Source organism: Nonomuraea sp. NPDC050227, from assembly GCF_044459705.1.
Taxonomy (GTDB): domain Bacteria; phylum Actinomycetota; class Actinomycetes; order Streptosporangiales; family Streptosporangiaceae; genus Nonomuraea.
In genome coordinates, this window is record NZ_JBITJF010000006.1 from 392878 (window position 1) to 449936 (window position 57059).

Below are 57059 nucleotides of genomic sequence, written 5' to 3' on the forward strand. Positions count from 1 at the left end.
TCGCGCAGCAGCTCCAGCCGCACGCGGGACGCGGCCGGCACCGGACGCCGGTCCGGCGGGCGGCGGTGGAAGGCCATGAAGACGACGGCGCCCGACAATGCGACGAGCGCGCCGGCCACGAGCGTCGACCGCCAGCCGAAGCTCGACGCCAGCGCGGGAAGCGCGAACGCGGCGAGGACGCCGCCGAGCGGAAGCCCCGCCTGACGGATGCCCATGGCCAAACCGCGCTTCGAAGCATCGAACCAGGACGCCACCGACTTACTGCCGCCCGGCTGAATGGCGCTGTACCCGGCGCCGACGACCAGCAGGACGACGAGCAAGGAGACGTACCCCGGAGCCGCGCTGCCGGCGGCCAGCGCGGCGGCGACCACGAGAGCGCCGATCCCGACGACCCAGCGTTCGTCGTGGCGGTCCAGCAGCCGTCCCGCCACGATCAGCCCGGCCAGCGGAAGCAGCTGAGCCGCCGACTGCAGCAGGCCCAGCTGGGTCGTGTTCAGCCTCAGGTCCCGTTGCAGGTGGACGCTCATCGCGCCGATGCCCTGCACGAAGAACGCGGCCGCGGCCTGCGTGAAGGTCGCGACCCCCAGAATGATCCAGCGGTATCGCGACGTCCTCACGGCTTCCAGCACAACAGCGGGTCGGGGTGGTCGGCGAAGCCGAGTCGCCGGTAGAGCGGTTCCGCCTCGCGGGAGGCGGTGAGATCGACCCGTACGGCGTCGCGGTCGCGGAACCAGTCGAGCAGACCGAGCATGATCGCCCGGCTGTGCCCACGCCGCCGGTACGACGGGTCGGTGACCATGCCGATGACGTGGCCGATCCTCCCGTTGCGGGAGTGGGGGCCGGGGAACCACTGTTCGATCGTGCCGATGCCGCAGGCGGCCAGGCCGGTGTCGCCGTCCACGACCAGGACCCGGCAGTCGGGTTCGGCCAGCTTCTGCCTGAGGACCCGGGCGAGCGCGTCGCGCCAGTCGTCATCGGCGTCCGCGGGGTGGAAGAAGTCGCCGCCGAGGTCGTCGAAGAGCAGCGCCCTCAGGCGGACGAGTTCCGGAACATCCTGCTCCGTTGCTGTTCGCGTCATGACGTACAGGCTGATGTAATGACCTTGTGCACCTCAACCCTTACGGCGCGGACGTGGTGAACTTCGCCGCGGAACTGGCGAACCGCCCACCGGCGAGCGCCGAGGAACTCGCCCACCGCTGCCGCACGGCCGGTTTGGTGCTGGAACGCCCGGTCGAACCGTCGGATCTCGACCAGACCCTCGCCGTCATCGCCGCCTGGACGAACGTCGTCGACGCCACGGGCGAGCGCGAGAAGGCCAAACTGGTCAACGAGATGCTGGCCCGGTCGGCCGCCTACCCCCGGCTGACCGACCACGCCCATGGCTGGCACCTGCACTATCGCGACGACCTGCAGCCGCTCGGCGCGGTGCTGTTCGCCCTCATCTCGGTCGGCACGGCGATGCACCTCGTCAGCCGGGGCATGGACCGGCTCGGGCGGTGTGCCGCCGCCGGTTGCGACACGATCTTCGCGGACACCTCACGCACGGCACGTCAGCGCTACTGCTCCCCCTCGTGCGCCAACAGAGACGCAGTACGCCGCCACCGCGCCCGTCACTCCACGCCTGCCGGCTGACTGCCCGGCAGGCGAGCGCAACCGCTGCTCCGGCGAGGGCCACCCGTCCACACGAGTGAGCCCCCACGACTGCCCCAGCCGGCTTGAGCCACTGGGGAGGCGGCGCCGAGCGCCCTCAGCCGCTCACCTCAACCGGCTGAACCTACACCGCCCCTGCTCACCGACCGGGATGCGGCGCAAGGCGGCCGAGTCGCGGGTCCTGGCGTTCGTTGCGAGGTCGTGGCGCGCTCAGCGCCCTGCTGGCGCAGGTCTTCGACCGCCACCCTGATGAGCCCCTCCTCTCGGCCGCCGACCTCCTGAACTCTGACGAACCCCAAAAAGTCAGTCACCTGACTAACTAGGGGGAGTCCGACCATGCTAGGTTCTCATTAGTCAGTCAGCCAACTAACTGTCGGAACGAGGTATTCATCGTGATCGTCATCACCGGAGCCACCGGAAATGTCGGCCGCACGCTGGTCCGCATCCTCGCGGAGCAGGGCCATGAGGTGACCGCCGTCTCCCGCCGCATCACCAAGGGCGACGTGCCGCCCGGCGTCCGCACGGTCGCCGCCGACCTCTCCCAGTCGTCCGCCGGCATGCCTTCCGCGGCGGATGCGGTCTTCCTCCTCGTCGGCGGGGACCTGATGATGGCCGACGACCCCGCTCGGGTCGTCGCCCAGTTCGCGGGCGCCGGAAAGATCGTCCTGCTCTCTTCCCAGGGAGTGGCCACCCGCCTGGACTCCTTGTCACACGGGCAGGCCTTCGCCGCCTTCGAACAGGTCGTCATGGAGTCCGGCACCGACTGGACCATCCTGCGCCCCGGCGGCTTCGCCTCCAACGCCTACGCCTGGGCCTCGTCCGTCAAGGCGAGCCGCACGATCGCCGCGCCCTTCGGCGAGGTCGGCCTGCCGGTCATCGACCCCGACGACATCGCCGCCGTGGCCGCCGCCGCCCTGACCCAGCCGGGCCACACGAAGGCGATCTACGAACTGACCGGCCCCACGCCAACCACCCCACGCCAGCGCGCGGCCGCCATCGGGGACGCCATCGGCGAGCCCGTCGCCTTCATCGACCAGACCCGGGAAGAGGCCCTCGCCCAGATGCTCACCTTCATGCCCGCCCCGGTGGCCGACACCACCCTCGACATTCTCGGCACCCCCACCCTGCGCGAGCAGACCGTCAGCCCGGATGTCCAGAAGATCCTCGGCCGCGCCCCCGCCACCTTCGCCGACTGGGCCAACCGCAACGCCGCAGCCTTCCGCTGACGGCATGAACCTGTGAGTTCCGAGGACACGGCTGTGGGCTTGCCGGCCGCATGCCGTGCGGAGCAGGAGGCATCGAGAAGATCGCTTCCCGAGAAGGCGGTGATCGTGCATCAGTACTTCTCTGCCGCTCCGAGAACTTCTTTCATGCCATGCCCCGAAGCCCCTCCAGATCACGCCGAAGACCCTTCTCACCTGCACCCTCCTGGCGGGGTGTGCACGAGTAGGGCCGGCCTGGGACGTGAGAGGGGTTGGCAAGATCGCTTCCCGCTCGGACTCGTGTCGGAGCAGGGCGGGTCCCCGAACTCTGGCGCGGGCAGGTGGCCAACCCTTCCCGCGGAAGAACCGGCGTTCCAGTTCTGGGGTCACAGGCTCACAGGTGCACGCCTATGTAGGCCATGTTGCTCATGGGCAGGCCTGTGCTTATCACCTGCTCGCGCAGCTCGCTGCTCATATGCGCATCTTCGAGCTGCTCAACCGCGACGAGGGCATAGGGCCATCTGGCCGATTCCAGCCACGTCTCGGATGATTCCCTACTCGATACGTGCCAGCCGCGCTGCTCCAGCCGATGCACGGCCTCGGTGACCACGTCCTCTTTCGCGTTTCCATCGAGGTGGATCACGAGTCCGTTCATCTCGACGTAGTTGTTCTCCCACTGGTGCCCCACAATGCTGTTTTCGCCGACGACCTGCCCGATGGCCCGTAACTCGGAAAGCGCGACCGGGTCAACGCGCGACACCTGGGGGGCCGAAGTAGAGGTGCAGCACGGCCCAGCCGAGGCCCATCACCACCAGCGCAGCGGCTAACGAGCCCACGAGCGGGACCAAGACGCTCTTCAGGCGATTTCGTCCGTACGACAACCTCACGCCCCCTGCACTTCCTCGACCAACCGATCACAGCCTGGACAGCTCACCGCCGTCCATCATGGCCTGGCGCTCCGTCCACGAAGGAGGCGGCACCAAAACCGAGAAGCCCTGTCGCACCCTGGCCATGCCGAGCCGCTGCGTGGACGTTCCGGACCCCCTCAAGAAGGCCGGCCTCAACCCCCAGGAATGGAGGCCCCGCGAGATGCGGCACAGCTCCACCCAATGCCCCTGGAAGGAGCAGAGGCGATGGACCGGATCTTCCCGGAATCACTATGATCACCAATCCGAACAAGAATACGAAGGATGTCGTATGTGGCCGTTCCGGAGAAAGAAGCAGGAGCAGATCGATCCGGAAGAGCGGTCACCGGAGCTCGGCGTCAAATACAAGGACCTGATGGTCATGCGTCAGCTCACCAAGGCAGGGGCTGATCTTGAGCAGCCTCGTCATGTGATCTTCCACCTGTACGCCCCGACCCTCGATGCCGCTCAGAGCATCGCCAAGGAGGCCAACGGCGCCGGCTTTGGTCTGCGCCCCGAGGTCGGGAAGCCTTCCCCGGAGTCTCCTGACAGCTGGCCGGTGACCTGCGAGGCAACCGCCGTGATCTCACCCGACTTCGTACGGGAGACAGGCAACCTGTTCGACGACCTGGCAGCTCGCCACCACGGCGAATACGACGGTTGGCAGGCCGCAGCCACCCCGTGAGGAATAGTCACTCAGCAACGCGAAAGGCCGCCTCCCACAACGGGGAAGCGGCCTTTGACCTGGGTGGAGATGAGGGGATTCGAACCCCTGACCCCTTCGATGCGAACGAAGTGCGCTACCGGACTGCGCTACATCCCCAAGGACTCGACCAGATTAGCAAACTCCCAAGGGTCCTCGCGCCATCCTCTCAGTCCCCCACCGCCCGTTTGGGCGGTTCGGCGTACTGGTCGAACAGGACGTCGGCGTGCAGCGCGGTCAGGTCGATCACCTCGGCCTCCACCTCGGCCGCCGCCCGGCGCCGCTCGCGGGCCCGTCGCAGCCGCTCAGAGCGCGCCTGGAGGGCCCGCTCGCGGCGTTCGCGATCCACCTGTACGGCGATCCGCAGAAAGGCCATGTACGACAGCATGACGACCACGGACGGAGCCACACCCCACCACGGGATCATCTCGACCCCGGCCGTGACCACCGAGGCGAGGACGAGCAGCGCGGTGAAGAACAACAACCTCCGGCGGCGCGCTACGATGATCGCCCTACGCCGAAACCGGAACTGCCGGACATCGACCTTCTCGACCTCCGGCGCGTCCTCGTCGCCGAGGGTGGCGTCGAGGTTGTCCAGGTCGGGCAGGGCGTGCTCGCCGGTGTAGTGCTCTTCGAGTTCGGCCAGCTCCTGGAGGTTCGTCTTGTCCCGGCGCAACCACATCGGGATCAGGACGCACAGCCACATCACCACAATGGCGACATAGAGGAAGGCGCTGCTCACGACCACCTCCGGGCAGCACGAAAGCGCGTCTGTGCTCGTCGCGCCTTCATTGTGCTCACGTCACGCACCGTAAGACCGTGTGTCACTGATTGACGAGCATTCGGTGCGGTGTGTCGCGAGATCGTCAAACCTCTTCGATCGGAGAACCGCCGTGAGCGGCCGCCTCACGGGCGCGCCGCCACTGTACGAGCAGGCCGCCGGGGACGTCCTCGACGGTCAGCGCGTAGCAGATGTGGTCGCGCCAGGCCCCGTCGATGTGGAGTTGGCGACGCCGAATGCCTTCTTCCCTGAACCCGAGCTTCTCCACCACCCTACGGCTGGCCTGGTTCTCAGGACGGATGTTCGCCTCTAGCCGATGCAATCCGGTGGTGAAAAAGCAATGATCGACGGCCAGGGCCAGGGCGGTGGGGATGATGGCCCGCCCGGCCAGCGCGCCGTCCACCCAGTAACCGACCTGGGCGGAACGGGCAGATCCCCACACGATGGCCCCCACGGTGAGCTGCCCGGCGAAGCGGCCGCCGTAGGTGACCACCCAGGGCAGCGCCAGCCCCTGCCTGGCCTCCCGGCGCAGGGTGCCGACCATGGAGACGTACGGGCCGAGCCCCGTCCTGAACAGCGGGGTCTCGGGGTTGCTCGGTTCCCAGGGACGCAGCCAGTCGGCGTTGCGCAACCTGGTCTCGCGCCAGACGCGTACGTCGCTCAGCCGCAGCGGCCGCAGGCCTACCGGGCCCTCGTTCAGAATCGCCGGCCAGCCACGAAGTCGATCCACGCCTCTCATCATCCCCCCATCGGGCTCGATGTCGCCACGGATCATCGATCGGCAGACCGAAACCTGGTCAGCGGGGGTGGTCGCCGCCCTTCATCTGCTCGACGGCGTGCCGCAGGACGGGCGCGAGCACCGCGACCCCATCCCGGACGCCCCCGGACGAGCCGGGCAGATTCACGATCAACGTGTCACCCGCCTGACCGGCCAGCCCCCGGGACAGGACCGACTTGGGCACCTTGTCGCGATTCGCCAGGCGAATGGCCTCCGCTATACCGGGAATTTCCCTGGTGATCACGCGGGCGGTCATCTCCGGCGTCAGGTCGAGGGGCGTGAGCCCGGTGCCGCCGGTGGTGACGATCACGTCGTAACCCTGCGCGACGCCGTCCCGCAGCGCCGCCTCGACCGCGTCGCCGTCGGGGACGACCACAGGCCCCGAGACCTCGCAGCCGGCGTCGGACGCCAGCAGCTCGGCCAGCAACGGCCCTGACTTGTCGGCATAAATCCCGGCGGACGCGCGGTTCGACACGGTCACCACGAGCGCCCTGATCACGTGGCTTCCCTGGTCCACAGACCGGTCTTGCCGCCCACCTTCTCCTCCACCCGGACATCGGTGATCACGGCGGCCGGATCGACCGCCTTGACCATGTCGATCAGCGCCAGCGCGGCCACGGTGACGGCGGTCAGCGCCTCCATCTCCACCCCGGTGCGGTCGGCCGTCCGCACCCGGGCGGTGATCGCCACGCCCCAGTCCTCGACGTCGAGCACGACCTTGACGCCGTGCAACGCGATCGGGTGGCAGAGCGGGACGAGGTCGGGCGTGCGTTTCGCCCCCATGATCCCGGCGATCCTGGCCACCCCCAGCGCGTCGCCCTTGGGCACCTCGCCCGACCGCAGCAGCGCCACCACCTCGGACGACAGCAGCACCCGCCCGGTCGCCGTCGCGCTACGGGCGGAGACGTCCTTGGCCGAGACGTCGACCATGCGCGCCGCACCCGTCTCGTCGAGGTGCGTGAACTCGCTCAAATCCGGATCACCTCCACCTCGGACCCGCCGGGCACCTCGGTCACGTCCTCCGGCACCACGATCAGCGCGTTCGCCGAGGCCAGGGCCGCGAGCTGGTGGGAGCCCTGCCCGTGGACCGGCGCGACCGTGCCGTCGGAGGACAGCACGCCGCGCAGGTACGAGCGCCGGCCCGACGGCGAGCGCAGCGCCGCGGTGACGTAGGCGGTCACCGGGGCCGTGTCGGTGGGCAGGCCGCGCATCTTGTCGAGCGCGGGGCGGACGAACAGCATGAACGACACGAAGGAGGACACCGGGTTGCCCGGCAGGGCGAAGATCGGCACCCGGTCGTCGCCCAGGACGCCGAAGCCCTGCGGCATGCCGGGCTGCATCGCGACCTTCTCGAACCGGACCGTGCCGAGCGGCGACAGCGCCTCCTTGACGGGCTCGTAGGCCCCCATGGAGACCCCGCCGCTGGTGATGATGGCGTCGGCGCGCACCAGATGGGTGTCGAGCTGGTCGAGCAGCACGGCGGGATCGTCGCCGACGGACCCCGCGCGGAACCCCTCGGCGCCCGCCTCGCGGACCGCGGCCGTCAGGGTGAAGCTGTTGGAGTCCCAGATCTGCCCGCGGTTCAGCGGCGCCCCCGGTTCGACCAGCTCGGCGCCGGTCGAGATGACGACGACGCGCGGCTGCGGACGCACCCACACGCGCCGCCGGCCCACACCGGCGATGATCCCGAGCTGGGCCGGCCCGATCACCGTGCCGGCCTTGAGCACCACCTCGCCCGCCTGGACGTCCTCGCCCGCCCGGCGAATCGCGTTACCGACCGGGACATCCCGATTGATCCGGACGGAGACCGTGCCGCCGTCCGTCCACTCCACCGGTACGACGGAGTCCGCCCCGGCCGGCATCGGCGCCCCGGTCATGATGCGGACGGCATGCCCGGGGCCCACCGCCCGCAACTCGTCGGAGCCGGCGGCGACGTCGTCGATCACCGGCAGCGTGCCGGGGACGTCCTCGGCCCTGACCGCGTAGCCGTCCATCGCGGAGTTGTCGAACGGCGGCAGCGGCACCGGCGAGGAGACGTCCTCGGCCAGCGTCGTGCCTAGCGCCCGCTCCAGCTCCAGCTCCAGAGGCGCCAGCGGACGCACAGTGGCCAGGATCTCGGCCAGATGCGCGTCAACCGATCTCATCGAGGAACTCCCGCAGCCACGGCACGAACTCCGGCGCCAGATCCTCGCGATCGGCGGCGAACTTCACCACCGTGCGCAGATAGTCGAGCTTGTCGCCGGTGTCGTACCGCCGCCCGCGGAACAGCACGCCGTGCACCGGCCCGCCCTGCTCGGAGCCGCGGCCGGCCAGCGTGCGCAGCGCGTCGGTGAGCTGGATCTCGTTGCCACGCCCCGGCGGGGTGTTCTCCAGGACCTCGAAAATGGCGGGATCGAGCACGTATCGCCCGATGACCGCCCATGTGGAGGGCGCCTCGTCCACCGGCGGCTTCTCCACCAGGTCGGTCACGCGCACGACGTCGTCCTCGACGGTGCCGGCGATGGTGGCCACGCCGTAGAGCGAGACCTGCTCCCTCGGCACCTCCATCAGCGCCACCACGCTGCCGCCGAACGTGTCACGCACCTCGATCATGCGCTTGAGCAGCTGGTCGCGGTAGTCGATCAGGTCGTCACCGAGCAGGCAGGCGAACGGGTGGTCGCCGACGTGCTGCTTGGCGCACAGCACCGCGTGCCCGAGCCCCTTCGGCTCGCCCTGCCGCACGTAGTGCAGCGTGGCGAGCGAGGCGGGCTCGCGGACCTGGGACAACCGTTGCTCGTCGCCCTTGGCCTCCAGGGCCTCTTCCAGCTCGAACGCGCGGTCGAAGTGGTCTTCGATGGACCGCTTGTTCTTGCCGGTGACCATGAGGACGTCGAGGAGCCCGGCGGAGGCCGCCTCCTCGACGACATACTGGATCGCGGGCTTGTCGACGATAGGCAACATCTCTTTGGGTGTCGCCTTGGTCGCCGGGAGGAACCGGGTGCCCAGACCCGCGGCGGGCACGACGGCTTTCGTCACAGGGTCGAAGTCAGCCATGAGTAGACCCTAGTGGAGGTACCTGTGGACAAGCTGAACCTGCGTCGCCGACTGCTCGCGGCGCGTACCGCTCTCCCCCCCGAACAACTGCGGGCAAACGCCACCAAGGTCCGCGAGACGCTGCTCGAACAGCCGTGGGTCCAGATGGCCGGTCTGGTGGCCTGCTACTGGTCGGCGGGGTCGGAGCCGGAGACGCACGGTCTCGTGTTCGCTCTGTGGAAACACGGCGCGACGGTGATCCTTCCGGTGCTGAAAGAGGACAATGACCTGGATTGGGCGGTCTACGACGGCCCGGACACGCTCGCCCCTGGCCGCTTCGGCATCATGGAACCGGTCGACACGCGCCGGGGCGTCGACGCCGTCCGCACGGCCGCGCTGGTGATCGTGCCCGCCCTCGCGGTCGACCGCCGCACGGGGGTGCGGCTCGGACGCGGCGGCGGTTCGTACGACCGCGCGCTGGCCAGGGTGGGGCCCAACGTCCCCACGGTGGCCCTGCTGCACGACGGCGAGCTGATCGACGACGTGCCCGCCGAGCCGCACGACCACCGGGTCCGTTTTGCGATGACGCCGCGCGGACTCACTAGGCTTATGTGACCGAAGGGACGAGAGGGGGCTGGATGACGCTTGATGTCTGGCTCCTGATCGGCGCCGGAATTGTCATCGCGGCCATCGCGTCCGTACGCATCACGCATCGCAGCGGTCTGCCCAGCCTTCTCCTCTTCCTGGCCCTCGGCCTGGTTCTGGGGGCTTCGGGGTTCGGCGCCAAGCTGGAGAGCCCGCAGACCGTCCAGCAGATCGGCCTGATCGCGCTGGCGGTGATCCTGGCCGAGGGCGGTCTGACCACGACCTGGTCGCACGTCCGCAAATCGGTGCCGCTCGCCCTGATCCTGGCCACCGTCGGCGTGACGGTGAGCATCGTGGTCGTGGCGCTGGCCGTCCAGGGGCTGCTCGGCATGGATCCGACCGCGGCGCTGGTCCTCGGCGCCGTGCTGGCCTCGACGGACGCGGCCGCCGTCTTCTCGGTGCTGCGCAGGTTGCCGCTCCCGACCCGGTTGGCGGGGGTTCTGGAGGCGGAGTCCGGATTCAACGACGCCCCCACGGTCATCGCCGTCGTGCTGCTCAGCGGGGCGTCCCGGCGGCCGGCGTCAGTGGGAACGTTCCTGCTGGAGACGGCCATCGAGCTGGTCATCGGCGCGGCCGTGGGCCTCGCGGTCGGACCGGCGGGCGCGTACGCGCTGCGCCGCGTCGCCCTCCCCGCCTCCGGCCTCTACCCGATCGCCGTGCTCGCCCTCACCTTCGTCTCCTACGGCGGCGCGGTGCTGCTGCACGGCTCCGGCTTCCTGGCCGTCTACCTCACGGCCCTCATCCTGGGCAATTCGCGCCTGCCCCACCGCGCCGCGACGAGAGGGTTCGCCGAGGGCGCGGCGTGGCTGGCGCAGATCGGGCTGTTCGTCATGCTCGGACTGCTGGCCACCCCCAAGGAGCTGCCGTCGGCCATCGTGCCGGGCGTGATCGCCGGGTCCGTGCTGGTGATGGTGGCCCGCCCGCTGTCGGTGCTGGTCAGCTCGACCGTGGCCCGGGTGTTGCGGCTGGATCGGGTGAGCTGGCGCGACCAGGCGTTCCTGTCGTGGGCGGGGCTGCGCGGCGCGATCCCCATCGTGCTGGCGACCATCCCGTGGGCGTCCGGCGTGCAGGGCTCGAAGGAGATCTTCAACTGGGTCTTCGTGATCGTGATCGTGTTCACGCTGCTGCAGGGGCCCACACTGCCGTACGCGGCCCGGCTGCTCGGGGTGAGCGCGCCGGGCGAGGCGCACGACCTGGAGGTGGAGTCCGCGCCGCTGGAGGAGCTCAAGGCGGACCTGCTCCAGGTCAAGGTGCCCGCCGGGTCGCGCCTGCACGGCGTGGAGGTCTTCGAGCTGCGCCTGCCCGCCGGAGCCGCCGTCACGCTCGTGGTCCGCGACGGCAAATCGTTCGTACCGGACAACAGCACCCGCGTCCGGGCCGACGACCAGCTCCTGGTGGTCACCACGGCCGCCTGCCGTGACCAGGTCGAACGCCGCCTGCGCGCGGTGAGCCGCAGCGGCAAGCTGGCCGGTTGGTACGGGGAGCGGGGGTTGGAATAGGTGTTTGGCCCAATCGGTTAGCATTAGCAGTCGCATCGCTCGAGTGCCAGAACGTATAAGGAGGAGCGCGTGCCGACCTACCAGTACGCCTGCAACGACTGCGGCGAGCAGCTCGAAGTCGTGCAGAAGTTCACCGACGATGCGCTGACGGTGTGCCCCAACTGTCAGGGCAACCTGCGGAAGGTGTTCTCCGCCGTCGGCATCGTGTTCAAGGGTTCGGGCTTCTACCGCACCGACAACCGCTCGTCCTCGACGTCCTCCGCCTCTTCGACCACCCCGTCGAAGCCGGCCGAGAGCAAGTCGAGCGAGTCGTCGTCCGCGTCGTCCTCGTCGTCGTCCACCCCGGCGCCGGCGCCCGCCGCGGCTTCCAACTAGGCGCGTCACCCCGCCCGCATGGGCGGGGGCCTCATCGAGGCCGGTCGGCGTACGCGCCGAGCAGTTCCGGCGCGATGCGATCGACGAGCCGCGTCAGCTGTGGATCGGGCCCCCAGTCGGCCACGAGCCTGCTCAGCCCCTCGCGTGAGCAGCGCACGAGCCCCAGGGCCGCCCGGTCCCCCTTCGGCGTGAGCCGCAGCCGCTCGCCGTCCTCAGAACGTTCCACCAGCCCCTCGTCCACCAGCCGGTCGACGTGGGGCCGTCCGTGCGCCCTGCTCACCTTGGCGCACTCGGCCAGTTCGCCCGCGCCGACCCAGCCCTTGCCGTTGAGCCTGGCGAGCACCCACACCCCGGGCGGCGCGAGGCCGCTCAGCCCGGCCAGCGCCCCGAGCCTTTCGTAGTAACCCCTGCGCAGGTCGGCGTCGGCGAGCCGCATGAGCCCCCGTTCGACCTCCTCCAGCGACGACCGCTCGGCCGACGTGGCGCCCAGCCCCTCGCCCAGGTCCGCCGCCTTGGTGGTCTCCCTGAGCCGCGTCTGCGGGATGAACCAGCTCAGCGCGAACGCGCCGAACATCACCGGCGCGGCCACCCGGAAGACGGTGGCGATGGCGTCGGCGTACACATGGAGGAACTGACCGGCCAGCGCGGGAGGCAGCCGCTGGATGACGGTCGGGTCGCGCTGGATCCTGGACGGGTCGAACCCCGCCGGCAACCGGGCCCTGGCCAGCACCTCCCGCAGGTCGCCGTTGAGCGCGCCGGTGAAGACCGCCCCCAGCGTGGCGACCCCGAAGGAGCCGCCGATCGACCGGAAGAACGTCGCCCCCGAGGTGGCCACGCCGAGGTCCTTGAAGTCGACGGCGTTCTGCACGACGATCACCAGCACCTGCATGGTCATCCCGAGCCCGACGCCGAGCACCAGCAGGTAGCCGCCCATCGTCAGCAGGCTGCTGCGCTCACTCAGCCCGGACAGCAGGAACAGCCCCGCCGTCGCCACGGCCGTGCCCGCGATGGGCAGGAAGCGGTATCTGCCGGTCTTCGAGATCACCAGCCCGCTGACGATCGACATCGTGAGCATCCCGGCCATCATCGGCAGCAGGTACACCCCGGACAAGGTGGGGCTCACCCCATGCGCGACCTGCAGGAACAGCGGCAGGAACGTGAGCGCCCCGAACATCGCGAACCCCACCACGAACCCCACCGCGGACGACATCGCGAACGCCCGCACCCGGAACAGCCCCAGCGGCAGCACCGGCTCGGCGGCCCGCCGCTCGACGGCCACCCACGCCGCGACCAGCGCCGCCGCCCCCAGCGCCAGGCCGGCGATGACCGGGCTCGCCCAGGGATAGGTCGTGCCGCCCCAGGTCGTGATGAGCACCAGGCACGAGGTCGCGCCGCCGAGCAGCATCACCCCGGCGTAGTCGATGCGATGGCTGGTGCGCGTGTCGTCGCCGGGCAGCGCCGCCGCGATCACGCCCAGGGCGATCGCGCCCAGGGGAAGGTTGACGTAGAACACCCAGTGCCAGGACAGATGGTCGACGAACAGCCCGCCGAGCAGCGGCCCCACGATGCTGCTGACGGCGAAGACGGCGCCGAAGAAGCCCTGGTAGCGCCCTCGTTCGCGGGCCGAGACCACGTCGCCCACGATCGCCTGCGCGAGCACCATGAGCCCGCCGCCGCCCAGCCCCTGGATCGAGCGGAACCCGATCAGCTCCCCCATGTTCCGGCTCAGCCCGCACAGGGCCGATCCGAGGAGGAAGATGATGATCGCGGCGATGAAGAGCTTTTTGCGGCCGTACTGGTCGCCCAGTTTGCCCCACAACGGCGTGGAGACGGTCGAGGCGAGCATGTAGCCCGTCACCACCCAGGAGAGCTGCTCCAGCCCGCCCAGGTCGCTCACGATCGTCGGCAGGGCCGTGGAGACTATGGTCTGGTCGAGGGAGGCCAGCAGCATGCCGAGCATCAGCGCGAGGATGATGAGGCCCAGCCCTTTTTGCCGCATGCGGCGATCCTACTCTTCGTACTGGTGTGCGTACGCTCCGCGTTCAGGGGGTGATCTCGCGCCTGCGCGGTTGTCCACAGAACGGCGTTCGGCGTTCTCGCCGCCCTCGGCCGTCCGGCTACTCTCGGCGCCATGGTCACTCGCGCAGACATCGGCGTCCTCGGCGGCTCGGGCTTCTACTCCCTGCTCGACGACGCGGAGGAGATCGAGCTCTCCACCCCCTACGGGCCGCCCAGCGACGTCGTCACCGTCGGCCGCATCGGCTCGCGCTCGGTCGCGTTCATCCCCCGGCACGGCCGGGACCACCGATTCCCTCCCCACCGCATCCCCTACCGCGCAAACCTGTGGGCGCTGCGCTCGCTCGGCGTGACGCAGGTGCTCGCCCCCAGCGCCGTCGGTTCACTCAGGGCCGAGTACGGCCCCGGCGCCATCGTCGTGCCCGACCAGATCGTCGACCGCACCTCGGGCCGGCCGCAGACGTACTACGACGTCTCGGGGGCCGTCCACGTGTCCTTCGCCGACCCCTACTGCCCGTCGGGCAGAGCCGCGGCCGTGGCCACGGCCCGCTCCACCGGCTGGGGCGACGTCGTCGACGGCGGCACGCTGGTGGTCATCGAGGGCCCTCGCTTCTCCAGCCGGGCCGAGTCCCAGTGGTTCGCCGCCAACGGGTGGTCGATCGTGGGCATGACCGGCTATCCCGAGTCGGTGCTGGCCCGCGAGCTGGCCCTGTGCTACACCTCGCTCTCCCTGGTGACCGACCACGACGCCGGGGTCGAGGCCGGTCAGGGCGTGACCCACGACGAGGTGCTGGAGTTCTTCGCCCGCAACGTCACCCGCATGCGCACGCTGATCGCCGAGACCGTCCAGGCCCTGCCCACCGACCGCACGTGTCCCTGCGGCTCGGCCCTCGACGGCATCAAGCTGCCCTTCGAGCTGCCGTGAGCAGGCAGCCGGCCTGGCTGCGGCCGTGGGCCCGGCGGCGTCGTCCGATCGCGGCGGTCCTGGCCGCGGTGGGCGTCCTGTCGGCCTATGTCGCTCTCCGTCCCGCTGCGGGCCCTGAGGTCCTCGTCGCCGCCCGCGACCTAACCCCTGGCCCGCTGCGTCCCGGTGACCTCCGTCCGGAGCCGCTCGCCCGTCCGCCCGACGGGGCCATCCGGTCGTACGCGGCGGGCCGCTACCTCGCCGGGCCCATGCGCCGGGGCGAGCCGCTGACCGACGCCCGCCTGCTCCATCCCGTGCCGCTGCCGCCGGGCACGGTGGCCGCCCCTGTCCGCATCGCCGACCCCGACGCCGTCGCCCTCATCCGCCCCGGCTCGACCGTCGGCGTCCTGGCCGCCGGGGAGGGCGGTCAGCCGGCCCAGCTCATCGCCGACGACGTCCGCGTGATCACCATCCCGCGTCCCGCCGACGACTCCCGTACCGGCGGTGCGCTGGTGGTGCTGGCGGCGACCCCGTACCAGGCGGCCCAGCTGGCGGGCGCCCAGACATCGGGCCGCCTCTCCATCACCTTCAAGAGTTAACTGAGAGTAATCGTTCGACTACGATTCTCGGCCATGAACGGATTCAAGAAGTTCCTCATGCAGGGCAACGTCCTCGACCTGGCGGTCGCGGTGGTCATCGGGGCGGCCTTCAACTCGATCGTGCAGTCGTTCGTCGCCGACCTGCTGACCCCACTCATCTCGGCCTTCGGCGGCCTGCCCGACTTCTCCTCGCTGAAGGTCACCGTCGGCGCGTCCCACTTCATGTACGGCAAGTTCGTCAACGCGGTGATCTCGTTCCTGATGATCGCGGCGGTGATCTACTTCCTGGTCGTCAAGCCGTACACGCATTTCAAGGAGCGCGCGGCGGCCCAGGTCGAGGCCAAGACCCGCGACTGCCCCGAATGCCTGTCGGAGATCCTGAAGGCCGCCTCCCGCTGCGCCTTCTGCAGCGCCGAGGTCGTGCCCGCCTAGAGCTGCGAGTCGATCTTCGGGTCGTACTCCCAGTGCCACGGCTCGAACGGGCTGCTGTAGGCCCAGGCGGGATGGAACCACCCGTACCTCTTGGAGTTCTTCTCCATCCACACGAACTCCGTGGACCGGAACCGCTCCACGCCACCGCACAGGTCCACAGCCAGCCCGAGACCGTGGTTGCTCCGCCCCGGCACGGCCGCGAACCCCGGCCGCCGGTAGTAGACGGACTGCTGCTCGGCCAGGCTCCGGTAGGCGTCCGTCACGCAGATCGCCTTGCCGAACCGCCTCCGGTAGGCCTCGTTCAGGCTGACGAAGGCGATGGTGGCGTCCGCCCGCAGACTGAAGCCCTTCTGCTGCAACGGACAGAGCATGCTCTTGGGGATGAGCCCGTTGGGGTAGTTGTTGGCCGTGGCGGCCTGAAGAGGGTTGCAGCCCAGCGCCGCCCGTCCGACCTTGTCGATCTTGATGCCCAGCTTCACCAGCGCCGCGGTGAGCGACTTGACGATCTTGTCCGAACGCTGCCTGAGCGTGTCGATCTCGGCCGCCATCTGAGCCTCGGCCAGCAGGTTGCCCGCCCTCAACTCCTGAGCCTCGGCGGCCAGCCGCTCGGCCTCCTTGTACAGGGTGCTGGTCTGCTCCACGGCCTGCTGCCGTACCCGGACCATCTCCGTCGAGTCCGAGAGCGCCCGCAGGGTGCCGACGCCGGCGTCCCCCGACAGGAACGGCACCACGCCGTCCGCCCCGACGGGCTGCTCATAGAGCAGCTCCGCGAGCTGCGAGACCGGCTGCCGGATCACCGCGAGCCTGCGCTCCAGATCCTGCAGCCCGTTCAGCTTGGTCTTGAGCTCCTTCTCGGACGCCGCGATCGTGGCACGCCGCTTCTCCAGCGCCTTGGTGGCGTCCTCAAGCTCCTTGGCCGACTTCTCGGCCTCCTTGCGCAGCTCCGCCAGATTGCTCGGATCCCGCCGCTCCACCTGGGTCCGCGCCTGCGCCTGAACCGCTGATGGCACGAAGAGAGAAGCCATCGCCATGACGACCGCGATCAGACCCGCTGATCGAGGGGATGGCACGTTCGACTCCTCCGTTTGCACACTCGTTACCCGGGTCAGGCACGCACGTTACTACAGCCCCCTGAGTGTCCGGACCGAACTCCGAAGAGCTGCTATGAGACAAAAAGCGCACTATGTACGGCTCCCCCTCCCCACCAGCGGCATCGCATCCCTACCTCCACCCTCGCCCCCGAACAGTGCGCCTTGACCTCTCTGTCGGTGTTCAGGCGGCCCGTGAGGCGCTGTCACTGCGCAACCCCGAAAGACGGCTGCGAGAGCGCGCACACTGGCCACCCGGACCAACCGCACCCCTGCCTGTCATGCACGGTTGCACCCCTCCTGCACCGCCGCACCGCACACACCCAGACCTCCGGGCGCCCTGGCATGACATGGCCCCCGCGACTCCACCTGGGCTCTCTTGCGGTGGTTCGTCTCCGCCGTCCGCTACGGCACCGGCACCCTTTCTCACCTCTCCGAGGCCTTTGGCGTCTCTTGTCACGAGGACCGCGACCCCTTACAAAGACCCGCGACGCCCCCCCTTTGCGGACTCTTCCACCCTCTGAGCTTCGGCGGCTCGTCCTCTTCCGGGAACGGTGCTCACCAGACCCTTGCGACCAGTCCCTTCTGAGATCACCGCCGACAGCGTGTCCAGACCTCCGAGTCTGTCGCGGTCTGTTGGGCACAACGGGAGGTCATCCCAAGAGCTGCGCCACTCGACCTACAGTCCTCCACGAGCTGCGCAACGTCGCCGAGCCATTCCTGACCTCACCTCAGCCCTTGGCTTCAGAACCTTCACTCCAGCCGCGCAGTCGCACGCATGCCCCCTACCAAGAGGGACCAGGCCATACGCAACGACCTCCAGCGTGCCCACCGAGCCGACGTACCCTGCCCCAGCAGCGCAGTGCCCCCTGATCGGGAAACCCCCACCGCAACCAACACCAACCCCCAAGCCACTCCCGCGCCTAACCGCCCCCGAGACACAGCAACACGGGGAGATAGTTCACTGGCCTAGCCGGCGGCCGGCGGCCTGGGGCGCCGGCGCACCCCGCGACCACACCCTCCTCAACCAACGCCCCTCGTCAACTTCACAAACCCGACAACCAGCCATAGCGGGCATTCTGTGCCGCCTCCTGCTCCCGCTCCCGGCACATGTCCCACAGCCAGGTGTCCTCCCACTCCCCCGCACACCCAGGCGAGGACCGCGAAGCCTCAGGCGCGTACGGCTCCTCCTCAACCACAGGATCCGGCTCCGGCGCAGGCGCGGGCACCGAGGACCGCACCTCCAACGCCTCAGACACCTCGGCGACCTTCCGCACAGGCGCCGGAATCACCCCTTCGTACCGCCGATCAGGATGAGCAGGCGCGGGCATCCACACGGGCTCGAACGCCAACCGCACCGCCCTCCGCTCCTCCATCCCCACCGGCGCACCAACTCCCTCGAACCCCCGCATCTCCCCCGCCAACAGTCCGCCGGCAAGAATCGCCGGCGCCAGCAACGCCCCGAACAACACAACGGGCCGCCTACGAGCTTGCGTGGATCGCCTCCTGGTCACAGGCAGAAGCTAGCCACGCACGAAGCACCGGAATCCGACCGCTTGCCATGCCTTTACCGCAGCTCAGAGCACCCATAACCAACCTCACCAAACTGACCCCGGCCCGGCGGCCCACGCACTGCCCAACTTTCGCTAGGCTTACGAGAGTCCGCCTCCGTAGCTCAGGGGATAGAGCACCGCTCTCCTAAAGCGGGTGCCGCAGGTTCGAATCCTGCCGGGGGCACCAGGTTCCACCAGCAGCAAAGCGCCCTTGACCAGTGAAAACAGCGGTCGAGGGCTGCTTCATGTGTCCGGCGGTGTCCGGCCGTCTCTGATCATCTCCGGCTGATCCTTCCCAATGTCTTCCCAACAACGCAGCGTGATTCTCGATGCGAGGCGCCTTGATGACGTGCGAGGCAGGGCTTGCCGCATGGCCGCGCCCCTCAGCAGGACCTACCAGCGACGCATGTCCCAGTCCGTCACGTCATCGGCAGCAGCGATTCGTTTGTCCACGTAACTGGCCGCCTGGTCCCACCAGCTGCTGTACGACACAGGGCCGAGCGCAAGACGCAGGACACCCTCAGGCGGGTCCTGCGGTATCCGCGGGAGTTCGATCACCTGGTAGGCAGCGACGCTGTTCGCGTTGAGTGACCTCAACCGGTGCAGCGCTTCCGCCAGCCACGGTTCAGGGTTTTCACCGGGAGGCTGAGGTGCCAGCAAATGCGGCTCGATGTGCGGACGCAGCACTTCATGCGCGATCGGCAACGCCGTCAGCGCGATGTTGTCGAGGTCCTTGCCCTGCTCCGGCGGAACAACCAGGAAGGTTATCTTCACGGGAACGGGAACCGAGAGGAAGCGGAACATCGGATATCGCGTCCTGAAACCCTCCATGCGCTCACGGAGAGCCAGCTTGAACGTTTCACCTTCGCGGCTGTTACGTGGCAGCCCTGGCAGCCTCAGCGTCAAGGGGTGCGCCAAGAGCTGTTGGCGGCTCATGGTGCGGCTATCGCGAAGAAGGTCACCGAATCGACTGCGATACGGCTCGGGACTATGCGGCGGCACCGACTGGGAGATGCCGTCGAAGTACATGCATAACCCGCTGAAAAAACCCGAATCGATCTGCGCGAGAACAGCCTCCTGAAACCGCATCAGCCAGTAGAACCGACCCGACTGTTCGATCTACTCCCATAACTCGGCGTCACTATCATGACGCCCGCGAACACCCCAGTCGTCGTCGAAGTCGTCAGGGAGGTCCGGCGCTTCAAACGGGCTGGACTCGTCATCCTCGTCATCGGTGAACCGGAGCCGGTTGGCCATCGTCAGGTCGGCGACGACGTCGCGGCCCGGCCGCGCGACAAGTCTCGTCCGCCCGGCGCGCCCACCACCGGTGTGTGAAGCGCCGCCGGCTGACCGCCTGGCTGGCACGGTCGTAGACATCAGCTCGCCTACCTCTCCGAGCCCGGGGGCGACAGCGGCCCACGGATCGGGAAGGTCTGACGGTGCCGTCAGCTCGGCCCACGACTCGTCACGGTTCCACGCCTGATCCAGATGCACGTACAGGTATTTGACCTGCCGGTCGTCCCGGTAGAGCACGCTACGTCGGCGGGGAAGGACGGGCGAGTTGGAACGGCCGAGAAGGTCAAGAACGTTCTTGGCGACACGGTGAATCGCGGGCGGATTCTTACGCGTGGTCTCGAAATACAGGTCTAGCGCGACCGGCCCCGTGAAGGGTCGCCGCCTGGCAGCGACCATGTGGTCAACAACCTGCTGCTGGAAGGCAACAGCTAAGCGGTGACCTCTGGCCCCTTTTTGCTCCGGCTCACCTTCGATCGTCATGTACAGAGTTCGAAGCAAGCGGATCTGTCGCTGGAGTAACCAGAAGTCGTCCGGCACCTTCCACGCTTCTTTCACATCCACCTCCCTGACTTGCCATAGGTATGGCGTGGCTATCGGGTCTTCGACGCCTTGGCAGCCCTTGTCGGCCAGGATCAGGACGCCGGCTCGCTCCAGCGCGCGGGGATGCCCCCGATGCGGGCGGCGGTCAGGCGTAGGTGCTGCCCGGCAAGGAGCCGGAGGTCCAAGATGATCGTGCCGTTTGGGGAGGCGGATGATTCCGGCCACATAGGTCAGCGTCGAGCGCGACAAGTTGGCGGCAGCACGATAGAAAAGCATCCGAGCCCTCGGTGGTGACGGTGTTGATTGTGTTGATCCACCTGCCTGCCAGAGGTTCTCTACATCTTCAGGCAAACGCCGGACTCGCGATCACGCTGTGGCTGTTGCCGAGGATAAACTACCCAGTCGTGATTCTTCGCCCGTCTTGGTGAACTCGTCGAATGCTGCGGTTCCTGAATAACCAATGAGGAATCCAATTAAAATTCCTCCCCAGAAATCTTCGACCGTAACGAATGTCTGCGCATCGGATTTTCGAGCTGAGAAAATTATGGCGGCGCCGCTGAGAATTAGCGAGAGTAGCAGGCTTCCGACGCTCGCCCCCAACTGGTTGCCGACAAGGAGATCCAGCGTTTTGCCGTTCTGCAGCGATCTGCCAATGCTGCCGATCGCGCCCCCTAGAACACCTCCCAGTATAATGCTCCACAATGCCGCTTTAACCGGCACAATCACTGTCGTCGTATTGGAGAATAGCGGAATAGAGGCAGGCTCCGCAGAGTTCGATTTTATGAGGGGATTCAAGGTATATATGACGGTCAACTGGAGTCGATATTGAGCTGGGATGAAGAAAGGGCTCCTGTTGCTGCCGAGCCTGATTGTCCACACGTCTGTGCATCCTGGCTCTAAAGCTGCACCCTCGGGCAGTGTGCCACGCAGCGGTACTCGCTCGACATCATCATAACCTACTGTTGCATTGCGAACGGTCACCACCGATCCGTCAGACATGTCGAGGTTCATATTTTTTGCCACAGACTCCTCCAAGAGAAGTTGGGCGTTACCCGAAATAGCTACAAAGATACCGCCACGCATGGCTTTGAGCGCATCCCTGTCTACCTGCTGCTGCATCTGAAGGTCGTGGACTTTCCTTTGCAGGGCACCTCTTTGGGTATCATCTTCCGGTAGACCTGAAATTTGGTTTTCCAGCTTTGAAATCGTCTCGGACCTGTAGCGCATTCGGTCCTCGATCTTGTCGATGGCAGGTGAGGAATGTTCGGGCCTTGCCTCGCGCGTCACCGGTCGCCACCTTAGCTGTGTCGGCAGGCTCAGCTCGACAGAGCGGATCCACAGCCGCTGCCCGAAGGGATTGTTAACGTGTAAATACAGGGTGAAGTCTGTGCCAGCGTAGACTTCTGGCACCGAAAGATCGACAGATAGGTCCAGGAGTCCCAGTTGCGATGAGTTGGCTTCGGAAGCGTTATCCATGCTCGGCATTTTATGGACGAGCATCCCGCAGTGAGGTCCTTTTGATGAGATGCGTCGCAGAGCCGGGGCCCCCGCACGGTTCCTTCAACCGGACCAGGCCGCTTCACATCGCCGTTCACCGACGGACGATGAAGAGGCTTCTGCACACTCGCGCTCTGATGCCTGCAAAGCGCCCGCAGGGATGGCGATGCAGCTTGTGATGCCTGCTCTTCGCCCTGGACCGAACATGTCCCTGGTGGCGTTTGCGGCCCTTACCAACCGTCGTATGCACCCTGCGTTCAGCCGACCGACGGGCGACCCGCTGGGACGTAGCTTCCGTTCGCAGGACAGAGGGAGTAGGGCTAACAGGGCGAGGAGTGGGAGAGGTTGGGACGCCTCTCCCCTCCTGCAATGACATGGCGGCCACCTGGAGTGCTGGCAGTTGGTGAGGCCGTTGGCCTGCTTGCCCGACAGAGAATCCTAGACCGCATCCAAAACCCAGGGTTCCGGTGAACGCGAGAGCCAGCCACAGTCCCCGCCAACTGCGGCGAGGCCGCGATGGAGTCCTGCGAATGAAGGCGGACGGCGGAAGGTTGGACATCGTCACCCCCGATTTCACGAGCTGATGGTTTCTAGACGATCACTTCTGGCTATCGGTTCGCATGAGTAGCCCCAGGAAGATCCGATCGACTGACCAGGCTCCCCCGCCTACTCACCGAGAGCGTCGGCGATCCTCCTTTTGGCCGCTTCGTCCTGGCCGACGATGCATTTGGCATAGATGCGTAGGAGCACATCGACGCTGTGTCCGGCCCATTCGGCTACCTGGGGTGCGGGGGCTCCGGCGTTGAGCCAGGTGGAGACGCAAGCGTGGCGGAGGTCGTACGGGCGGGCGGCCAGTGGTGAGGCGAACTCTTTCTCTGTCAGGGCCTTCTTCCGGGCTGCCTTCCAGGCGCGGCGGTAGGTGATGAACGGCAGTTCGCTCACCTTGACGCCGTAGAACAGGCGGCCCTGCGGCCCCTGGTCGAACGTTGCGAGATGGGCTCGCAGGATCCGCACCAGAGGTGGCGGGATGGGCACCGTACGGCTGTGGCCGACAGCGCGGTGTTTGAGCGCACGTTCCTCTCGCGCCTTGCCGCTGTCCGTCCAGTCCCGACCGGCGTACGGCGCGGCCTTGACGAGGTGCAGCTCTCCCCAGGCGTTGGCCGGCTCCTCCATCTCACCGGTCTCCGCGTCCTCTCGGAGAGGCGGAAGGGTGACGTTGTCTCGGCGTAGGTTGACGGCCTCCTCCGGGCGCAGGGCGGCGTAGTACATGAGGGCGAAGAACGCCGCGAGACGTTCGCCACTCGGCTTCTGTGCGGCCACGGCCGCGAGCAGCGCCTTGGCCTGGGTGTGGTTGACGACGCTGCGCCGGTCCACCTCGTAGGCGTTGGCCGGCGGCTTCCACTTGAGCGTCTTGAGTGGGTTGGCGGGCAGGAGCTTGAGTTCCACGGCGTAGTCGAGGGCGTTGGACAGCAGCATGCGATGCTTGCGGACGGTGCTGGGAGCGGCGCGCGTGCCATCGAGTAGGGACGTTGCGGACTCCAGCAGGTCGCGGACGAGGCCGGCGTCGTCGATGAGTGCCGAGATGGGCTTGGTGTTGTCGGCCAGCCAGCGCAACGCGTCCGCGGCCTCGTCGGGTGCTTGCTGGCGTTGCTTGGTGTTGAAGCCCCAGCGGTGCATGGCTGAGCGCAGTGCGCGGTCGTCTGGCTTGCCGCGGGTGGTGGTGTACATGGCGGGTGTGGCGGCGGTGAGGGCGCGGGCGATGTCCTGGCGGTACTTGGCGGCGGCGTTCTTCCATTTCATGTCGGCGAACTTGCAGGCGAAGTCGTACCAGCTCATCTCGGGGCGGTCGGTGCGGGCCCAGGAGACGGGTTCGCCAGTGAGGGTGCTGAAGCCTTCGCCGCTGCGGGCGGCGGTGAGCAGGGCACCACGGAAGGTCTCGGCCTGGGCAGCGAGCTTGAACGATCGCTTCCAGGTCTTCGTAGTGGTCTGCCAGGCCACGCGGTAGGAGGTGACTTTGCTTTCCTTGTTCCTGCGGGTCTCGATGGCGTAGACGCGGACGTTGTAGGTGAGGTCCTTCATCAGGCGGCGTCCTCCATCGTGGCGAGCCAGCGGTCCAGGTCGGCACGGCGGATGCGAAGGTCGCCGTTGGGCAGCTTGAGGCAGCGCGGGGCGCGGCCCTTGGCTCGCCAGTCGTAGAAGGTCGAGCGGGAGATCTGGAGTTCGGTGCAGAGGTCGGCGAGGGTGAGCATGCCTCGCTGGGTGGTGCCGGTGGCCAAGTGCGGCTCCTTGCGGATCAGGTGGTTGGGTGTTCGGCCCCGTGCTTGGTGGCTGTGGGCCGGGAGTTGATCAGGACGAAGGAAGAAGAAAGAACGGGCGGTACGTGATGGAGCCGGGATGGTGGTGATCGGCTTCGTTCGTGGCAGACGAAGAAAGGGCTGTCCTTCTGTGAAGGCGTTGTCGCTGCGGCGTGCTGGGCTGTGTAGGTCATGAGGTCTTGTTTCTTCTTTGTTCGTCGGGGCTGGTGCGGCGGTAGCGGACGGATGGGCGGCCGCCCGTGGGCGTGGTGAAGGTCTCGTACTGGCCGGTGGCCGTCAGGCTGGCCAGGAGCTCGTCGAGGGTCTGTTTGGGCACGTTGCGGGAGAACAGGGCGCTGATCTCCGAGCGGGTCAGGCCGGTGCCGGCGGCCTGGTCAAGGGCGCGGCGGATGCGGTCGATCTTCGGGTCGCGCATCTGCTTGTCCAGGACGAACAGGGCTGAGGCGATCGAGTAGCGGACCAGGGCGGCGGCGGCTCCCAGGTCGGTGGTGGTGATGTGGGCGCGGGCGTCGAGGGCGGCGTACAGGGCGGCGATGCGCAGGCAGTACGGGGCCGAGCGGCGGGTGAACTCGGTCCAGGCGTGGTCTTCGTCGTCGGCGGCGGTGAACTCCTCGTACAGCTCGGCGGACCAGTAGGCGCGGGCGTCCTCGTCGAGGGCGATGCGCTTGATCTGGCGGGCGGCCTTGACGGCGTCGTGGAGCCGAGCGCTGAGGCTGGCCAGCAGGTCGGGTGCAACTCCTTCCGGGATGGGCAGGCGCTTGGAGCGCTCGACGTAGACGGGCAGGAAGCGGTTGTAGGAGCCGCCGGCCATGTCCGCCTCGGCCAGGCGCATGCGGAACTCTTTGGGCGTGATGTGCCCGATGATCGCGATGTGCGGGTTCGAGGCCCGGTAGGCGTTGCGGGTCAGTACGGCGAGCGTCCGGCCGTCCCATGCCTGGCGGAGCATCGTGCCGAGCGTGGAGCCCTCGCGCTTGGCGCGGGCCATGACGGTGGAGAATTCCGGCTCGGTGACCGACAGGCGCTTGTCCATCGTGCCGCCGGGGTCGTCCGGGCTGTCGGGGTCGCGGATGCGCTCGATCAGCCCTTCACCGGAGGACAGGCCGGTGACACAGAGGTCGCCGTAGCCGATGCCGGCGTGGTGCAGGAAGATTTCGGCGGTGTCGGTGGCCTGGCCCTTGCGGCCCGAGCCGGTGCGGCCGAACAGCAGCGGCCAGATCAGGAGCGGGTGGCGGGTGTTGCCGATCTGGACGTACGGGCCGGGTCCGATGACCGCACCGCAGGCGGACAGCGCGGAGACCAGGACGCCGACCGGGTCGGCCTCGGTTGACGGGTCGGCGGCCTGCACCAGCTCCCCCGGCAGCCCGTAGAACATGGCAGGGTCGGCGGCCAGCGGCGGGACCGGCAGGCCGAGGGTCAGGTCGCCGGACTGGTCGCGATGCAGGCGGGTGACGGTGGCATGGGCGTCAAGGTTCTCCAGGATGGTGTTGGCGTCGAGTGGGTTGGTCATGCGATCCCCCGGCGTGGCTGGCGTGCTCCGGCGGTCAGGCCGGAGCGGATGGTGGCGGCGGCCTCTCGGGGGGACAGGCCGGTGGCCTGGGCGGCGGTGTGCAGGGCGTCCTCGGTCAGGCGGTGCGGCAGCAGGCCCGTGGCGACGAGCTGGCCGAGGGCGAAGGCGGCGGCGTTCAGGGTGTGGTTGCGGGTTCCCGGCCCGGCGTCGAGGACGTGCTGCAGCTCGTTGTGGAGTGCGGCCATCGCGTAGCCCGTGGACTGGTTGCCGAGGGCGGCCAGGACGTCATGGACCGAGACGTGGACTGGCTGGCGCCCTTGGTCGGTGCGGGCCAGCCGCTCTGCCAGCCAGGACGGCAGCGGTGCGGGCTCGGCGGTGTGGATGGTGTCGTAGGTTCCGGTGCCGTCCGGGAGGTCGACGTAGCTGCCTGGTGCGACGACGTAGCCGCCGCTGGCGCGGATGTCGATCAGCCAGCCCAGTCCTTGCCCCTTGGCGCCGGAGGTGTTGCCGAGTGTCAGCCCTTCGGGTGCGGTGAAGTACAGATGGGTGCCGCCGCGCCGGGTTCGGACCTGGAACGTCTCCAGGGGTAGCGGTTGGCCGGCCTGCTCGCACAGCAGGGCCAGGACGTCCGCCCCGTCGTTGACGCCGGGTCGGTTCCAGGGCGGCGGGGGCTGTTCGCCGTTCTTCGGGGTGTCCAGGTCGATGACGACCAGGTTCGACGGGCCGGTGGCGATGCCGATGTTGTACGCGGTGCCGGTCCAGAAGCGGCTGATGGTGTCGGCGTCGGTCGTGTGGTGTTCCTTCCACTTCCAACCCTTGAGCGGCACCTTGTCCCCCGGCGTGAGCGGGAAGACGTGCCAACCTCGGGCGGCGGCGGCCAGGGCGTAGGACCGCGTCTGGCGGGGCGGATGAGGTGTCATGCTGGTGGTTGCTCCTTGAGTCGGCCCCGCGGGGCCGGTGACCGGTTGGGGCATGGCCCCGGCGTCGTGCTTGGTGGCTGTGCGCCGGGGCCGCTCTCAGTGGTGCAGGTGGCGGACGTAGTTCCAGACGTGGCGGCCGAGACGCAGGCGAAGGCCGGTGGCGTCGCAGCGGCGGCAGCAGCGGATGCCTCGACGCTGCGGGAAGCGGCCCTTTCCCTGGCACTTGCGGCAGCGGCCGAACGGGCTCACGTAGCACTTCGCGGCGTAACAGACCGTGCTGGTGATCGTGGTGATAGCGACGAGCAGGGCGAGGTACACGACAGCCTCCTGGGCCGGTTTTCGGCGTAGTCGAGGAGGACCGCTAGCGTGCTAACGGCCTGGCCAGGGCGTATTTCTGGTGCTAGCGGGGTTGCTAGCGCTAGCAGGGTCGGCTACTAGCGCTAGCAGCCCCGTGATGGGTCAGCCGGAGCGCTTTTGGCGGTTACGCTCGGCGATGGCCTCGGTGAGATCGTCGAGGCGGATGCCGCGTCGGGTGACGGGCTTTCCGTCGATGCGGCGGCCGATGTCACCGACCCGCAGGCCGTGCGGCTTGAGGGCGCTGGTGAGCTGTTCGGACTTCCAGCCGGTGTAGACGTCGGGACGGAGTTCGGTCAGGCGGGTGCACAGGGCTTCGTTCCAGGCCGCCGTCTCCCCTGCGGGCCAGACCTCGGCGAGGTCGGCCAGGACGTCGAAGACGGGTGCGTCCTCGCGGGCCTGGGTGCCGGGTTCGGGCAGGGTGCCGGCCAGGCCGCGGAGCCGCTTGGCGCGGACGATGACCTTGTCGGCGTCGGTGGTGTCGAGGTAGTAGGAGCGGCGGGCGGCGGCCTTGCCGAGGCCGGCGAGGATGCCCCAGCCGGCCTCCATCACCGGCTGGAACACCGTGGCGCGGTAGCCCTGCTTGTACATCGAGGTGCCCAGAATCATGTCGTTCGCGGTCTGGTCGGCGACGCTCATGCAGTAGCGGGTGTTGACGTTGCGGGTGATGCCGGTCGGCAGGCTGTCCTTGTCGGGGATCTGGGTGCCCAGGAGCAGGATCACGCCCAGGGCGCGGCCGAGCTTGATGACCTTCTCGCAGATCTCGCCGGCTTCCTTGCCGTACTGCGGGTGCAGGAACAGCTCTTGGATCTCGTCCACGGTCACGATCAGCGGGTGCAGGCCCGAGCCCTTGAGCGAGGCCAGTTCGGGTGTGACCTTGTTCTCGGGCGCCTTGCCGAGGGCGTGGTAGTGGGCGATGCGCTTGGAGCGGCGTTCGCACTCCTTGTAGAGCCAGGCGAACATCGCGGCGCAGCGGGCGATCGTCTCGTCGTCGAAGCCGTTGCCGTACTCGGTGCAGACGGGTTCCAGGACCTTGAAGTCCCCCACTCCCTTCAGTTCGTAGATGCGCAGCTCGGCGCGCGGGTCGAGGGCGGCGGCCAGGACCGCGAGCCTGAGCCCGAACGTCTTGCCCGAGCCGGGCTGTCCGCCGACCAGCCAGTTGCGGAACACCAGCTCGGCGTTGACGGTCTCCATCCGTGGTGTCGTGGCGAACGGGAACGGCTTGAACACGTCCACCTGGCCGTCGCGCAGCAGCGGCCAGGGCGGCTGCTTCATCTGCGAGGATGGCTCGTAGCCGACCCACAGGGCGAGGCGGCCGGGGTGGCCGGCGGCCGGTTCGGGCCAGACCTGGTCCATGGGGAGGCGCATGGCCGAGGCGAGGCGGCCTCGGCGAGCCACCACCTCGGCGGCTTCCACGCCGAAGGGCAGGTCGATGATGGCCAGGTGTCCGGGGCCGTCGCGGTGGATCTCCTGCGGGAAGCTGATCGCGTTCGGATCCTTGCTCACGGCCTGGTTGATGCCGGAGATGCCGCAGTGCATCAGAGCCCGACGGACCAGTTCGGCGGTGAGCTTGCGGTAGCGCGGACCGTCGCTCACACGGTCCGTGATCGGGCTGTCGGCGGGACGGCCGGCTCGTGCCAGCAGCGGGACGGCCAGGACCAGCGTGCCGAGGCGCGCCCAGCCAGGCAGGTCCGCCACCAGGAAGACCAGCAGGCCGGCCAGGGCCGTGATGGTGAGCGCCAGCACGACCGACCAGCGCCAGCGGGACTGGCGTTGGCGCTGCTTGTCGAGCTTGAGCCACATCTCCGGGTCGTTGCGGTCGGCGGCGTACTGGCGCAGCGCCCAGTTGCCCTCCTCCGCCGTCGCCCAGTGCAGCAGCCGGCCGATGGACTTGAAGACGCCGGGCACCGCGTACCAGAGCGCTTTGAGCAGGTACTTCGGCGAGCGAACAGCGTGGTAGCCCAGGACGTACGCGGTGTCGCGGGCCTGCCAGACGATCATCGCGCGGACGGACTGCCAGGTTCGGAGCCAGGCCGGGATGATGGGCGCGCGACGCTGGGCGGTCCGTGCCGCAGGCGGTACCGCGTCCTCGTCGGGCGGGTCGACCGGCGGGCCGATGACGCGGTCGGTGATGTCGATGGACTCGTGGTCCAGGACCTCGTCGTCCGGCTCGGCGTCGTCGGTCTGGCGGGCACGCCGGCGGGAGTCGAGGGGGACGACCTCGGCCTCGCCGTTCTCGTCCTCATCGCGGTCGGGCCACTCGAAGCCGTGCAGTTCGCGACCGGGCTCCGGACGGCGGTCGGGCTCGTGCGGTGTGTGGGTCATGATGAGTACACCTCGTGTGCCTTGGCGGTAGCGGGGTGGTGGGGCGCGGCCGCTGTTCTTGGCGGAGTGGAGGCCGCGCCCTGCTTCTGCGACGGTGTGCGGTCGGACCGCGCTTCGTCCGGTCGGTCGTCCGCGGTCGGGCCGTGCGGTCCGACCGCCTCAACGGCAGCGGTCGGGGTCCGGTCCGGCGGCGCTTCCGTCCGCAGGCGGGCCAGGAGTGCTCCGGCGCGGTCGGTGGAGACTGACTGACCGGTCTGCCGGATGGCGTCCCGAAGCCGGTCACGGGTGAGCTGGACCTTGCGCGTCTCGTGGTCGGCGGCGATCTGCCGGCCGAGCGGCATCAGGTCGTCCACGTCTGCGCGAGGTCGTCGGGCGGTCTTCTTGGTTGCCTGGTGCTTGGGCTTCGGTGGCAGGGCGGGACGCTCGGGAACGGGCGCGAGTCGGATCCGGTCAGGAGACAGCTCGCCGAGCCGGTAGAGCGGTCGTTCGCGGCGCGTGGCCTTGCAGCGCCACAGCCGGCCGTACCTGTCCTGAAGGTCAGTGCGGGCGAGGATGCGGTCGCGCTCGCGGCCGAGGGCGTTCGGGTAGGAACGGATCTCCCACAGCACCATCCGGCGCCACAGGGCGAACGTCGACGGGAAGGCCAGCAGCCACCGGGAGAGCCGGATGGACTCCATGTGGTCGGGTCTGGTCAGGTCGGCACGCTTGCGGATGGCGTACGCACCGACCTCCACCGCCACCACCCACAGGCCGGGAAGCATCGCGTGGGCGATGATCCCGAACAGGGTGTCCTCGGCAGCCACGTTGAGATAGACCGTGGCGGCGGTCAGCGCCCATGGCACGAGCCGGAGCAGGCGAAGGCGCATGCCGAGCCTGGCCAGGACGATGTCGAGCGCCGAGAAGACAGCGATGCCGAGGTCGATCCCGAGTGGAACGATCCAGGCGAACCAGCCGAAGGACGGTTCGGCGGCCCTGGCCACCGTGGCGAAGCTGATGACGAAGCCGAGCAGGCCCAGGCTCGCCACCGCGGCGGCGGTGACCGAGACGGCGGTCTGTTCGCCCTCGCTCAGCGGACGAGGTCCGTAGACAGCGGCGGTCATCGGCCCCACCGTCCCCAGCAGCGCAGGCAGCCAGGCCGATTGCACCAGTTGGCACGGCGGCTGGACCAGACGCGGAGCACCTTGTCGGGCGATCCGGCGGAGTGGACGCTGAAGCGTACGACCTGGTGGATCCGGAACCGTTCCTGGGCGATGCGTACCAGCTCGCAGGCCAGGAAGCCGGCGGCGAACACCACCAGATAGAGCAGAACAGTGATCACGCGGTTCTCCTGAGCGGGACGTGAATCTCGTGGTCGAGGTCGGCGGCGAACACCGAGCGGCGGCAGGCCGCGCAGTAGAACTGGACGGGGCCGCCGTCGAGCTGGGCCCTGCAGCGCGGGCAGCACGTGCCCGGCCATGGCGACAGGCGGATGGCGTTCATGTGACCTCCCTTCAGATGCCGGACTGTGAGCGGGCGAGGATGCGGCACATACGGCAGCCGGGCAGGCAACGGGTGCCGTGAGCCGTACAGACCTCGACCTGGCGACGGACGCCGCAGCCGCGGCACCCGAACGGGCTACGGGAGCGCCGGCCGCAGTCGGCGCACTGGAAGCGAGCCATCAGGCGGCCACCTCCCGCAGGTCGCGGAGTTCCTCGACGGTCAGGCCGGCCCAGACGCCGGCCTCGGGAACCACGGCCAGCGCGTACGCCAGACAGGCCGCGCGGGCCGGGCACTCGGCGCACAACGCCTTGGCCTTTCCCTCGCGCGCCTCCCGGACGTCGTCCGGCTCGGACTCGAACAGGTCGGGGCCGGTGAAGAGCTCGGCGTCGTCGCTCTCGCAGGCCGGGTCGGCGTTCAGCAGAACATCGCGAAGGTCGGACAGCTGCTCGTCGCCCCGGCTGGTGATCACCTCGTTCATCGGCGCACCCCCAGCAGAGTGGCGAGGGCCTCGGCGACGGCGAGCTGGTGGCAGGACGGGCAGATCGGCGGAGTGGGCGCCTCCTCGGCCGGGTCGATCTCCTCGGCGCCACCGCAGACGAGGCAGGTCCATTGGATGGCGGACCAGGTGACGGCCCGCATGGGCAGGCCGAGGTCGGACGTGGGCTGTGTGTTGCTGGACCCGTGGGTCATAGTGAAGACACCTCTTCTAAGGGGTGCCGGGGCGCGGATCAGGTTTGGCGACTTTGGGCCGCGCCCCGGCTTCTTCCGTTTGGTGTGGTTCAGCCGAGTCCGTCGCTGAAGACGGTCAGGGCTTGGGCGATCTTCTGTACGGCGTCCACGGTGGTGTTGACCGCGACCGCGGCCTTGTGCGGCTGAGTGACCACGAAGAAGGCCGCGACGATCATCAGCACCGTGGGCAGGAAACGGCGGGGTCGGAGAGCAGGCATCGGGCGGTGGTCCCTTTCTGGTCGTCGCGAAGCCTGCTTCTCCTGGTGGCAGCTCCTCCCACGAGAGAAGCTGTCCTGTACAGGTATAGAACAGGCTTGGCGGGTCCGTCAAGGTCCTTTCGGGACCCGCCGTGTTCGTGGCACCAGAAAACCGCGCAGGTCAGGGGGTACGGCAGCGTTCAAAAGACGGTGCAATTGAGCGAAGGGGGGTGCACTACGGCCCGGAGGAGGTGCAAACTGTCTGCGACATTGCGATCACCCAGGGTTGTGAAGCCGTTGCGCGACGGGAGTGCCATGAAGCTCCGAGAGCCGAATCACCAGCTCGCGGCGGTCATGGCGAGAGCCGCGTGCTCGAACAAGGCCCTGGCGCGACGGGTGCAGGACGTGGCCACCACTCACGGCGCCGACATCCGCTGCGATCACGTGTCGGTGAAACGCTGGCTCGACGGAATGCACCCCCGCGGACTCACCCCGCACTTCATCGCCGAGGCCCTCGGCCGCAAGCTGAGCGAGCGAGTCAGCGTCCGCGACATCGGCATGATGTACGCCGAGTCGACTCCCTTCACACCCAGTGCGCTGAAGGAGGCCGACTGCCAGGTGGGTGGTGTGACCGTCCTCGTGTCCGGCGATCTGTCGGCCAATCCCCAGGTGGTGGAGAGCGACATCTCTGCGGACTCCTGGAACGACTCCATGGTCACGTGGCTGATCAATCCCGTGCCGTCCCCGAAGTCGCTGGCTGAAGGCCGGCTGGTCACGGCTTCCAGCGTCGAGGCCGTACGGGAGACGACGGCGATGTTCGCGAAGCTGGACTACAGGTTCGGCGGCGGCCACGCCCGGTCCACGGTGGTCCAGTACATCGCCATGGAGGTGGAGCCGCTGCTCAAGCACGTCAGGTCCGACACGGCGCTCGGCAAGGAGTTCCTCTCCGAGACGGCGGCCATGCTGCGCCTGGCGGCCTGGATGGCGTACGACACCGGCCGGCACGGCCTCGCTCAGCAGTACATGACGAAGGCCCTCCACCTGGCCCGCGAGGCGGGCAATCGGATGCTCGGCGGACGCATCCTCGCCGGCATGAGCCATCAGGCGAACTACCTCGGGCACTACGCCATGGCGGTGAACCTTGCGCGAGCAGCTCAGATGGGCGCCATGGGCGCGGCCACGCCGACAGCCATGGCGCTCTTCAGCGCCATGGAGGCGCGAGCCCTGGCCTCACAAGGCGACAAGGGCGCGTGCAGCAGAGCACTCGGCGAGGCCGAGCGCTGGTTCGAGCGGCGTGTCCCGGAGGAGGATCCCGTCTGGCTCAAGTACTTCGACGAGGCGGAGCTGGCGGCAGAGTTCGCGCACTGCTTCCGGGATCTGGGCCAGCACCACCGAGCCCGCGACCGGGTGCTGGAGAGCGTGGAACTGTCGGAGAGCCTCTACGTTCGCAGCCTGTCTTTCGTACGCACCATCCTGGCCACGAGCCACGTGGCCAACGGCGACCTCGATCACGGGCTCGCTGTGGCGCGCGAGGTCGTGACCACTGTGGCTGATTTGCGGTCGGCTCGCACACGACGATATGTACGGGAATTCATCGGTCAGCTCGCACGCTACGGGAACGATCCACGAGTGCGCGAGTTCCAGGCATTTACCGAGGCAAGGCTCGTTCGTGCTCGCATGGAAGCAGCCGCGACAAGCTAAGTCGTGACGTTGCGTACGCACGCCACGTCACCCAGCTCCGTAGTAAAAATATAGAAAGCATTGGTAGCGTTGCGGACAACGGTGCCGTCGGCGCTCAACTGTAACAGCTAGGCGTGGAGCGGTAATGCGCGAAGCGACGCTGGCAACATGGCGCACCTGCGGTCAAGCACGCACATGTCTCGCGTTGCGGGGCAAGCCCGCACGACCAGAGGTTGCCTGCAAACGGCAACGAAGTTCTCTGGCTTGGCGCATAGAACCTCGATAGGGATTCCGACTCACCTTGAGGCTCTTATCACGGTCAATCCACCGTGGCGCTTGACCATGGCAGCCTAGAGCGTCCTGTCGCGAAGGGCAATGCAATCACGCGAGCTATTGGAACATTTACACGTCAACCTCGGCGAGCGCGGAACCACCCCACCCTGCACCAGATCTAAGCGATGAGCAAAGAGGCAACACCTACCGCAACTCATCGCTCGTGTACGGAGCATACCTTTCCGGTTACTTGAAAAAATCTTTACTTTATTCGTGCCTTATGTGACGATCAGTACGTTTTGCCTCATCGTCCGAAAGGCTAGAGTGAACACACGACAATCGGCGTCCAGGCTATTACTCAGGACGCCCCGCCGCGCTGCCCTGACTCTTGTTTTGGCCCTGCCTTTAAGTTTATTGGCAGCGCCTGCGATCGCTCAGCCCCCCGCTCCTTCTCCTCTGCCTCCTGGAACACCACAGCCTGGCGCCGAAACCCCGACTGGGGCGGCTATGAAGCAGGCCAAGCAGGAAAACAAGCGGGTCGAGATCGATTCTCTGCGCTCGGAGACGGCAACCTACTTCGCTAACCCTGACGGGAAGACACTCACCACTGAGCTCGCCATCGACCCCGTTCGCTTCAAACAGGACGGCCTCTGGCGGTCGGTTGACACCTCACTCATGGCCGACAACGGCATCATCAGACCGAGGGCCACCAAGGCCAGCCTGACGCTGTCAGCCGGAGGCAACACCGACCTGCTCAGTGTGAAGAGCCCGCGCGACGGGGCTACGACCAAAATCTCCGCCCCGCGCAAATTGGCCGCGCCAAAGCTTTCGGCGAACCGTGCCGAGTACGCGGACGCTTACGGCCCGGGCATCGATCTGGTAGTCATCGCGACACCTACTGGATTCCGGCAGAAGGTGGTCATCAGAGAACGACCGGTCGGCCCGCTGAAACTTCCGATCTCTGTCCAACTGCCCGCCGGCCTGTCCTTCGGCGAAACCTCTACAGGAAAGTTGGCCCTGCAAGACAGTTCCGCCATAGACGAGAGTCAAGTGGCCGAAGTGCCGACTCCGTTGCTCACGGACGCTGCCGCAGATCTCAAGGTGGGAGAGGAGGGGCGAGTCGGCAAGGTGACCGCCGTGGTTAAGAAGACCGCAGCGGGGCAGGCGATCATCTACAGGCCCGATGCGGGTTTCCTAGCTGATCCGGATGTCACCTATCCGGTCACTCTCAACGTGGACCTTCCTGTCTGGACTGAATTGCCGGACGCAAACGACACGTTCATCAACAACTCCTCCTACCAGAACGGCTACGCCAACAGCGGCGCCTATCACGTGCAGGCCGGCATGACCAACAGCGGGACTGTCCGCTGGCGTACCTATATCCGGTTCGAGGAGATCCCCGAGGACTCCCCACTGCGCGGTGGACGGGTAAAAAACGCCGACCTCATCCTCTGGAACATCGACTCCAACGATTGCGGCCTTCCAGTAGGGTCCGGCATCACCGCCCGGATGATCACCCAGCGATGGGACGTCTCCACGCTCACCTGGAGCAATCAGCCGACGGTGACCAACGCGGGCGCCAACACCGAGTACGGCGCGTACAAGCCGACTTGCACGCGCGGCTACATGGATTACGAACATGACCTGATCCACTACGTGAACGACATTGTTCAGGAGTGGGCCAACGGCCAGCCCAACTACGGGTTCCAGCTCACTTCGGGTAATGAGTCCGATTACACCAACTGGCGTGCATACCGTTCGAAGGAGTACGGCACTGTAGGTGAAGCCCACGGGCCCAAACTCGTCATCGGTTACGAACCTGCTGATACGCAACTCAGCGCAGTGGGCTGGTTCTTCGACGGAGAGCCGGAGCTGGGGCGGGATCCGGTCTACGACCAGACTGTGATCGACAATCCTGCGCTGGCACGGGCCTCCGCGACACAGCCGGTCGCCGATGACATCACCGAGGATCAAGTGCTGCAGGCCCAGAAACTGGAGGGCCAAGACGTCGAATCTCCGCCCAATCTTCAGGACGAGGACCCAGACGTCGATCCGGTTGAGCCAACCCCGACACCGGAACCCGACACTTCACCTCCAACGGTGTCCAGCACCGAGCCTGCGAGCAACGCCACGGACGTCGCTGTGGACAGCACCATCCACGTGAAGTTCAGTGAGCCGGTACTCGAGGTGGTGATGGAAGTGAAGACGCCCGACGGTACCTCGGTCGCCGGAGAGGTTCACTCAAACCCCGAGTCTGACACATGGACATTCACTCCTGCAGATCCATTGGCCGCTGATACCGCCTACACCACCACAGTGAGCGGTGCTGTCGACCTCGCCAACAATCCCCTTGCCGCACCGTACAACTGGGCCTTCACCACGGGTTCCCGAACGTCACAGCCCACGACCATTGCCTTGCCATTGCGCGATGACACCTGGATCGACAGCGAGGGCTCACAGGGCCCCTCCGGGGAAACCTTGTGGGCGGGCACCTACAACAACTTGAACGAACGAACCTACCTGAACTTCGACACCGCGCCCATCGCAGGTAAACGCATAGTCAGTGCCACACTGAAGCTCCACAATACCCAGTCCTACGGTTGCGGAGGTGGCAGGTCGGCGCTTGTAGCTCAACGAGTAACTGCCGCGTGGAGTGCGAGCACGTTGAGCTGGCAGAACAAGCCGAGCTCGACGTCCGACAGCCAGGCGCTGGCACGGGACCCAGGCGGATGTTCTGACAACGCGAACGCCCCGACGGGCGGGACGTGGACCTGGGACGTAACCGGAATCGCGCAAGCGTGGGCATCAGGGCAGGTGGGCCACGGCCTGGTGCTGCAGGCAACGGACGAGTCGGCCGGAGGCCCCCTATATGACCGCGGCTTCGATTCCGCCGAAGCCAGCCAGACGACTGGGCAAGCTCCGGTTCTGGAGGTGACATATGCGGGAGGTACAGGTCCGACGCCCACCACCTCTCCCGGTCAAGACACAACACCGCCGGCGGTTCTCACCACCGCGCCCGAGAGTGACGCGACCGACGTGTCGAGTGACGCTCAAGTAAAAGTGACCTTCAGCGAGCCGGTGAGAGACGTACAACTCGTTCTCGACGATCTCCTTCTCGAGCAAGAGGTGCCTGGCGAGGCCACTTTGAGCGGTGATGGCACCACACTCACCTTCACTCCGTCCTCCGAGCTCTACGGCTTCTATAGAGCAGAGGTGACCCAAGCCAAGGACAGAGCCGGCAACTCCCTTGCGCCCTATGGCTGGTACTTCGAGACGTCCTTCGCCTCATCGCTGACATCCCGAGCCACTTCAGCTCGCAAGGCAGCGCAAGCCAAGCCAGGGGTGATCGAAGCGTGGAGCAAGCCGAACAGCGAAAGATTCAGTCGGATCACGACGCCTCACCTGATGGCGAAGGTGTCAGATCCCCTGGGACGCCAGTCAGCAGTTCGGTTCGAGGTAACGCACGCCCCATCGCTACCGGAGCAAGGCAAGGGAGTGATCTGGTCGGGAGAGGACAGTCGTGTGACGTCGGGCACCCCGGCCATGGTGCATGTACCGAAGGGCAAGCTGCGTGACGGCTGGAAGGTGCAGTGGCGGGCGCAGGCCATCGCAAGAGGTGCGAAAGGCCCGTGGAGCGAGTGGCAGACCCTGACCATCGGCCGGCAAGGAGGGGCAGCGGCCAAATCCCCCTCGATCGCCGCGATTCCGCGGCCGGTAAAGGAGACACCCCCCGCTCCCGCCGCACGGATCTACGACCGGATCGACACGGACGAGTGCTTCAATAAGTGGGCGACGGCCGGAAAACCACAGGGCTGGATCAAGAATCACTTCTCGTGGTGCCAGATTGGCAGAATCGAGGCGACTCAGACTAGATATAACGGAATGACCAGCGGCAAACCTCCCATTGAGGAGGACTATTATCGGACATACGTCATGCTGATCGCATACACGTTCAGCGGTACAACGGCGGCGCGTAAAGCTCGGGTAGAACCACGTGACATCGTGGTGGAGGCGTTCCTGTTCGACCAGCAAACCTACGGGACCATGCCGTTGAACAGAACAATGGTGCTCGGCATGGATATCGGAAACAAACCACAGTGCCAGCATATCTCCACCTACAACGGCGCACCGCACACGAACTATAAGAGCCTTACTGTTTCGCAATGGAAGGCAACGCCTACCGGCAGGGCAACCTTCCGCTTCCGTTGCGCGGCGGACCAGAGCCCCGCGAAGAGGCAAATCGAATGGGGCCCGCACCCCTACCAGAAGCTGTCCATCGACAATGAAGAAAAGGTGGGCATCGGCACTCTTTCAGCCTACGCCAACTTCCCCGACTGGCCCAAGGCGATCAACAAGTACATATCAAACACAAACCAGACTGGAATCGGCACCACCGTCAGGTGCGACTCGGCGACATACGTCCAGTACAAGGGAGGTTGCGTCTTCTCCTTAACCCTGCCCTGGGTTAAGTTCCACTGGGGCAAGGGATACGACCAAGCCTTCAACCACTATTGGAACGCGTGCACAAGACCGGGGCTCGAGACCTACCCAACAGACACGTCCAAGGCGATTCACGGCTGCAGAAACCCAAATATACCGACCGAAGAGAACAAGCTGCATCGTGAATACCAGAACATCCGGAATGCCAATCAGAGCCAGACCAACCGCTGGTGCAACAACATGTGGCCCGGCTACGCGAACAACGGCGCCAAGCAGTGCGATGAGTACCCGTTCGCGTCCACGCGGGAACGAACGAACGTTCGCAACAACAAAACGAACTCGATATCTCTCTGCCCAGTCGATACAGCCGACAACGGCGCGGCCGGCCTAATCCTGGACAGGCATTACTACCAGAAGGATCGGATCCTCATAGGCGACGCGTTCTACACCACCTTCGAACAGGCAGGCATGGGAACGCAGAAGGACAGAGCCAGCCTCTGCGGTTCTCCTTCTCGCGACTACTGGCCATAGTTAGACTCAGGGGGCCGCTCCCGGGCGGCCCCCGCCCCCCACCAAGGAGAACGAATTCATGCCAGGCGCGGAACACTACCGTCGGGTGCTGGATGAGCAGCAGTGGCTCCACGAAAGCGGTCTCTGCTGGAGCGTGATCCGCACAAGGGGAGGCCACCGTGACATCGCACATCGACTGGCCCCGGACACCGACCCGGAAGTACGCGAACTGGACCCGCGCGAAGATCCGCTGAACTTCTCTCCACTGCCCCTGATCTTTGTGGACGAGCAAAGCGACACGATGTCCTTGATCCAGACAAATGGCGGGGATTACCTGCGCAGCCAGGACGCGCTTGCACGACTGTCGCAGGACGGCGAGGCGTGGGCCGTGTCCTGGGGTCCATCGGTGAACGTCCGGCTCGCGCACGCCCGGGGGGGAAACTACAGCTACGTATGGCGGACGTTCGGCGATGCTGCAGATCCTCCTACAAGCCCGTTCGGTGACTGGCTGGCGGCGGTGATAGAGGCGGAGCGCGAGGATGACTGGACTGGCGTCCAAGCCCACGCCATGGCCGCCGTGGATGGTGCCGCCAGGACGAGCCTGGACGCGGCATGGTTCGACGACGACCAGCGGGCCTTCATCATCGACTATCCAGAGCCAGCACCAGAACCGCTTCTGTCACCGTTCGCCCATACTGACCCTGGCCGCACGTCATCCATGGAGGCTCTGCCTCATGCCGTACGGCGTGAGGTTTTGCTGGTCGTGGCCGAAACGATGCGCGACCGGTTTGACCTGGATATACCTCCCGGACTCCCCGACGCACTAAGGCGAGGCGACGGCTTGTCCGACACAGATAGGGAGTCGCTGACATTCCTCCTTGAGGACGCATGTGCATCCTGGGAGAGGAGCGGCAAGCACGAACGCCTGCATGCCATGCTCGCGTTCAGATCGGCCTTGCGTGCCGCGAGCAGCGATGCGGCCAATTTCGACGCCTTAGCCAGCGCTAGAGCAGCTTTAGGCGCGCAATGGCCAGAGCTGGACATCGCGATCCAGCGGCTCGCCAGCCCTTGATGCGTCCGATCGGCGGAGGAACCGAGACTGCCAAGCTTTGACCAAGGCAAGTGGCTCAGAGGGGACGCCAGGAACGCGGCAGGACGTCATGGCGCAGTGAGGCGATGCGGCGGTCGAACTCGGCTCGGATGTCGGGACCGTGGTCCACGTTCTGCATGAGCCATGTTGTCATGGTGATCTCGCGGATGCGACGCAACGTGTGAAGCCCAGGCCACTCCGCGATGTCGAATCCGTACGCGTCCACAGCATGTGCGTACTCGTCGTAGTCGAGCCACCGAAAGCCTTGGAACGGAATCCCCACGGCAGTGCTGAGATCCCATTCACGTGGACCGAAGGCGAACCTCTCGAAGTCGAGAAGGATCACGTTCCCGTCCGTACGGCGTAGCAGGTTGCCCTTGTGAGCGTCGCCGTGGATGTGGCCAGCGGGCAGTGCGAACTCCAGACCGTTGTATTCGGCGTAGAGCTCCTTGATGCGTCGACGCAGGAACTCGATGTCCGCTTCTGAAACGCTCGGGGCGCAGTCCAAGCGGTCCTCTACGCGGCCCAGCGGGTCGAACAACGGCAAGACCAGGTCCACCGGTTTGGGTAGGGCGTGGAGCTCTCTCAGCATCGCTGCCAAGTCCCCGAAGCCCGGAGAGGGGCCATCACTGTCCACGTGCTGCCAGAACGTCACCACGCGGCCCTCTTGGATGAGTGCCTGGGGACAGTCAGGGAGGAGCTTCACGCTCGGGAAGTCGACCGCTTCCAGCCAGCGCGCGATCGCGACCTCCTTGCGGACGTCGCTCAGGAGATCCACACTGCGAGCGATTCTCACCACCACCGGAGCGGATGCGAGGCGGAACAGGATGTTCTCCCCCACCCGCAGAGGAACCGCGTCGCTGCCGTCTAGCCCGGCCTCCTGGCAGGCCGCCACCAGCGCCCGTTGTGCGTCCTGCAGAGAGAAGCCTCGTGCGGTGTGGGACTCCGTCATGAACTAGCCCTCGCTGTTCTTGTCTGAAGGTGGTGGCTTGGTGGCCACGAACCGGCCCTTGCTGGGGATGACGACGATCAGGCCCTCCTGCTGAAGCAGTTCCAGGGCCTTGCGTACCGTGATGCGTGCCGTGCCGAACCTTGCCGCCAGGACAGGTTCGCCAGGCAGGCGGACGTCCGGGGCGAACTCGCCGGTCTTGATGGCGGCGCGGAGCTGGTTGGCCACGTCTTCGTAGCGGGTGCTCGGCTGCACGTCCGGCGCCGCTTGGCCTTGCACCCTGCGGCCTCGTCCCATCTGGCTGACGACCAGGCCCTCACGCTCCAGCTCGGCGAGCGCCTGGCGGACAGTGCCGCGAGCCACGCCGAACTCGGCCATCAAAGCCGTCTCCGACGGGATCATCCCGCCAGGCGGGTACTCCCCCGTGGTGATCCGGCGGCGGAGGTCGTCGGCCATGGTGGCGTACGTGGGCTGAGCTTTGCCTTGCGTCATGGGGCTCCCTTGCGAGCAGCAACAAGACTTAAGGCTAGGACGACACGGCCTGAGCGGGTTCGCGTGTCTCTTCACAGACATCGTCAGGGACATAAGCTCACCTCGCCTGAGAGGAGCTGCGCCCAGATGCGACCCGCCGCCTGACGGCGCCATGGGCCGGCGTACGTCACGCGAGGAGGTGCCGTCCGCTCCGTTCGGCGGATTCGATAGCTGCCCCCGCACGCCACTAACTCGTAGACGATCGGCTGGCATGCGCATGTGTAGTCGAGCGTTCGGGACTGCGCCGGCTTCTCTGTCGTCCAGGCGAGGAACGATGTCCTGCCGTGGACGAGCCGTGGAGGGTGCGGGGCGAATCCCGGACATGGCCACGCATCCTTGTCCAGAACCGGAGGTCGAGTCGGGACGCCGCCAGAGGCCCTCCCGGTCGTCGTGGCTTCATCGCGCGGCATCCATCGCTCCAGCTCTCCGGCCGAGCATCTGGTCAGTACGCCCCGAGACGTCTTCCAGTTCCTGAGCGGCAGGCACCCCGCGGAGCTTCGCGGTACCGGCGGCGGGTTGTCTCATCGGGGGTGCACCTCTTGCTGCAGGATGTCCCGGTACGACTCGCCGAACCAGATCTTGAAGTCGGCCGCGGCATCGGCGGGATTGTCGCTGGAGTGGACGAGGTTGCGGATGAGCCGCCCCTCGGCAGCGGCTTTCTCAGCGCTGTCGTCGCCGTAGAAGCCTCGGATCGTGATGGACGGAGCACGAGACGGGTCGTAGTGACCGAGCAGGTCGCGTACCTGCTGGGCGGTGTCGTTCGTCTCCCCGCAGGCGAGTGCCACCGTCACGGCGGAGCCGACGTAGTGATCGATGAGGTCGGCACGGACGTCGAACGGGAAGCGATGCCTCAGCTCCAGCATGTCGGCGTAGTGCGCGAGGATCTGCCGGGCGGTGACGGTCACTTCTCGGGTCCGGACGATGGTCACAGTGCCGGAGATCCATTCGAGGATCGGCCTGACGAGCCCGCGATCCGTCGCATCTGGCTTGCACATCACGACCGTCCAGCGGCCCCATCCGCCTGGCGGCTCATCAAAGGTAGGCACTGCCATGCCGCCACCTGCGACCGACGTAGGCCACGCTGGGTCGCCATCTTCCAGGCGGGTCACGAATGGCCGCATCATCCGGCCCTCCACAGGGAATCGGTATGCCGCGCTGAGCCGATGCGCGGCCGCCAAGCGCCAGCATCATCAGCATGGTCACTGCCCAGGTCCACGAGGGGATGTAGGGGGTCGAACGCGAGGATGCGCTCCCATAGCCCTTGAGGAGTTAGGGACTTCCGGTAGCCACCGTCCTCGGCCGTTTCGCCGAGATATGCGGCGGTGAACCGCTGGCTGCCGGATTCCCAACGTACGAGCCATTGGCCACCGGCGTGGTGTTGCAGGTGGCCGGCCCACGCCCATCCGAGTTCGTCCGGGACGAACGACAGGCCGCTCGCGAAGGATGGAGGGTCGGTGTTCATGAAACCTCAGCGGATGTCATGGGGACGGAAGCTGATGCGAGAGGCCCGTCTGCGGGAGCTGGCCGTCGCTGCGCAGCGAGACGACCGGCGGCGTGTCCGCAGTCGGCGCTTCGCCCTCGTCGACGGCCCACACCTGTGCCTGCCAGACCACTTGGGTGACGCCCTCGTTGGCCGACGTACTCATCGCGGTCATGAGGAAGAGGCGTGCAACGGCGTCGTACCGGTCGGTGGGCAGGCCGAGCGTGCCGCTCAGCTGCCATGTCCGGCCGGCATCGCTCGACACGAGAAGAGCGAGCAGCGCCGATCGCCTTGGTAACACGGACGCCCCGGCCGGCTGATGGAAGGCGGGGCGGAGGGCCGCGTTGAGGGCCTGCATCGTGTTCTGCTCCTCACTTACGGTGACGGTTCTCCTCCACCTTGGATTCGTACGGCTCAGGCGGGAACGCCAGCGAGGCAGGCAGTCAAGAGTCAGACCACGGTCAGATCTCGGTCAGTTAGGCCGGGCCGCGGACGCACCACTATGCGACGATGCGCTCAGAGGGAGGCAGCCAATGTCAGACCCGAATCTGCTATTGCAGCAGGCGCGTGAGCGATTGCCATCCCCTGCCGACCCCGGCGAGCATGCCTCGCGCCAGGAGTTGGCAGACCTGGTCAACGCCTGGTTGTTCGAGAACCACCACCGACACGGCGGCCTGACCCAGGAGTACATCGGCAAGCTGGAACGCGGCGAAGTGCGCTGGCCCAACGCCCACTACCGGGAGGCGTTCCGTGCCATTCTCGGCGCGGAACGTGACAGGGACCTGGGCTTCAACAGATCCCGGCGTGCCAACTCGGTCGTTACCGTGACAGATGTGGATCGCAAAGGCTTCATTCGTACTGCGCTCGGGGCAGCCGCCGCCATCCCCCTCGCCGAACTGGCTTTGCCTGCCCAGGCCATCGCGGCACCGTCCGTCATCCAGCCATCTGACATCGCCGAACTCCGCAACATCGCCCACGTCTTCACCACCTGGGACCACACCTACGGCGGCGGCCTGGTGCGCGAGGCCGTCGTCGGGCAGTTGCGTTTCGCGGTCGGCCTCCTGAAGCAGTCCCGCTGCCCGTCCAAGCTGCACGCTCCCCTGTACGCCGCAATCGGCTGGCTGGCCCACGCCGCCGCGTTCATGGCCTTCGACGCCTACGCCCACGAGGACGCTCGCCGCATGTTCGCCCTCGCACTCACCTGCGCCGAACAGGCGAACGACTGGCACCTCCGAGCCAAAGTGCTCTCCTCCATGGCACGACAGTCCATCTGGTGCGGCGACGCCGACAACGGGCTGACCTTGGTCGAGTTCGCGATGGTACGAGCCGACCGCCTGACACCCGCCGAACGAGCCATGCTGCGCGGAGCCCAGGCACGCGCCTTCGCCAAGCTGGGCCGGACACAGGAAGCATTGAAGGCCATCGCAGAGGCGGACACGGAATACGACCACATCCGCCCCGGCGAAGAACAGCCCTGGATGCGGTACTACGACGCCGCCCAGCACTCAGGCGACACCGGCCACGCCCTGTTCGACCTGGTCATCATCGACAGGACAACGACCGGCAAGCCGGCTGGTGACGCGATCGACACCAGGTACCTGAGCGAGGCGTCCACGAGGCTCGCGAACGCTGTGGCTGGCCACACTGCCGCTTACGTCCGCTCCCGCGCCATCAGTGGCATCAAGCTGGCCTCCCTCACTATGGCAACCGGAGATCCCGAGGAGGCGGCCTCAATCGGAGGACGAGCCGTCACCGACGCCGGCACCGTGCGCTCCCGCCGCGCCCAGGACGACATGAAGGAACTCGCCAAGTTCGCCCTCCCTCACAAGACCCGGACACCAGTGGCCCTGCTCCGTCACCGGATCCGGGAGGCCGTCCAGACATGACCCAGACCAGCGACGCCGAAACGGCCGCGTGGACCGTCCTCGACGTAGCCAGCCGCCGCGCCGGCCTGGACCCATCCGGCGCCGAGCTGATGCGCCTCGGCGAGAACGCCCTCTTCCGACTCCCCGGCGGCATCGTCGCCCGCATCTCCCGCCGCGACCAGGTCGCCGCCGCAGCCCGCGAGGTAGCAGTGGCACGCTGGCTCAAAGCCAACCACGTACCCGCCGTCCAAGCATGGCCAGACATCGACCAGCCCATCGAGGTCGACGGCCGAGCAGTCACCTGGTGGCAAGAACTCCCACCCCACCGACACGGGACGGCCCTCAAAGTCGCAACCGCGCTACGCCGCCTCCACGACCTCCCCCCACCGACCGACTTCGATATCGGCCGCTTGGACCCGTTCGTACGACTCGCCGAACGAATCGACCGTGCCATCACCCTCACCGAGGCAGACCGGGCGTGGATGCGCACCCACCTGGACGAGCTGAAGGCACGCTACGTGGACCTGCCCGAGGGCCTGCCGGAAACGGTCGTACACGGCGACGCATGGATAGGCAACGTGGTGAGCACCGATGCCGACACGGCCGTACTGCTCGACCTGGAACGCTGCTCAATCGGCCCGCCTGAATGGGACCTGACCTCCACAGCAGTGAAAGCCTTCACCCTGGCCGGCATCACCGCCGAGGACTACGACACCTTCGCGAGGACGTACGGGCGAGACGTCACTGCATGGGCAGGGTTCGAGACGCTCCGGGACATCCGCGAGTTCCGCATGACCTGCATGGCCGCCCAGGTGGCCGCCGAGAATCCGCTTCGGCATGACGAGGTGTTGCTGAGGTTGGCGTGCCTGCGTGGCCGGCACGGCTCCAGACCGTGGACCTGGACAGCTGTTCCGTAGCGGCCTGCGTCAGGTCCTCAAAGGATCGTGGGCAAGCTGTCGGCCTCCTCTCGGCAGAACGCGATGGCGGCGGCGCTGAAGGAGTACAGCGTGATTCTCCGTACCGTCTACCCCGCCCGCTACCTGTTCGGCGAGGCCTGCCGGCGGCGCATCGCCAGGCAGCTGGACAAGCGCGAGAGCCTGCACGCGCTGCGCCGCGAACTGCGCTACGCTCCGGCGGCGCCTTCCACAGCCCGCACCTCACCGGGCAGAGTGAGCAGGCATGGCGCCTGACCATGCGGACCAACGCGGTCGTGACCTGGACCAGCGACTATCTGGGGCTGACGGTGGCCGCGCTACAGGCCGAGGGCCGCTATCAGGTGCCAGCTGAAGGTCGCGGCAGGGGGCGCTCACTGACGGGCGAACCATGCGGTGAGGCGATCGTGGTGCCGGTCAGGGCGGATTCCCGGGGTGCTGGAGAGCGTCGCGGAGAGAAGCGCGGGAGGTGATGCCGAGCTTGGGGAAGACCTGGTAGAGGTGGGTGGAGACGGTGCGCGGGGACAGGTTCAGGCGCTGGGCGATCTGTTTGTTGGTCATGCCGGCGGCGGCGAGTGTCGCGATCTCGTGTTGCTGGGGTGAGAGGCGGGTGTCGCCGGTCGGGGCGGGGAGAAGTCCTGTGGCCCGGAGTTCGCTGCGGGCTCGCTCGGCCCAGGGGGCGGCGTTGAGCCGGGTGAAGGTCGCGAGGGCGGCGGTGAGGTGGTCGCGGGCCAACTGAGTGGCCTTGAGGCGTCGGAGGCGTTCGCCGTAGAAGAGCCTGATGCGCGCCAGGTCGAACGGCCAGGTTGCGGCTTCGGGCAGGGTCAGAGCCTGTTCGAAACGGTCGTCGGCGGAGGTCATGGCCGTCGCACCATGGGCCATCAGGGCCAGCCTCGGGGAGAGCTCGGCCGTGTGGGCCCGATGCAGCGCCGCGACGTGGGCTTCGGCCTCGGTGGGGCGGCCGGAGCGGACGGCGGCTTCGACGAGGTCGGGGACCAGACACAGAGCGGGTCCCTGGAGATGCGCGCGGTCGCCTGCGGGCGCGATCGAGGTCGCGTGCAGGAACGCCGCTTCGTAATCGCCTCTGGCGAGAGCGGCCCGCGTTCTGATCTCGGCGGCCAGGATGCGGAGGAGCTGGAGGCGGCGGGGCGCGGCGAAGCGGGTGATCTCATCTGCGAGTTCTCCTGCCCGGTCGGTGTCACCGTGCACGGTGGCGAGCATGCCTTGGCGGTGGAGGAACATCTGAGCCAGGAGGTGGTAGCCATGCCGGCGGCTGAGCCGTAACCCGTCCTCGCTGAGGTGGGCGGCCTGATCCCACGCGCCGGATTCGTAACAGTGCCGGCTGAGGAGGTTCATGGCGTGGATGGCCAGCGTCAGGTGCTCGTCCGCATGGCGGTCCTCCAGCAGGCGCAGCAATGCCGCTCTGCATTCCTCCAGACGGCCGACGTACTGGGCGGCGATGCCGATCCGGATCACTTCGACGGGGCCGGCCGCGGCGAGCCGGGCGATCGCGTCATCGAGTCGGCCGGGGTCGTGAAGCGCGGGATCGGCGAAGCAACTGATGAGCAGTGACAAGGAATCCGGGACTGGCGGAGCCAGCTGCGTGGTGGCGAGCCGGAGTGGCGTCCAGAGGTCCGGGCGGGCGGCGAAACCGCTGATCCACGTCAGCGTGTACAGGCCCTCATGAAGGATCTCGCGCGGTATGTCCGGCTGGGTCAGCCCGGCGTCGACGGCCTTGGCCAGCGGCCCGTGCGCCCCGTCGACGTCGCCGATGCCGCTGAACAGGAGGTGCTGGGCCGTCGCGATCGCGGTCATCAACGAGGCGGCGTCGGTGCCGCTGGTCGGCAGGTGCTCCAGGAGGCGGGGCGCGTCGCGGAGGTTTCCCGTGGCGTCGGTGCCGAGGTAGGCGGCTTCGGCCGCTCTGCGGCTGCGGTCGCGACGGTCCGGGCTGAGAGTCGCGGCCCGGGTGAGCGCGGCGACGGCTCCGGTGAGGTCGCCACGTTCTCGTGTCCGGTGGGCCAGCCGTTCCAGCAGGGAGGCGACGTGCTCGTTCGGCTCGATCGCCGCTTCCGCGAAATGCCAGATGCGGCGGTCCTCGTCTCCGTCGGGCCGAGTGGCGAGCATCTCGTGAGCTTTGCGTTGTTCTGCGGCCGTGGACAGCTCCAGGACGGCGGAGCGGATGAGCGGATGGCGGAAGGTCAGGCGCACCGTCGCTGGATCCAGGTTGATCAGTCCGGCTTCGCGCGCGTCCCGCAGGGCTTCGGTCACCACTTGGCCGGGTAGCAGCGACTGAAATGCCGCGATTTCTCCGCTGCCGTCCAGGGCCGCCAACAGCAGTATTTGTCGACTGGTCTGAGGGAGGTCGGCGACTCTGGAAGCGAAGATCGCCTGGAGGCGCTGGCTGAGGGGAAGGAAGCGGGGCAGCGGTGCGTATCCGGAGATCTGGTCCGCGGAGAGGGCGGTCGGCAGTTCCCGGAGGATCAAGGGGTTGCCGCGGGCCTCGGCCAGAAGGCGTCGGCGCACCGGGGAGGGCAGGTCGGGGAAGCGGTCCGTAAGCAGCGCGGAGGCCGACTGGTCGTCCAACGGGGCGAGGTCGTGGACGCGCGGAGCTCTCGGTGGTTGGTGAGTGTCCCTCGTGACGGCCAGCATCCCGATCCGCGTGTCCGCCAGATCGAGCGAGCGCAGCACCATGGCGCTTCCGGAGTCCAGCCAAGGAAGGTCGTCAATGGCCAGCAGGAGGGGCCGGGGGCGCGAGGCGTGCCGGAGCATGGCCAGGGTGGCGTCGGCGATGGCGCGCTGCCGCGGTGCCGGCCCGGAGGCCAGGCCCAAGGCGGTCGTGAGAGCGCCCTGGTGCCGCTCGGGAAGGCGGGTGAGTTCGTCGAGCAGGGAATGGAGAAGCTGATGGAGCCCCGCGAAGGGCAGGTCCCCTTCGAAGGGCGTTCCGCAGGCCCGGAGAACTCGGAATCCGCCGGCCGCCGCTCGGGTCGCCGCGGCGTGCAGGACCGCGCTCTTGCCGACTCCCGTCTCTCCGGTGATCATGAGGGATGCGCCGCCCTGGTCGGCGGCGGCCTCGACGAATCCGCCGATGGCAGACAGATCGCCGTCCCGGCCGTACAGCACGCTCGCCTCCTCCCGCGCCCTGTCGCCAGGGTAGGCCCGACGGCGACCCCGCCGATTCCGTCAAATGACGCAGATCGCGGTAGGCATACCTCACCCTGTCCGGGGTTCGTCCCCGTTCAGCGCGTCCCGCAGTCCGGCTCTGGTCGTCACGCCGAGCTTGGGATAGATCTGGTAGAGGTGCGTGCTGACCGTGCGGGGCGACAAGAGAAGCCGCTCGGCGATCTGTTTGTTCGTCAGACCTGCTGCCGCCAGCATCGCGATCTCCCGCTGCTGCGGTGTCAGCGCGTCGGGGCCGCCGGCGTCGAACCTCCCTGGCGTGCCGCCGACCGCCCGCAGTTCCCTGCCCGCCAGGGCGGACCACGGCGCGGCACCCAGCCGTTGGAAGCCGTCGAAGGCATCGCTCAGCTGCCTGCGCGCCTCCACGGTGGCGCGGCTGTTGCGGAGGCGTCGTCCGTAGGACAGCTGGATCCGGGCCTGCTCGAAGGGCCACTGCTCCGCTCCGGCGACGGCGAGCGCTTCTTCGAAATGTTCGGCGAACCGGCTCTCGCGGGCCACCATGCCCGCGGCTCCCGAGGTGACGAGCGCCAGGCGTGGGGAGAACGCGGGGATGTCCAGTTCTTGGAGGGCGGCGACATGCCGGGCGGCCTCGGTGAGTGAGCCGGACCGCTCCGCCGCCTCGACCAGATCGAGAGCGGTCCACAGGGTGTAGGGGACGTAGGGCCGCAGTGTCCCGGCGGGACTGATCGCGGATGCGTGGGCGAAGGCCTGTTGGTACCTTCCTCTACCCAGCTCACGGAGGGCGTCGATGCCGTGAGCGTAGGCGAGCAGGAGTCCGACCCCGCGCGGCGCGGCCCAGCGGGTCATCGCCTCGGCGGCGGCCTGGGCGTGGTCGAAGCGGCCCTGCGCGGCGGCGATCACCGCATCCTGGTGGACGAACAGCCATCGGAAGAGCGCGTAGCCGTGCTCGTCACAGAGCCGCACGCCCTCCTCGCACAACTCCAGTGATTCGTTCCACAGGCCGGCGAAGAAGTCGTCGTTGGCCAAGACGACCTGGGTCTGGAGCTGTGAGGTGATCGCACCGCCTTCCCTGCCGTGCTCGATGACCTTCCGCATGGGCCCGCGGCAGGAACGCGGCCGGTCCACGTAGGCTCCGGCCACGACGACCCTGGCCACGTAGGCTGTATCTGGCTCCTGGTTCAACCCGCTGATCAGGTCGTCGAGTTCGTCGAGCACCGGCAACGCCTGATGGGCGGGATCGCCGAACGTCTTGGCCAGCACGATCAGGTAGCGCGGAGGCGGCGGCTTGAAGCGCTTCAGCAGGTGGTCGAGCGGCTGCCACAGCTCGGCCCGGCCGCTGAAGACACAGATGGCGATGAAGAACCACAACGCTTCGATCAGCCCGTGATCATCGCCGTCCAGGATCTCGCGGATAGCGATGGCGCCGAGGACCATCCTGTGCGCGGCGTCGACGTCTCCCTCACTGTTCATCAGGTACGCGGCCGTCGCGACGGCCGCCGCCAGCGTGGCGGCGCCGCCGGGGTCGGCATCCTGGGCGTCGGCCAGTAGGCGGGGCACGCTGGCGATGTCGCCCGTCATCTCCGCCCCGACATAGGCAGCACGCGCCAGTCTGCGACCGCGATCCGCGCCCGAGGGAGCGAGATCCGCCGCGCGGAGCAAGGCGGAGACCGCACCGACGGCGTCGCCTCGACGCAGGGCCCGGTCGGCGGTCTGTTCCAGGAGCGCCGCGATCGACTCGTCCGGAGCCTCGGCCGCCTCGGCCAGATGCCAGGCACGCCGGTCCGGCTGGTCCGGCATCTGGGTCGCGATCGCCGCGTGCAGGCCGCGCCGCTCCCGGTCAGTGGACATCGCGATCACCGCGGATCGCATCAGCGGATGCCGGAACGTCAGGCGGCCACGCTCGGCCTCCACCCGGATCAGTTGGGCGCGCTCCGCGGGGGCGAGATCGTCGATGGCGCCCGCTCCGAAGGCCGCGACGAGGATGCCCAAGTCACCGGTCGCGTCGAGTGCCGCGAGGAGCAGGGCATCCCTGGTCGCGGCGGGGAGCGGATCGACCCTGGCCGCGAAGAGGTGCTCCAGCCGCTGACTCAGCGTCGTCATCGGGGCCGTCGGCCGTTCATGGCGCCGATCCACGACGCGCGCGGGCAGCTCGAGCAGCGCCAGGGGATTTCCCGCCGCTTCCTCCAACACTTGCTGGCGAACGCGCGGTGCCAGTCCGGGGAACCGCTGATCGATCAGGTCGGCCGCGGCGGCCCGGCCGATCGGCATCACTTCGAGGGTCGTGACCCCGCCGCCGTCGAAGAAGCTCGACTCGCCTGTGCGGAAGGCCGCGAGAAGGCCGATCCGGGGTCCGTCGAGACGCCGCGCGACGAACGCCAGGACGGCCGCGCTCATGCGGTCCAGCCACGGCAGGTCGTCCACGATGACCAGGAGTGTGCCCTCTCCTCGGGCGAGCATGAGCAGTGACAGCACGGCGTTGGACACGGCCAGCCGATCGGGAGGCGGCCCGTCGTCGAGTCCAAGCGCTGTGGCCAGCGTGCCGCGCTGGGCAGGGTTCAACTCATCAAGCCGTGGGAGGAACGGCGTCAGCAGGCGATGCAGGGCCGCATAGGCCAGATCCGTGTCGCCTTCGACTCCGGCGGTCCGGATGACCGGGATCCCTCGTGTCACGGCCGCCTCTTCGGCGGCTTCCAGCAGCGCGGTCTTGCCTACACCAGCCTCGCCGTAGAGCACGAGGGCATCGCCGTTCGCCGCGACTCGCCGTACGAACTCCCCGACGACCTTCAGTTCGTGCTCGCGGCCCAGCAAGGTGCCGTCCCCATACGACCGGTCCGCATTCCCTCCGGCGAGCGTCACAGCCGGCACGCTACCGGCCTTCGGACCGTCGCACCACGGGTGGGATCGGGCGGTCCGAGGGGCTCGTCCTTCACGGCATGACTTCGCGGCGCCTGGTCATTCGTCTGCCGTGTCGGTGAGGGCGTCGCGGAGGGCGGCTCGGGAGGTGATGCCGAGTTTGGGGAAGACCTGGTAGAGGTGGGTCGAGACGGTGCGTGGGGACAGGAAGAGGCGGGCGGCGATCTCCTTGTTGCTGTGGCCGGCGGCGGCGAGCAGGGCGATCTGGTGCTGCTGCGGGGTGAGGGCAGCCAGGCCGGTGGCGTTCTTGGGGACGGTGGCGCCGGTGGCGCGCAGCTCGCGATCGGCTCGGTTCGCCCAGGGAGCGGCGCCGAGGCGGCGGAAGGCCTGGGTGGCCGCGGTGAGGTGGCGGCGGGCGTCGACGGCGCGCTTCGCGCGGCGCAGGTGGGTGCCGTAGCCGAGTTGGACACGGGCGAGGTCGAAGGGCCAGCGATCGTTCCCTGGGTCGGTGATGGCGGTTTCGAGGGCCGCGGTGTCGGGGTCGGCGTCGGTGATGGCCGCACCGGCGAGGATGACCAGGCGGAGCCGTGGGGACAGCCGGCCGAGGTCGAGTTCATGGGCTGCGGCGATGTGCGCCGCGGCTTGGCCGGGACGTCCGCTGTGGAGGGCGGCTTCGACGAGGTCGCCGAGTACCCAGAGGGCGTGTGGGTTGTAGGGGCTGAGGGTGCCGGGCGGGCTGATGGCTGCGGCGTGATGGAAGGCGGCGTCGAAGTCGCCTTGGCCGAGGGCGGTCAGGCCACGGATGTGGGAGGCGTAGGCGCCGATGATTCCGGCGCGGCGGGGCCCGGCCCAGGCGTCCATGTGATCCGCGGTGTCGGCGGCGCGCTGGAAGTCGCCGCGGGCGGCGGCCAGGAGGGCGTCGATGAGTCGGCCGGGCCAGGTCAGCAGGCCATAACCGTGGGTGTCGCAGAGTTTGAGTCCTTCGTTGATGTGCTGCTGGGCCTCGTCCCAGCGGCCGGTGTGGAAGGCGTCCTGCCCGAGGAGGAAGAGTGCTTCGATGGCCGAGGTGACGGCTCCGCCCTCGCGGCCGTGCTGGATGACGCGCTGGAGCGGTTCGCGGCAGGCCGACAGCCGGTCGAGGTAGGCGACGGCGGTGCCGGTGCGGATGATGCGGGCGTGGCTGACTTCGTGGTCGAGGCTCTCGACGGCGGCGTCGGCGCGGTCGAGGAAGTCCGAGGTGAGGCGGGCGGGGTCGCTGAAGGTGCGAGAGAGGATCGCCAGAAGTTCGGGCGGGCGCGGCCGAAGCCGGTCGACGGCCTCGATGAGGGGCGGCCACAGCTCGGCTCGACCGCCGAAGAAGCAGACCATGAGCAGGGTGTAGAGCACCTCGATGACGACGATGTCATCTCCTCGGCAGGGGTCGAGGTGTTCGCTGACGGCGGTGGTGAGGAGGCGGTGGGCGGTGTCGACGTCGCCGTCCCCGTGCAGGAGCTGGTAGGCGCGGGCGCCCGCGACCGAGAGCATGTCGTCCGGGCCCGGCTGGGCTTGGCGGGCCTGGTCGAGGAGGCGGGGGGCGTCGTGGAGGTCGCCGGTGACGATGATGCCGAGATAGGCCGCTTCGGCCAGGCGTCCGCTTCGGCCCTTGCCGACAGGGCTGAGGTCGGCGGAGCGCAGCAACTGGGTGACGGCGCCGACGGAATCGCCGCGCCGCAGGCTGGCGATGGCGACCCGTTTGAGGAGGGCGGCCACCTTCTCGTCGGGCTCCTGGGCGGCCTCGGACAGGTGCCAGGCGTGCCGTTCGGGCCGGTCGGCGAGGCGGACGGCGAGTTCGGCGTGGGCGAGACGGCGCTGCTCGCTGGTCGACAGGTCGACGACGGCCGATTGGAGGAGGGGGTGGCGGAAGGTGAGCCGGCCGGTCGGTTCGTCGGCGTGGACGAGTCCGGCGCGTTCTGCCGGGCCCAGGCCGTCCTCGGACCGGGCCGCGGCGATCGCGCGGATCAGTCGCAGGTCGCCGGTTCCGTCCAGTGCCGCCATGAGGAGGAGGTCGAAGACCTGCGCCGGAAGCGCCAGGACCCGGGTGGCGAAGACGTCCTGGAGGCGCCTGCTCAGCGGGAGCGCGGTGGGGAGGGTTCCCGCGACAGCGTGAGTGAGGTCGCCGAGGGAGACGGGGAGTTCGAGCAGGGCCAGCGGGTTACCCAGGGCCGCCTCCAGCAGGCGGCGCCGCACGCGGGGCGTCATCACCGGGTAGCGGTCGGCCAGCAGCTCCGCCGCGGCCTCGTCCGACAGCGGCTCCACCAGGAGGATGGGGAGGTCGCCCTGGTCGAAGAAGTGGGCTTCGCCTGTACGGTGAGCCGCGACCATGCCCACCCGCTGTCCTGCCAGACGGCGGGCGACCATGCCGAGCACGCTGGCACTCGCCCGGTCCAGCCACGGCAGATCATCGATGATGATCAAAAGCGGACGTCGCGCGGACGCCTGGTCCAGCAGAGCCAGGACGGCGTTGGCCACGAGGAGCTGGGCCGGGGCCGGCCCGTCGGCCAGTCCGAGCGCGATGTTGAGGGCGTCGCCGAACAGGGGGCTCAGCCGGACAAGCTCGTCGAGACACGGGTGCAGGAGCTGGTTCAGAGCGGCGTAGGAGATCTCGACCTCGAACTGCGAGCCGGCCGCCCGCAGCACCCTGCCGCCGGCCTCGTCCGCGTGAGCGGCGGCATGATTCAGCAGCGCTGTCTTTCCCACACCGGGATCGCCTGCCAGCAGCAGCGCACTCCCTGCTTGATCGCCGATTCCCGCGATCAACTCCTCCAGCCGGCGGATCTCAGCCGCTCGGCCGACCAGCGGCCTCGGCCCTGCGGCGGCCCGATCCTGCCCCGCGCCGAACCTGTCCATCTTGCGACCTTCCGTCATCGGCTGAAACCTGTCCAGCCTCCGGTCACGAAGGAGACGACACCTTCGGCGAAAGCGGCCGGTTCCTCGATATGGCCGAAATGGCCACTGCCGTGGAGGGTGAGGAGCCGGGAGTCCGGGAGGAGCCGGTGGAGCTCGGCCGCCCAGCGGGGACCGCAGATGAAGTCGTGGGCTCCGACGATGACGAGCGCCGGGATCGTGACACTCTTCAGGTCGTGCCGGTCGTCGAACGGTTCAGGCCGCTGGTCGGTGTCCAGCCCGGAGATATAGGTGCCGGTGATCGCGTCCCGGAACGGCCGGTACTCCTCCTCCCGGGCACGGTGGTCGGCGACGTAGGCGGGAAACAGCGCACGCGCGGCATGGGTGAAGGCCGCGTCGTCACCGATCTTGGGGACCGACTCCCAGACGTCCAGGACCTCCGGGCGGGCGTCGGGACGCTCGGCGAGGAGCGCGCGCAGATTCCGGTCAGCCTCGGCGAAGTGCTCCGAGCCCGCTGACGGAGCGCTCTCGTACAGGATGATCCCGGCGAGGCCGCCGGGCCGGTGGACGGCGTGGTACTGGGCGACGAAGCCGCCGTGGGAGTGGCCGAGCAGATGGACCGGGCCGCGGTCGAGGTGGCGGAGGAGGCGTTCGAGGACGGCCGAATAGCGGTCGCGGGTGTAGCCGTGCGGGTGGGCGAGCAGCCGATCCGATCGCCCGGTGCCGATCGGCTCCAGGTAGACCATGGTCAGATGTCTCTCCAGCTCCGGCATCCGCAGGTAGTCCCACGTGAAGCCGGGCCCTCCCGGATGCGCCACGCAGATCGGGCCGGTGCCGTGCACGTGGAAGGCGACCGTCAGGCCCTCGGCCGTGAAGGAGTGGAGGCCCTGGGACAGAGGCTCTGGGGTGGATGCGGTCATCAGGACTCCCGACTCGAAATCTGGGGGCAGGGACACCGGCAAGATGTCGGCGCGACCTCAAAGTTCGATCGGCAGGAGGTGATCTACATCACACCCGCTCCTCATGGGGCCAGATGCCCAGGAGCTCCGCGGGAACGGCCGCGGGCCGGAGCGGACGCGGGTGGTGCAGCCGCAGCTGAGTCACTCTGCCGCCGTCCAGGTGCATGATCCAGGCGACCGACGGCGGGCAGTGCGCGGGATCGTCCTCAGGATTGTCGATGACCATCTCCCAGACCGCCAGCGTCCGGCACGCGGCCACGTTGACCGGCCGTTGCCGCACCCCGGCGGACAGGTCGCGGTCCATCGCCCGTTCCAGCAGCGCAGCACCCCCGATCCGCGCGGCTCCACTCATCAGAGCGACCTCGGCGGACCACTCACCTCGCAGGAGCGCGCCGAACCGTCCGTTCTCGGCGGCGGTCAGGGTGTCGCGCGCCTCCGCCCAGCTCGCCTCCGTCCGTGATCGAAGACCGCTGTACGCGCTCTGCGCCGTGCCGGCGAGAGCGTCGAGGAGCTTGGCGCGGGCTTGGCTCAGCCGGCTGCGTACCGTGCCCACCGGCACGCCGCACACCTGGGCGATGGCCTCATAACCGGTCACGCCCTCGCTGAAGTGACGCAGGATCAGCGGCAGCCGCAACGTGGGAGAGAGCGCCTCGATCGCCTCCCACACCCAGGTCCGCATGGCGTGGTCGTCCAACGCCCGGCCCAGATCGGCGTCGTGGCCCGCCAACGGCGGCTCAGCCACGGGCTCGACCCGCCGCGCCTCGCGCAGCAGGCCGCGGCACCGGTTCCGTACGATCATCCGCAACCAGGGGCCCACCGCCTCCGGGTCACGGATGTCCCCGATCCGCCGCAACGCGGTGAGCGCCGCGTCCTGCACCACGTCCTCAGCGTCGGGACCTGACCCCAGAAGACTCAACGCCACCGCCCGCATGCCCGCCCGGTGCCGATCCAGGAGCACACCCACCGCGGCGGCCTCTCCGGCCTGGGCGGCCAGTACCAGCGCCGCGTCACGCTCTCGAAGGTCCGTCATGTTCGACATCCTCGCGTTCCTGTCCCGCTCCCGGAGGCGGGCCCCGCTCCGGCGCGAGGCCCGCAGCCGTCGATCAGTCCGTCGCCTTGGCCGCGGCTTCGATCTGCTTCGCGGTGATGTCGGGGTGGCTCATCATCGGGACGTGCGAGGCGCCCTTGACCTCGATGACGTGAGACTTGGCGCGCTTGTAGAACCAGCGCTCCAGCGCGGGCGGGATCGCCTTGTCCTCGGTCGCGACGATCGCCCACGACGGGATCGTCCGCCAGGCGGCGGCCGTGGTGACGTCGGTGAGGGCCTGCTGGGCGAACGGCCGCTGCGTGATCTGCATCAGGTCGGTGGTGGCCTTGGGCAGATCGGCGGCGAACGCGGCCCGGAACTTGTCGGCCCGCAGGTACAGGTCGACACCGGCCCCGCCGTCGGCGAGCGGATAGGGAACCCCCTGGACGGAGTCGCCGATCAGGCTGCCGGGGAACTTCCCGAGCAGGTCTCCGAGCTGCTCCCCCTCGTCCGGCGCGAACGCCGCGACAAAGACCAGCGCCTTGACCGCGCTGTTCCCGGCGGCGGCGTTGGTGATGACCGCCCCGCCGTACGAGTGACCGACCAGCACGATCGGCCCCTCGATCGACTTCAGGACGGACGCGAGGTACGGCGCGTCCGTCGGGAGGCCACGCAGCGGATTCGCCGGAGCGATGATCTTCGTGTAGCCGTCCTTGCGGAGCCGGTCGATGACGCCGTTCCAGCCGGACGCGTCGGCGAAGCCGCCATGGACGAGCACGACGGTCGGCTTCACCTTCGTGTTGCCGGTGGCCGACGCGGTCGAAGCGGGCAGCGCGAGGAGCGCCGCCGCGGTGGTCACCGCGGCCCCGGACGCGAGAATCCGGCGACGGGTGAACAAGAGACGAGAAAGCATGACGGGACTCCTTGCAAGGGGAATTGCGTGATCCCGTCCCGCCTGGAGCCAGCAGGCAGGACGGGCAATCGGGTGGTGCCGGAGGAAACGGCGGGCTCAGACTGTGATGCTGGTCGCGGCCTGAGCGATGACGGCCGCGACGGCGGCGGGGTTGGACACGTAGACCGCGTGGCTGCCCGCCACCTCGGTGACCGTCGACCCGGCCCTCTCCGACATCGCCCGCTGGGCGGGCGGC

General features: G+C 67.9%; 52 protein-coding genes and 2 tRNA genes (2 of these 54 only partly in view). 16 read left to right on the forward strand and 38 right to left on the reverse strand.

Going from position 1 to position 57059, the window contains the following annotated elements; translation table 11 throughout:
• Together ACIBK9_RS25350 and ACIBK9_RS25355 are read right to left on the reverse strand one after the other, a co-directional pair.
• On the reverse strand, positions 1-617 hold the 5' portion of the coding sequence (locus ACIBK9_RS25350; RefSeq protein ID WP_397161536.1) for an MFS transporter. 547 nt of this gene lie to the left of the window's left edge; only the first 617 of its 1164 coding nucleotides appear in the window; the start codon lies at positions 615-617; its stop codon lies beyond the left edge, outside the window.
• Complete coding sequence (locus tag ACIBK9_RS25355) at positions 614-1078, reverse strand: GNAT family N-acetyltransferase (protein WP_397161537.1); 465 nt, start codon at positions 1076-1078, stop codon at positions 614-616. Before ACIBK9_RS25355 ends, ACIBK9_RS25350 begins: the two co-directional genes overlap by 4 nt.
• A gap of 26 nt (positions 1079-1104) precedes the next feature.
• Between ACIBK9_RS25355 and ACIBK9_RS25360 the strand changes: the two genes are divergently transcribed.
• Together ACIBK9_RS25360 and ACIBK9_RS25365 are read left to right on the forward strand one after the other, a co-directional pair.
• Positions 1105-1632, forward strand: a complete 528-nt coding sequence (locus tag ACIBK9_RS25360; RefSeq protein ID WP_358301036.1) for a CGNR zinc finger domain-containing protein — start codon at positions 1105-1107, stop codon at positions 1630-1632.
• Positions 1633-2042: 410 nt separating this feature from the next.
• Positions 2043-2876: an SDR family oxidoreductase gene (locus tag ACIBK9_RS25365; RefSeq protein WP_397161538.1), complete on the forward strand. Its 834-nt coding sequence runs from the start codon at positions 2043-2045 to the stop codon at positions 2874-2876.
• A 370-nt stretch (positions 2877-3246) separates the two neighbouring features.
• Here ACIBK9_RS25365 and ACIBK9_RS25370 read toward each other — a convergent pair whose 3' ends face one another.
• Positions 3247-3612 carry a hypothetical protein gene (locus tag ACIBK9_RS25370; RefSeq protein WP_397161539.1) on the reverse strand — a complete coding sequence of 122 codons (366 nt, stop codon included), beginning with the start codon at positions 3610-3612 and terminating at the stop codon, positions 3247-3249.
• A gap of 437 nt (positions 3613-4049) precedes the next feature.
• On the opposite strand from ACIBK9_RS25370, the gene ACIBK9_RS25375 reads away from it, so the two are divergent.
• Complete coding sequence (locus tag ACIBK9_RS25375; RefSeq protein ID WP_397161540.1) at positions 4050-4442, forward strand: ribonuclease E inhibitor RraB; 393 nt, start codon at positions 4050-4052, stop codon at positions 4440-4442.
• Between the two features lie 64 nt (positions 4443-4506).
• On the opposite strand, the gene ACIBK9_RS25380 is transcribed toward ACIBK9_RS25375, so the two are convergent.
• The 7 genes from ACIBK9_RS25380 to galU form a co-directional block, all read right to left on the reverse strand.
• Positions 4507-4580: transfer RNA gene (locus ACIBK9_RS25380), tRNA-Ala, on the reverse strand.
• A gap of 49 nt (positions 4581-4629) precedes the next feature.
• Positions 4630-5202: a hypothetical protein gene (locus ACIBK9_RS25385; protein WP_358301048.1), complete on the reverse strand. Its 573-nt coding sequence runs from the start codon at positions 5200-5202 to the stop codon at positions 4630-4632.
• A gap of 124 nt (positions 5203-5326) precedes the next feature.
• Complete coding sequence (locus ACIBK9_RS25390; protein WP_397161709.1) at positions 5327-5980, reverse strand: GNAT family N-acetyltransferase; 654 nt, start codon at positions 5978-5980, stop codon at positions 5327-5329.
• A gap of 58 nt (positions 5981-6038) precedes the next feature.
• Positions 6039-6518 (reverse strand): molybdenum cofactor biosynthesis protein B, encoded by a 480-nt coding sequence (locus tag ACIBK9_RS25395; protein WP_397161541.1) that lies wholly within the window; start codon positions 6516-6518, stop codon positions 6039-6041.
• Complete coding sequence (moaC, locus tag ACIBK9_RS25400) at positions 6515-6949, reverse strand: cyclic pyranopterin monophosphate synthase MoaC (RefSeq protein ID WP_397161710.1); 435 nt, start codon at positions 6947-6949, stop codon at positions 6515-6517. The genes ACIBK9_RS25395 and moaC overlap by 4 nt, the downstream gene beginning before the upstream one ends.
• A 38-nt stretch (positions 6950-6987) precedes the next feature.
• Positions 6988-8163, reverse strand: a complete 1176-nt coding sequence (gene glp, locus ACIBK9_RS25405; protein WP_364341110.1) for a gephyrin-like molybdotransferase Glp — start codon at positions 8161-8163, stop codon at positions 6988-6990.
• Positions 8150-9052 (reverse strand): UTP--glucose-1-phosphate uridylyltransferase GalU, encoded by a 903-nt coding sequence (gene galU, locus ACIBK9_RS25410; RefSeq protein ID WP_364341108.1) that lies wholly within the window; start codon positions 9050-9052, stop codon positions 8150-8152. The genes glp and galU overlap by 14 nt, the downstream gene beginning before the upstream one ends.
• 24 nt (positions 9053-9076) lie before the next feature.
• On the opposite strand from galU, the gene ACIBK9_RS25415 reads away from it, so the two are divergent.
• The 3 genes from ACIBK9_RS25415 (at position 9077) to ACIBK9_RS25425 (ending at position 11550) form a co-directional block, all read left to right on the forward strand.
• Positions 9077-9646, forward strand: coding sequence for a 5-formyltetrahydrofolate cyclo-ligase (locus ACIBK9_RS25415; protein WP_358301060.1), 570 nt, complete (start codon positions 9077-9079; stop codon positions 9644-9646).
• Positions 9647-9669: 23 nt separating this feature from the next.
• The gene (locus ACIBK9_RS25420; RefSeq protein ID WP_397161542.1) at positions 9670-11175 is read left to right on the forward strand and encodes a potassium/proton antiporter; all 1506 of its coding nucleotides are present in this window, start codon (positions 9670-9672) and stop codon (positions 11173-11175) included.
• Positions 11176-11244: 69 nt separating this feature from the next.
• A complete protein-coding gene (locus tag ACIBK9_RS25425; RefSeq protein ID WP_352366385.1) occupies positions 11245-11550 on the forward strand; it encodes an FmdB family zinc ribbon protein in 306 nt (101 codons plus the stop codon).
• 31 nt (positions 11551-11581) lie between these two features.
• Here ACIBK9_RS25425 and ACIBK9_RS25430 read toward each other — a convergent pair whose 3' ends face one another.
• Complete coding sequence (locus ACIBK9_RS25430; RefSeq protein ID WP_397161543.1) at positions 11582-13549, reverse strand: MFS transporter; 1968 nt, start codon at positions 13547-13549, stop codon at positions 11582-11584.
• 132 nt (positions 13550-13681) lie between these two features.
• Between ACIBK9_RS25430 and ACIBK9_RS25435 the strand changes: the two genes are divergently transcribed.
• Genes ACIBK9_RS25435 through mscL form a run of 3 tightly spaced genes read left to right on the forward strand, consistent with a single transcriptional unit; the run spans position 13682 to position 15501 of the window.
• Positions 13682-14491, forward strand: coding sequence for an S-methyl-5'-thioadenosine phosphorylase (locus ACIBK9_RS25435; RefSeq protein ID WP_397161544.1), 810 nt, complete (start codon positions 13682-13684; stop codon positions 14489-14491).
• The gene (locus tag ACIBK9_RS25440; protein ID WP_397161545.1) at positions 14488-15069 is read left to right on the forward strand and encodes a Flp pilus assembly protein CpaB; all 582 of its coding nucleotides are present in this window, start codon (positions 14488-14490) and stop codon (positions 15067-15069) included. The genes ACIBK9_RS25435 and ACIBK9_RS25440 overlap by 4 nt, the downstream gene beginning before the upstream one ends.
• A gap of 33 nt (positions 15070-15102) precedes the next feature.
• Positions 15103-15501 (forward strand): large conductance mechanosensitive channel protein MscL, encoded by a 399-nt coding sequence (mscL, locus tag ACIBK9_RS25445; RefSeq protein ID WP_397161546.1) that lies wholly within the window; start codon positions 15103-15105, stop codon positions 15499-15501.
• Here mscL and ACIBK9_RS25450 read toward each other — a convergent pair.
• Positions 15498-16511, reverse strand: coding sequence for a D-alanyl-D-alanine carboxypeptidase family protein (locus ACIBK9_RS25450; protein WP_352366392.1), 1014 nt, complete (start codon positions 16509-16511; stop codon positions 15498-15500). The genes mscL and ACIBK9_RS25450 overlap by 4 nt on opposite strands.
• A 1742-nt stretch (positions 16512-18253) precedes the next feature.
• Here ACIBK9_RS25450 and ACIBK9_RS25455 point away from each other — a divergent pair.
• Positions 18254-18329 (forward strand) — tRNA-Arg (locus ACIBK9_RS25455).
• A 206-nt stretch (positions 18330-18535) separates the two neighbouring features.
• Here the strand turns inward: ACIBK9_RS25455 and ACIBK9_RS25460 are convergent.
• From ACIBK9_RS25460 to ACIBK9_RS25530, 15 genes are all read right to left on the reverse strand, one after another.
• Complete coding sequence (locus tag ACIBK9_RS25460; RefSeq protein WP_397161547.1) at positions 18536-19231, reverse strand: hypothetical protein; 696 nt, start codon at positions 19229-19231, stop codon at positions 18536-18538.
• 30 nt (positions 19232-19261) lie between these two features.
• Positions 19262-20254, reverse strand: coding sequence for a hypothetical protein (locus ACIBK9_RS25465; RefSeq protein WP_397161548.1), 993 nt, complete (start codon positions 20252-20254; stop codon positions 19262-19264).
• Between the two features lie 90 nt (positions 20255-20344).
• Positions 20345-21454 (reverse strand): hypothetical protein, encoded by a 1110-nt coding sequence (locus ACIBK9_RS25470; protein ID WP_397161549.1) that lies wholly within the window; start codon positions 21452-21454, stop codon positions 20345-20347.
• Between the two features lie 687 nt (positions 21455-22141).
• A complete protein-coding gene (locus ACIBK9_RS25475; RefSeq protein WP_397161550.1) occupies positions 22142-23554 on the reverse strand; it encodes a tyrosine-type recombinase/integrase in 1413 nt (470 codons plus the stop codon).
• Positions 23554-23751, reverse strand: a complete 198-nt coding sequence (locus tag ACIBK9_RS25480; protein WP_397034421.1) for a helix-turn-helix transcriptional regulator — start codon at positions 23749-23751, stop codon at positions 23554-23556. The genes ACIBK9_RS25475 and ACIBK9_RS25480 overlap by 1 nt, the downstream gene beginning before the upstream one ends.
• Before the next feature lie 208 nt (positions 23752-23959).
• Positions 23960-25297: a hypothetical protein gene (locus ACIBK9_RS25485; RefSeq protein WP_397161551.1), complete on the reverse strand. Its 1338-nt coding sequence runs from the start codon at positions 25295-25297 to the stop codon at positions 23960-23962.
• Positions 25294-26217 (reverse strand): bifunctional DNA primase/polymerase, encoded by a 924-nt coding sequence (locus tag ACIBK9_RS25490; protein ID WP_397161552.1) that lies wholly within the window; start codon positions 26215-26217, stop codon positions 25294-25296. Before ACIBK9_RS25490 ends, ACIBK9_RS25485 begins: the two co-directional genes overlap by 4 nt.
• Before the next feature lie 96 nt (positions 26218-26313).
• A complete protein-coding gene (locus ACIBK9_RS25495) occupies positions 26314-26535 on the reverse strand; it encodes a hypothetical protein (protein ID WP_397161553.1) in 222 nt (73 codons plus the stop codon).
• 141 nt (positions 26536-26676) lie between these two features.
• Positions 26677-28896 (reverse strand): cell division protein FtsK, encoded by a 2220-nt coding sequence (locus ACIBK9_RS25500; protein WP_397161554.1) that lies wholly within the window; start codon positions 28894-28896, stop codon positions 26677-26679.
• Positions 28893-29996: a DUF2637 domain-containing protein gene (locus ACIBK9_RS25505; RefSeq protein WP_397161555.1), complete on the reverse strand. Its 1104-nt coding sequence runs from the start codon at positions 29994-29996 to the stop codon at positions 28893-28895. The genes ACIBK9_RS25500 and ACIBK9_RS25505 overlap by 4 nt, the downstream gene beginning before the upstream one ends.
• Entirely contained in the window at positions 29993-30214 is a 222-nt protein-coding gene (locus ACIBK9_RS25510; RefSeq protein WP_397034409.1) for a hypothetical protein, read from the reverse strand. The genes ACIBK9_RS25505 and ACIBK9_RS25510 overlap by 4 nt, the downstream gene beginning before the upstream one ends.
• Positions 30211-30375, reverse strand: coding sequence for a hypothetical protein (locus ACIBK9_RS25515; protein ID WP_397034407.1), 165 nt, complete (start codon positions 30373-30375; stop codon positions 30211-30213). The genes ACIBK9_RS25510 and ACIBK9_RS25515 overlap by 4 nt, the downstream gene beginning before the upstream one ends.
• Positions 30376-30553: 178 nt before the next feature.
• Positions 30554-30853: a WhiB family transcriptional regulator gene (locus ACIBK9_RS25520; protein ID WP_397161556.1), complete on the reverse strand. Its 300-nt coding sequence runs from the start codon at positions 30851-30853 to the stop codon at positions 30554-30556.
• Complete coding sequence (locus ACIBK9_RS25525; RefSeq protein WP_397161557.1) at positions 30850-31065, reverse strand: hypothetical protein; 216 nt, start codon at positions 31063-31065, stop codon at positions 30850-30852. The genes ACIBK9_RS25520 and ACIBK9_RS25525 overlap by 4 nt, the downstream gene beginning before the upstream one ends.
• A gap of 89 nt (positions 31066-31154) precedes the next feature.
• On the reverse strand, positions 31155-31322 hold the full coding sequence (locus tag ACIBK9_RS25530) for a hypothetical protein (RefSeq protein ID WP_397161558.1): 168 nt from the start codon (positions 31320-31322) through the stop codon (positions 31155-31157).
• Between the two features lie 294 nt (positions 31323-31616).
• On the opposite strand from ACIBK9_RS25530, the gene ACIBK9_RS25535 reads away from it, so the two are divergent.
• From ACIBK9_RS25535 to ACIBK9_RS25545, 3 genes are all read left to right on the forward strand, one after another.
• On the forward strand, positions 31617-33002 hold the full coding sequence (locus ACIBK9_RS25535; protein ID WP_397161559.1) for a hypothetical protein: 1386 nt from the start codon (positions 31617-31619) through the stop codon (positions 33000-33002).
• Between the two features lie 759 nt (positions 33003-33761).
• Complete coding sequence (locus ACIBK9_RS25540) at positions 33762-38225, forward strand: DNRLRE domain-containing protein (protein ID WP_397161560.1); 4464 nt, start codon at positions 33762-33764, stop codon at positions 38223-38225.
• A gap of 58 nt (positions 38226-38283) precedes the next feature.
• Positions 38284-39276 (forward strand): hypothetical protein, encoded by a 993-nt coding sequence (locus ACIBK9_RS25545; RefSeq protein WP_397161561.1) that lies wholly within the window; start codon positions 38284-38286, stop codon positions 39274-39276.
• A 55-nt stretch (positions 39277-39331) separates the two neighbouring features.
• Here ACIBK9_RS25545 and ACIBK9_RS25550 read toward each other — a convergent pair whose 3' ends face one another.
• The 4 genes from ACIBK9_RS25550 to ACIBK9_RS25565 form a co-directional block, all read right to left on the reverse strand.
• Positions 39332-40246, reverse strand: a complete 915-nt coding sequence (locus ACIBK9_RS25550) for a phosphotransferase enzyme family protein (protein WP_397161562.1) — start codon at positions 40244-40246, stop codon at positions 39332-39334.
• A gap of 3 nt (positions 40247-40249) precedes the next feature.
• Positions 40250-40735: a GntR family transcriptional regulator gene (locus ACIBK9_RS25555; protein WP_397161563.1), complete on the reverse strand. Its 486-nt coding sequence runs from the start codon at positions 40733-40735 to the stop codon at positions 40250-40252.
• A gap of 560 nt (positions 40736-41295) precedes the next feature.
• Positions 41296-41826, reverse strand: coding sequence for a nucleoside-diphosphate kinase (locus ACIBK9_RS25560; protein ID WP_397161564.1), 531 nt, complete (start codon positions 41824-41826; stop codon positions 41296-41298).
• A 426-nt stretch (positions 41827-42252) separates the two neighbouring features.
• Positions 42253-42612, reverse strand: a complete 360-nt coding sequence (locus ACIBK9_RS25565) for a hypothetical protein (protein WP_397161565.1) — start codon at positions 42610-42612, stop codon at positions 42253-42255.
• A 175-nt stretch (positions 42613-42787) separates the two neighbouring features.
• On the opposite strand from ACIBK9_RS25565, the gene ACIBK9_RS25570 reads away from it, so the two are divergent.
• Genes ACIBK9_RS25570 through ACIBK9_RS25580 form a run of 3 tightly spaced genes read left to right on the forward strand, consistent with a single transcriptional unit; the run spans position 42788 to position 45309 of the window.
• A complete protein-coding gene (locus tag ACIBK9_RS25570) occupies positions 42788-44140 on the forward strand; it encodes a hypothetical protein (RefSeq protein ID WP_397161566.1) in 1353 nt (450 codons plus the stop codon).
• Positions 44137-45036 carry a phosphotransferase family protein gene (locus ACIBK9_RS25575; protein ID WP_387661197.1) on the forward strand — a complete coding sequence of 300 codons (900 nt, stop codon included), beginning with the start codon at positions 44137-44139 and terminating at the stop codon, positions 45034-45036. Before ACIBK9_RS25570 ends, ACIBK9_RS25575 begins: the two co-directional genes overlap by 4 nt.
• A gap of 27 nt (positions 45037-45063) precedes the next feature.
• Positions 45064-45309: a Tn3 family transposase gene (locus ACIBK9_RS25580; protein ID WP_387661194.1), complete on the forward strand. Its 246-nt coding sequence runs from the start codon at positions 45064-45066 to the stop codon at positions 45307-45309.
• 159 nt (positions 45310-45468) lie between these two features.
• Here the strand turns inward: ACIBK9_RS25580 and ACIBK9_RS25585 are convergent, their stop codons facing one another.
• The 7 genes from ACIBK9_RS25585 to ACIBK9_RS25615 form a co-directional block, all read right to left on the reverse strand.
• A complete protein-coding gene (locus ACIBK9_RS25585) occupies positions 45469-48171 on the reverse strand; it encodes an AAA family ATPase (RefSeq protein WP_397161567.1) in 2703 nt (900 codons plus the stop codon).
• Between the two features lie 90 nt (positions 48172-48261).
• Positions 48262-51045 carry an ATP-binding protein gene (locus ACIBK9_RS25590; RefSeq protein ID WP_387661188.1) on the reverse strand — a complete coding sequence of 928 codons (2784 nt, stop codon included), beginning with the start codon at positions 51043-51045 and terminating at the stop codon, positions 48262-48264.
• 96 nt (positions 51046-51141) lie between these two features.
• Positions 51142-53946, reverse strand: a complete 2805-nt coding sequence (locus ACIBK9_RS25595) for an ATP-binding protein (protein ID WP_397161568.1) — start codon at positions 53944-53946, stop codon at positions 51142-51144.
• On the reverse strand, positions 53943-54845 hold the full coding sequence (locus tag ACIBK9_RS25600; RefSeq protein WP_397161569.1) for an alpha/beta fold hydrolase: 903 nt from the start codon (positions 54843-54845) through the stop codon (positions 53943-53945). Before ACIBK9_RS25600 ends, ACIBK9_RS25595 begins: the two co-directional genes overlap by 4 nt.
• 88 nt (positions 54846-54933) lie before the next feature.
• Entirely contained in the window at positions 54934-55914 is a 981-nt protein-coding gene (locus ACIBK9_RS25605) for an RNA polymerase sigma factor (protein WP_397161570.1), read from the reverse strand.
• 73 nt (positions 55915-55987) lie between these two features.
• Positions 55988-56824 (reverse strand): alpha/beta fold hydrolase, encoded by an 837-nt coding sequence (locus ACIBK9_RS25610; RefSeq protein WP_387661179.1) that lies wholly within the window; start codon positions 56822-56824, stop codon positions 55988-55990.
• A 96-nt stretch (positions 56825-56920) separates the two neighbouring features.
• Positions 56921-57059 carry the final stretch of an alpha/beta fold hydrolase gene (locus ACIBK9_RS25615; protein WP_387661177.1) on the reverse strand. The gene runs 554 nt beyond the window's last position, so the window shows 139 of its 693 coding nt (coding positions 555-693); its start codon lies off the right edge, out of view; it ends in the stop codon at positions 56921-56923.

Bases quoted from the DNA above. Each gene is read 5' to 3' on its own strand.
- ACIBK9_RS25355 (WP_397161537.1), bottom strand. From the start codon at position 1,078: ATGACGCGAACAGCAACGGAGCAGGATGTTCCGGAACTCGTCCGCCTG.
- ACIBK9_RS25375 (WP_397161540.1), top strand. From the start codon at position 4,050: ATGTGGCCGTTCCGGAGAAAGAAGCAGGAGCAGATCGATCCGGAAGAG.
- ACIBK9_RS25390 (WP_397161709.1), bottom strand. From the start codon at position 5,980: ATGAGAGGCGTGGATCGACTTCGTGGCTGGCCGGCGATTCTGAACGAG.
- moaC (WP_397161710.1), bottom strand. From the start codon at position 6,949: ATGGTCGACGTCTCGGCCAAGGACGTCTCCGCCCGTAGCGCGACGGCG.
- glp (WP_364341110.1), bottom strand. From the start codon at position 8,163: ATGAGATCGGTTGACGCGCATCTGGCCGAGATCCTGGCCACTGTGCGT.
- galU (WP_364341108.1), bottom strand. From the start codon at position 9,052: ATGGCTGACTTCGACCCTGTGACGAAAGCCGTCGTGCCCGCCGCGGGT.
- ACIBK9_RS25420 (WP_397161542.1), top strand. From the start codon at position 9,670: ATGACGCTTGATGTCTGGCTCCTGATCGGCGCCGGAATTGTCATCGCG.
- ACIBK9_RS25430 (WP_397161543.1), bottom strand. From the start codon at position 13,549: ATGCGGCAAAAAGGGCTGGGCCTCATCATCCTCGCGCTGATGCTCGGC.
- ACIBK9_RS25435 (WP_397161544.1), top strand. From the start codon at position 13,682: ATGGTCACTCGCGCAGACATCGGCGTCCTCGGCGGCTCGGGCTTCTAC.
- mscL (WP_397161546.1), top strand. From the start codon at position 15,103: ATGAACGGATTCAAGAAGTTCCTCATGCAGGGCAACGTCCTCGACCTG.
- ACIBK9_RS25460 (WP_397161547.1), bottom strand. From the start codon at position 19,231: ATGCGGTTTCAGGAGGCTGTTCTCGCGCAGATCGATTCGGGTTTTTTC.
- ACIBK9_RS25465 (WP_397161548.1), bottom strand. From the start codon at position 20,254: ATGCTTTTCTATCGTGCTGCCGCCAACTTGTCGCGCTCGACGCTGACC.
- ACIBK9_RS25470 (WP_397161549.1), bottom strand. From the start codon at position 21,454: ATGGATAACGCTTCCGAAGCCAACTCATCGCAACTGGGACTCCTGGAC.
- ACIBK9_RS25475 (WP_397161550.1), bottom strand. From the start codon at position 23,554: ATGAAGGACCTCACCTACAACGTCCGCGTCTACGCCATCGAGACCCGC.
- ACIBK9_RS25485 (WP_397161551.1), bottom strand. From the start codon at position 25,297: ATGACCAACCCACTCGACGCCAACACCATCCTGGAGAACCTTGACGCC.
- ACIBK9_RS25490 (WP_397161552.1), bottom strand. From the start codon at position 26,217: ATGACACCTCATCCGCCCCGCCAGACGCGGTCCTACGCCCTGGCCGCC.
- ACIBK9_RS25500 (WP_397161554.1), bottom strand. From the start codon at position 28,896: ATGACCCACACACCGCACGAGCCCGACCGCCGTCCGGAGCCCGGTCGC.
- ACIBK9_RS25505 (WP_397161555.1), bottom strand. From the start codon at position 29,996: ATGACCGCCGCTGTCTACGGACCTCGTCCGCTGAGCGAGGGCGAACAG.
- ACIBK9_RS25515 (WP_397034407.1), bottom strand. From the start codon at position 30,375: ATGAACGCCATCCGCCTGTCGCCATGGCCGGGCACGTGCTGCCCGCGC.
- ACIBK9_RS25520 (WP_397161556.1), bottom strand. From the start codon at position 30,853: ATGAACGAGGTGATCACCAGCCGGGGCGACGAGCAGCTGTCCGACCTT.
- ACIBK9_RS25525 (WP_397161557.1), bottom strand. From the start codon at position 31,065: ATGACCCACGGGTCCAGCAACACACAGCCCACGTCCGACCTCGGCCTG.
- ACIBK9_RS25530 (WP_397161558.1), bottom strand. From the start codon at position 31,322: ATGCCTGCTCTCCGACCCCGCCGTTTCCTGCCCACGGTGCTGATGATC.
- ACIBK9_RS25535 (WP_397161559.1), top strand. From the start codon at position 31,617: ATGAAGCTCCGAGAGCCGAATCACCAGCTCGCGGCGGTCATGGCGAGA.
- ACIBK9_RS25540 (WP_397161560.1), top strand. From the start codon at position 33,762: ATGAAGCAGGCCAAGCAGGAAAACAAGCGGGTCGAGATCGATTCTCTG.
- ACIBK9_RS25545 (WP_397161561.1), top strand. From the start codon at position 38,284: ATGCCAGGCGCGGAACACTACCGTCGGGTGCTGGATGAGCAGCAGTGG.
- ACIBK9_RS25550 (WP_397161562.1), bottom strand. From the start codon at position 40,246: ATGACGGAGTCCCACACCGCACGAGGCTTCTCTCTGCAGGACGCACAA.
- ACIBK9_RS25555 (WP_397161563.1), bottom strand. From the start codon at position 40,735: ATGACGCAAGGCAAAGCTCAGCCCACGTACGCCACCATGGCCGACGAC.
- ACIBK9_RS25560 (WP_397161564.1), bottom strand. From the start codon at position 41,826: ATGGCAGTGCCTACCTTTGATGAGCCGCCAGGCGGATGGGGCCGCTGG.
- ACIBK9_RS25565 (WP_397161565.1), bottom strand. From the start codon at position 42,612: ATGCAGGCCCTCAACGCGGCCCTCCGCCCCGCCTTCCATCAGCCGGCC.
- ACIBK9_RS25570 (WP_397161566.1), top strand. From the start codon at position 42,788: ATGTCAGACCCGAATCTGCTATTGCAGCAGGCGCGTGAGCGATTGCCA.
- ACIBK9_RS25575 (WP_387661197.1), top strand. From the start codon at position 44,137: ATGACCCAGACCAGCGACGCCGAAACGGCCGCGTGGACCGTCCTCGAC.
- ACIBK9_RS25595 (WP_397161568.1), bottom strand. From the start codon at position 53,946: ATGACGGAAGGTCGCAAGATGGACAGGTTCGGCGCGGGGCAGGATCGG.
- ACIBK9_RS25600 (WP_397161569.1), bottom strand. From the start codon at position 54,845: ATGACCGCATCCACCCCAGAGCCTCTGTCCCAGGGCCTCCACTCCTTC.
- ACIBK9_RS25605 (WP_397161570.1), bottom strand. From the start codon at position 55,914: ATGACGGACCTTCGAGAGCGTGACGCGGCGCTGGTACTGGCCGCCCAG.
- ACIBK9_RS25610 (WP_387661179.1), bottom strand. From the start codon at position 56,824: ATGCTTTCTCGTCTCTTGTTCACCCGTCGCCGGATTCTCGCGTCCGGG.